Annotated in this window: 58 protein-coding genes (2 of these 58 cut by a window edge); 30 read left to right on the top strand and 28 right to left on the bottom strand. The window is 47.6% G+C overall.

Annotated features, from left to right (window positions below):
• Together ACWHAR_RS09615 and ACWHAR_RS09610 are read left to right on the top strand one after the other, a co-directional pair.
• On the top strand, positions 1-587 hold the 3' portion of the coding sequence (locus tag ACWHAR_RS09615) for a response regulator (RefSeq protein ID WP_032874257.1). 61 nt of this gene lie to the left of the window's left edge; 587 of the gene's 648 nt are visible here — the last part of the coding sequence; its start codon lies off the left edge, out of view; the stop codon is at positions 585-587.
• Entirely contained in the window at positions 584-1,108 is a 525-nt protein-coding gene (locus tag ACWHAR_RS09610) for an NADPH-dependent FMN reductase (RefSeq protein ID WP_032874264.1), read from the top strand. The genes ACWHAR_RS09615 and ACWHAR_RS09610 overlap by 4 nt, the downstream gene beginning before the upstream one ends.
• Before the next feature lie 14 nt (positions 1,109-1,122).
• Here the strand turns inward: ACWHAR_RS09610 and ACWHAR_RS09605 are convergent, their stop codons facing one another.
• Positions 1,123-1,365 carry a YhdB family protein gene (locus tag ACWHAR_RS09605; protein ID WP_032874267.1) on the bottom strand — a complete coding sequence of 81 codons (243 nt, stop codon included), beginning with the start codon at positions 1,363-1,365 and terminating at the stop codon, positions 1,123-1,125.
• Positions 1,366-1,556: 191 nt separating this feature from the next.
• Between ACWHAR_RS09605 and ACWHAR_RS09600 the strand changes: the two genes are divergently transcribed.
• Positions 1,557-1,880: a DUF3889 domain-containing protein gene (locus tag ACWHAR_RS09600; protein ID WP_032874270.1), complete on the top strand. Its 324-nt coding sequence runs from the start codon at positions 1,557-1,559 to the stop codon at positions 1,878-1,880.
• Positions 1,881-1,924: 44 nt separating this feature from the next.
• Here the strand turns inward: ACWHAR_RS09600 and ACWHAR_RS09595 are convergent, their stop codons facing one another.
• The 3 genes from ACWHAR_RS09595 to ACWHAR_RS09585 all read right to left on the bottom strand — a co-directional run bounded on the left by ACWHAR_RS09595 (position 1,925) and on the right by ACWHAR_RS09585 (position 5,640).
• Positions 1,925-3,379, bottom strand: coding sequence for a C40 family peptidase (locus ACWHAR_RS09595; RefSeq protein ID WP_032874273.1), 1,455 nt, complete (start codon positions 3,377-3,379; stop codon positions 1,925-1,927).
• A 179-nt stretch (positions 3,380-3,558) separates the two neighbouring features.
• Entirely contained in the window at positions 3,559-3,993 is a 435-nt protein-coding gene (nsrR, locus tag ACWHAR_RS09590; RefSeq protein WP_032874275.1) for a nitric oxide-sensing transcriptional repressor NsrR, read from the bottom strand.
• A 132-nt stretch (positions 3,994-4,125) separates the two neighbouring features.
• The gene (locus ACWHAR_RS09585; RefSeq protein ID WP_007610307.1) at positions 4,126-5,640 is read right to left on the bottom strand and encodes a mechanosensitive ion channel; all 1,515 of its coding nucleotides are present in this window, start codon (positions 5,638-5,640) and stop codon (positions 4,126-4,128) included.
• Between the two features lie 169 nt (positions 5,641-5,809).
• On the opposite strand from ACWHAR_RS09585, the gene ACWHAR_RS09580 reads away from it, so the two are divergent.
• Positions 5,810-7,216 (top strand): SpoVR family protein, encoded by a 1,407-nt coding sequence (locus ACWHAR_RS09580; protein WP_007409274.1) that lies wholly within the window; start codon positions 5,810-5,812, stop codon positions 7,214-7,216.
• Positions 7,217-7,253: 37 nt separating this feature from the next.
• On the opposite strand, the gene ACWHAR_RS09575 is transcribed toward ACWHAR_RS09580, so the two are convergent.
• The gene (locus tag ACWHAR_RS09575; RefSeq protein ID WP_032874278.1) at positions 7,254-8,633 is read right to left on the bottom strand and encodes an alkaline phosphatase; all 1,380 of its coding nucleotides are present in this window, start codon (positions 8,631-8,633) and stop codon (positions 7,254-7,256) included.
• Between the two features lie 458 nt (positions 8,634-9,091).
• Between ACWHAR_RS09575 and ACWHAR_RS09570 the strand changes: the two genes are divergently transcribed.
• Positions 9,092-9,916, top strand: a complete 825-nt coding sequence (locus ACWHAR_RS09570; protein WP_024085067.1) for a C40 family peptidase — start codon at positions 9,092-9,094, stop codon at positions 9,914-9,916.
• Positions 9,917-9,984: 68 nt separating this feature from the next.
• Here the strand turns inward: ACWHAR_RS09570 and ACWHAR_RS09565 are convergent, their stop codons facing one another.
• On the bottom strand, positions 9,985-10,860 hold the full coding sequence (locus tag ACWHAR_RS09565; protein ID WP_032874282.1) for a LysR family transcriptional regulator: 876 nt from the start codon (positions 10,858-10,860) through the stop codon (positions 9,985-9,987).
• A gap of 109 nt (positions 10,861-10,969) precedes the next feature.
• Between ACWHAR_RS09565 and ACWHAR_RS09560 the strand changes: the two genes are divergently transcribed.
• From ACWHAR_RS09560 to ACWHAR_RS09545, 4 genes are all read left to right on the top strand, one after another.
• Positions 10,970-12,073 (top strand): citrate synthase/methylcitrate synthase, encoded by a 1,104-nt coding sequence (locus ACWHAR_RS09560; protein ID WP_032875166.1) that lies wholly within the window; start codon positions 10,970-10,972, stop codon positions 12,071-12,073.
• A 79-nt stretch (positions 12,074-12,152) separates the two neighbouring features.
• A complete protein-coding gene (locus ACWHAR_RS09555) occupies positions 12,153-13,022 on the top strand; it encodes an SDR family oxidoreductase (protein ID WP_014417296.1) in 870 nt (289 codons plus the stop codon).
• Positions 13,023-13,352: 330 nt separating this feature from the next.
• The gene (locus tag ACWHAR_RS09550) at positions 13,353-14,756 is read left to right on the top strand and encodes an amino acid permease (protein ID WP_032874288.1); all 1,404 of its coding nucleotides are present in this window, start codon (positions 13,353-13,355) and stop codon (positions 14,754-14,756) included.
• Positions 14,757-14,870: 114 nt separating this feature from the next.
• A complete protein-coding gene (locus ACWHAR_RS09545; protein ID WP_032874290.1) occupies positions 14,871-16,226 on the top strand; it encodes a sodium-dependent transporter in 1,356 nt (451 codons plus the stop codon).
• Positions 16,227-16,262: 36 nt separating this feature from the next.
• Here ACWHAR_RS09545 and ACWHAR_RS09540 read toward each other — a convergent pair whose 3' ends face one another.
• The 3 genes from ACWHAR_RS09540 to sigM are packed head-to-tail and all read right to left on the bottom strand — an operon-like array spanning position 16,263 to position 18,098.
• Complete coding sequence (locus ACWHAR_RS09540) at positions 16,263-16,553, bottom strand: anti-sigma-M factor (protein ID WP_003155315.1); 291 nt, start codon at positions 16,551-16,553, stop codon at positions 16,263-16,265.
• Complete coding sequence (locus tag ACWHAR_RS09535) at positions 16,541-17,617, bottom strand: anti-sigma factor (RefSeq protein WP_087920756.1); 1,077 nt, start codon at positions 17,615-17,617, stop codon at positions 16,541-16,543. The genes ACWHAR_RS09540 and ACWHAR_RS09535 overlap by 13 nt, the downstream gene beginning before the upstream one ends.
• The gene (sigM, locus tag ACWHAR_RS09530; protein ID WP_003155312.1) at positions 17,607-18,098 is read right to left on the bottom strand and encodes an RNA polymerase sigma factor SigM; all 492 of its coding nucleotides are present in this window, start codon (positions 18,096-18,098) and stop codon (positions 17,607-17,609) included. The genes ACWHAR_RS09535 and sigM overlap by 11 nt, the downstream gene beginning before the upstream one ends.
• Before the next feature lie 238 nt (positions 18,099-18,336).
• On the opposite strand from sigM, the gene ACWHAR_RS09525 reads away from it, so the two are divergent.
• Positions 18,337-18,936: a lysophospholipid acyltransferase family protein gene (locus ACWHAR_RS09525; RefSeq protein ID WP_032874292.1), complete on the top strand. Its 600-nt coding sequence runs from the start codon at positions 18,337-18,339 to the stop codon at positions 18,934-18,936.
• A gap of 45 nt (positions 18,937-18,981) precedes the next feature.
• Here ACWHAR_RS09525 and ACWHAR_RS09520 read toward each other — a convergent pair whose 3' ends face one another.
• Both ACWHAR_RS09520 and ACWHAR_RS09515 read right to left on the bottom strand, forming a co-directional pair.
• Positions 18,982-20,316: a hemolysin family protein gene (locus tag ACWHAR_RS09520; protein ID WP_007409264.1), complete on the bottom strand. Its 1,335-nt coding sequence runs from the start codon at positions 20,314-20,316 to the stop codon at positions 18,982-18,984.
• A 61-nt stretch (positions 20,317-20,377) separates the two neighbouring features.
• Positions 20,378-20,803 (bottom strand): MerR family transcriptional regulator, encoded by a 426-nt coding sequence (locus ACWHAR_RS09515; protein ID WP_007409263.1) that lies wholly within the window; start codon positions 20,801-20,803, stop codon positions 20,378-20,380.
• A gap of 179 nt (positions 20,804-20,982) precedes the next feature.
• Here ACWHAR_RS09515 and ACWHAR_RS09510 point away from each other — a divergent pair, with 179 nt between their 5' ends.
• The 3 genes from ACWHAR_RS09510 (at position 20,983) to ACWHAR_RS09500 (ending at position 25,064) form a co-directional block, all read left to right on the top strand.
• Entirely contained in the window at positions 20,983-22,167 is a 1,185-nt protein-coding gene (locus ACWHAR_RS09510) for a pyridoxal phosphate-dependent aminotransferase (protein ID WP_032875169.1), read from the top strand.
• 32 nt (positions 22,168-22,199) lie between these two features.
• Positions 22,200-23,444 carry a beta-ketoacyl synthase N-terminal-like domain-containing protein gene (locus ACWHAR_RS09505; protein WP_032874294.1) on the top strand — a complete coding sequence of 415 codons (1,245 nt, stop codon included), beginning with the start codon at positions 22,200-22,202 and terminating at the stop codon, positions 23,442-23,444.
• Between the two features lie 231 nt (positions 23,445-23,675).
• Positions 23,676-25,064 (top strand): hemolysin family protein, encoded by a 1,389-nt coding sequence (locus tag ACWHAR_RS09500; RefSeq protein WP_007610337.1) that lies wholly within the window; start codon positions 23,676-23,678, stop codon positions 25,062-25,064.
• 12 nt (positions 25,065-25,076) lie between these two features.
• On the opposite strand, the gene crcB is transcribed toward ACWHAR_RS09500, so the two are convergent.
• The 3 genes from crcB to ACWHAR_RS09485 are packed head-to-tail and all read right to left on the bottom strand — an operon-like array spanning position 25,077 to position 26,546.
• Positions 25,077-25,436, bottom strand: coding sequence for a fluoride efflux transporter CrcB (gene crcB / locus ACWHAR_RS09495; RefSeq protein WP_032874296.1), 360 nt, complete (start codon positions 25,434-25,436; stop codon positions 25,077-25,079).
• The gene (locus ACWHAR_RS09490) at positions 25,433-25,828 is read right to left on the bottom strand and encodes a fluoride efflux transporter FluC (RefSeq protein WP_032874298.1); all 396 of its coding nucleotides are present in this window, start codon (positions 25,826-25,828) and stop codon (positions 25,433-25,435) included. Before ACWHAR_RS09490 ends, crcB begins: the two co-directional genes overlap by 4 nt.
• A gap of 1 nt (position 25,829) precedes the next feature.
• The gene (locus tag ACWHAR_RS09485) at positions 25,830-26,546 is read right to left on the bottom strand and encodes a glycerophosphodiester phosphodiesterase (RefSeq protein WP_032874301.1); all 717 of its coding nucleotides are present in this window, start codon (positions 26,544-26,546) and stop codon (positions 25,830-25,832) included.
• 169 nt (positions 26,547-26,715) lie between these two features.
• Between ACWHAR_RS09485 and ACWHAR_RS09480 the strand changes: the two genes are divergently transcribed.
• The 3 genes from ACWHAR_RS09480 (at position 26,716) to ACWHAR_RS09470 (ending at position 28,891) form a co-directional block, all read left to right on the top strand.
• Positions 26,716-26,820, top strand: a complete 105-nt coding sequence (locus tag ACWHAR_RS09480) for a YhdX family protein (RefSeq protein ID WP_003155299.1) — start codon at positions 26,716-26,718, stop codon at positions 26,818-26,820.
• A gap of 160 nt (positions 26,821-26,980) precedes the next feature.
• Complete coding sequence (locus ACWHAR_RS09475) at positions 26,981-28,096, top strand: mechanosensitive ion channel family protein (RefSeq protein ID WP_032874303.1); 1,116 nt, start codon at positions 26,981-26,983, stop codon at positions 28,094-28,096.
• Positions 28,097-28,159: 63 nt separating this feature from the next.
• On the top strand, positions 28,160-28,891 hold the full coding sequence (locus ACWHAR_RS09470) for an NAD-dependent protein deacylase (protein WP_301294548.1): 732 nt from the start codon (positions 28,160-28,162) through the stop codon (positions 28,889-28,891).
• 32 nt (positions 28,892-28,923) lie between these two features.
• Here ACWHAR_RS09470 and ACWHAR_RS09465 read toward each other — a convergent pair whose 3' ends face one another.
• On the bottom strand, positions 28,924-29,772 hold the full coding sequence (locus ACWHAR_RS09465; protein ID WP_032874305.1) for a polysaccharide deacetylase family protein: 849 nt from the start codon (positions 29,770-29,772) through the stop codon (positions 28,924-28,926).
• 256 nt (positions 29,773-30,028) lie between these two features.
• Between ACWHAR_RS09465 and dat the strand changes: the two genes are divergently transcribed.
• Positions 30,029-30,880, top strand: coding sequence for a D-amino-acid transaminase (gene dat / locus ACWHAR_RS09460; protein WP_032874307.1), 852 nt, complete (start codon positions 30,029-30,031; stop codon positions 30,878-30,880).
• Positions 30,881-30,921: 41 nt separating this feature from the next.
• On the opposite strand, the gene ACWHAR_RS09455 is transcribed toward dat, so the two are convergent.
• Positions 30,922-31,506, bottom strand: a complete 585-nt coding sequence (locus ACWHAR_RS09455) for a TetR/AcrR family transcriptional regulator (RefSeq protein ID WP_014720932.1) — start codon at positions 31,504-31,506, stop codon at positions 30,922-30,924.
• 108 nt (positions 31,507-31,614) lie between these two features.
• On the opposite strand from ACWHAR_RS09455, the gene ACWHAR_RS09450 reads away from it, so the two are divergent.
• Positions 31,615-32,166 (top strand): hypothetical protein, encoded by a 552-nt coding sequence (locus ACWHAR_RS09450; protein WP_032874309.1) that lies wholly within the window; start codon positions 31,615-31,617, stop codon positions 32,164-32,166.
• Positions 32,167-32,204: 38 nt separating this feature from the next.
• On the opposite strand, the gene ACWHAR_RS09445 is transcribed toward ACWHAR_RS09450, so the two are convergent.
• Positions 32,205-32,705 (bottom strand): universal stress protein, encoded by a 501-nt coding sequence (locus ACWHAR_RS09445; RefSeq protein ID WP_007409250.1) that lies wholly within the window; start codon positions 32,703-32,705, stop codon positions 32,205-32,207.
• A gap of 421 nt (positions 32,706-33,126) precedes the next feature.
• Here ACWHAR_RS09445 and ACWHAR_RS09440 point away from each other — a divergent pair, with 421 nt between their 5' ends.
• Together ACWHAR_RS09440 and ACWHAR_RS09435 are read left to right on the top strand one after the other, a co-directional pair.
• Positions 33,127-34,884, top strand: coding sequence for an ABC transporter ATP-binding protein (locus tag ACWHAR_RS09440; RefSeq protein ID WP_032874311.1), 1,758 nt, complete (start codon positions 33,127-33,129; stop codon positions 34,882-34,884).
• On the top strand, positions 34,881-36,902 hold the full coding sequence (locus tag ACWHAR_RS09435; RefSeq protein WP_032874312.1) for an ABC transporter ATP-binding protein: 2,022 nt from the start codon (positions 34,881-34,883) through the stop codon (positions 36,900-36,902). Before ACWHAR_RS09440 ends, ACWHAR_RS09435 begins: the two co-directional genes overlap by 4 nt.
• Positions 36,903-36,941: 39 nt before the next feature.
• On the opposite strand, the gene ACWHAR_RS09430 is transcribed toward ACWHAR_RS09435, so the two are convergent.
• From ACWHAR_RS09430 to ACWHAR_RS09405, 6 genes are all read right to left on the bottom strand, one after another.
• On the bottom strand, positions 36,942-37,562 hold the full coding sequence (locus ACWHAR_RS09430; protein ID WP_032874314.1) for an NAD(P)-dependent oxidoreductase: 621 nt from the start codon (positions 37,560-37,562) through the stop codon (positions 36,942-36,944).
• 28 nt (positions 37,563-37,590) lie between these two features.
• Complete coding sequence (locus ACWHAR_RS09425) at positions 37,591-37,716, bottom strand: hypothetical protein (RefSeq protein ID WP_007610363.1); 126 nt, start codon at positions 37,714-37,716, stop codon at positions 37,591-37,593.
• A gap of 104 nt (positions 37,717-37,820) precedes the next feature.
• Complete coding sequence (locus ACWHAR_RS09420; protein WP_003155280.1) at positions 37,821-38,027, bottom strand: alpha/beta-type small acid-soluble spore protein; 207 nt, start codon at positions 38,025-38,027, stop codon at positions 37,821-37,823.
• A gap of 225 nt (positions 38,028-38,252) precedes the next feature.
• Complete coding sequence (locus ACWHAR_RS09415) at positions 38,253-38,468, bottom strand: YheE family protein (protein WP_012117190.1); 216 nt, start codon at positions 38,466-38,468, stop codon at positions 38,253-38,255.
• Positions 38,469-38,549: 81 nt separating this feature from the next.
• The gene (locus tag ACWHAR_RS09410; protein ID WP_032874317.1) at positions 38,550-39,908 is read right to left on the bottom strand and encodes a YheC/YheD family endospore coat-associated protein; all 1,359 of its coding nucleotides are present in this window, start codon (positions 39,906-39,908) and stop codon (positions 38,550-38,552) included.
• A complete protein-coding gene (locus ACWHAR_RS09405) occupies positions 39,898-40,989 on the bottom strand; it encodes a YheC/YheD family endospore coat-associated protein (RefSeq protein ID WP_025284495.1) in 1,092 nt (363 codons plus the stop codon). The genes ACWHAR_RS09410 and ACWHAR_RS09405 overlap by 11 nt, the downstream gene beginning before the upstream one ends.
• Before the next feature lie 237 nt (positions 40,990-41,226).
• On the opposite strand from ACWHAR_RS09405, the gene ACWHAR_RS09400 reads away from it, so the two are divergent.
• Both ACWHAR_RS09400 and ACWHAR_RS09395 read left to right on the top strand, forming a co-directional pair.
• A complete protein-coding gene (locus ACWHAR_RS09400) occupies positions 41,227-42,360 on the top strand; it encodes a DUF445 domain-containing protein (RefSeq protein WP_032874319.1) in 1,134 nt (377 codons plus the stop codon).
• Between the two features lie 85 nt (positions 42,361-42,445).
• Positions 42,446-42,796 carry a YlbF family regulator gene (locus ACWHAR_RS09395; RefSeq protein ID WP_014720937.1) on the top strand — a complete coding sequence of 117 codons (351 nt, stop codon included), beginning with the start codon at positions 42,446-42,448 and terminating at the stop codon, positions 42,794-42,796.
• A 38-nt stretch (positions 42,797-42,834) separates the two neighbouring features.
• Here ACWHAR_RS09395 and ACWHAR_RS09390 read toward each other — a convergent pair whose 3' ends face one another.
• On the bottom strand, positions 42,835-43,974 hold the full coding sequence (locus ACWHAR_RS09390; RefSeq protein WP_079891128.1) for a DNA alkylation repair protein: 1,140 nt from the start codon (positions 43,972-43,974) through the stop codon (positions 42,835-42,837).
• 383 nt (positions 43,975-44,357) lie between these two features.
• Here ACWHAR_RS09390 and ACWHAR_RS09385 point away from each other — a divergent pair, with 383 nt between their 5' ends.
• The 3 genes from ACWHAR_RS09385 to ACWHAR_RS09375 all read left to right on the top strand — a co-directional run bounded on the left by ACWHAR_RS09385 (position 44,358) and on the right by ACWHAR_RS09375 (position 48,229).
• Positions 44,358-45,224: a Cof-type HAD-IIB family hydrolase gene (locus ACWHAR_RS09385; protein WP_007409237.1), complete on the top strand. Its 867-nt coding sequence runs from the start codon at positions 44,358-44,360 to the stop codon at positions 45,222-45,224.
• 111 nt (positions 45,225-45,335) lie between these two features.
• Positions 45,336-46,838, top strand: a complete 1,503-nt coding sequence (locus tag ACWHAR_RS09380) for a coproporphyrinogen III oxidase (protein WP_007409236.1) — start codon at positions 45,336-45,338, stop codon at positions 46,836-46,838.
• A 101-nt stretch (positions 46,839-46,939) separates the two neighbouring features.
• Entirely contained in the window at positions 46,940-48,229 is a 1,290-nt protein-coding gene (locus ACWHAR_RS09375; RefSeq protein WP_015417143.1) for a lysine N(6)-hydroxylase/L-ornithine N(5)-oxygenase family protein, read from the top strand.
• 26 nt (positions 48,230-48,255) lie between these two features.
• Here the strand turns inward: ACWHAR_RS09375 and ACWHAR_RS09370 are convergent, their stop codons facing one another.
• Genes ACWHAR_RS09370 through ACWHAR_RS09360 form a run of 3 tightly spaced genes read right to left on the bottom strand, consistent with a single transcriptional unit; the run spans position 48,256 to position 50,356 of the window.
• The gene (locus ACWHAR_RS09370) at positions 48,256-49,470 is read right to left on the bottom strand and encodes a cation:proton antiporter (protein ID WP_003155266.1); all 1,215 of its coding nucleotides are present in this window, start codon (positions 49,468-49,470) and stop codon (positions 48,256-48,258) included.
• A gap of 7 nt (positions 49,471-49,477) precedes the next feature.
• Positions 49,478-49,975 (bottom strand): cation:proton antiporter regulatory subunit, encoded by a 498-nt coding sequence (locus ACWHAR_RS09365; RefSeq protein ID WP_032874321.1) that lies wholly within the window; start codon positions 49,973-49,975, stop codon positions 49,478-49,480.
• Positions 49,976-50,002: 27 nt separating this feature from the next.
• A complete protein-coding gene (locus tag ACWHAR_RS09360; RefSeq protein WP_007610381.1) occupies positions 50,003-50,356 on the bottom strand; it encodes a hypothetical protein in 354 nt (117 codons plus the stop codon).
• Positions 50,357-50,540: 184 nt separating this feature from the next.
• Here ACWHAR_RS09360 and ACWHAR_RS09355 point away from each other — a divergent pair, with 184 nt between their 5' ends.
• Positions 50,541-51,308: an enoyl-CoA hydratase gene (locus tag ACWHAR_RS09355; protein ID WP_032874323.1), complete on the top strand. Its 768-nt coding sequence runs from the start codon at positions 50,541-50,543 to the stop codon at positions 51,306-51,308.
• Between the two features lie 24 nt (positions 51,309-51,332).
• Here the strand turns inward: ACWHAR_RS09355 and ACWHAR_RS09350 are convergent, their stop codons facing one another.
• Entirely contained in the window at positions 51,333-51,518 is a 186-nt protein-coding gene (locus tag ACWHAR_RS09350; protein WP_015239502.1) for a YhzD family protein, read from the bottom strand.
• A gap of 105 nt (positions 51,519-51,623) precedes the next feature.
• Between ACWHAR_RS09350 and ACWHAR_RS09345 the strand changes: the two genes are divergently transcribed.
• The 4 genes from ACWHAR_RS09345 to ACWHAR_RS09330 form a co-directional block, all read left to right on the top strand.
• On the top strand, positions 51,624-52,520 hold the full coding sequence (locus tag ACWHAR_RS09345) for an ABC transporter ATP-binding protein (RefSeq protein WP_007409231.1): 897 nt from the start codon (positions 51,624-51,626) through the stop codon (positions 52,518-52,520).
• Positions 52,513-53,772, top strand: a complete 1,260-nt coding sequence (locus tag ACWHAR_RS09340) for an ABC transporter permease (RefSeq protein ID WP_007610385.1) — start codon at positions 52,513-52,515, stop codon at positions 53,770-53,772. The genes ACWHAR_RS09345 and ACWHAR_RS09340 overlap by 8 nt, the downstream gene beginning before the upstream one ends.
• Before the next feature lie 111 nt (positions 53,773-53,883).
• The gene (locus ACWHAR_RS09335) at positions 53,884-55,107 is read left to right on the top strand and encodes a metallophosphoesterase family protein (RefSeq protein WP_032874325.1); all 1,224 of its coding nucleotides are present in this window, start codon (positions 53,884-53,886) and stop codon (positions 55,105-55,107) included.
• Positions 55,104-56,409, top strand: partial view of an ATP-binding protein gene (locus ACWHAR_RS09330; RefSeq protein ID WP_032874327.1) — the beginning only. The gene runs 1,577 nt beyond the window's last position; 1,306 of the gene's 2,883 nt are visible here — the first part of the coding sequence; it begins with the start codon at positions 55,104-55,106; its stop codon lies off the right edge, out of view. The genes ACWHAR_RS09335 and ACWHAR_RS09330 overlap by 4 nt, the downstream gene beginning before the upstream one ends.

Here is a 56,409-nt window from a genome sequence, read left to right as displayed (position 1 = left end):
CCACTCAGGAAGACATTGAAGTTGTCGGTGAGGCGTCCACCGGTGCTGAAGCGCTTCAGCAAGCTGAAAAGACGGAGCCGGACATCATTCTGATGGATTTATCAATGCCTGATACGGACGGCATAGAAGCGGCAAAAATTGCGGCTGAACGATTTCCGGACATCAGTATCGTCGTTTTGACGAGCTATTCTGATCAGGAGCATGTCATTCCCGCCCTTAAAGCCGGCGCAAAAGCGTATCAGCTGAAAGACGCCCAGCCCGATGATTTAGTGAAAACGCTCCGGGAAGTGTATTCCGGACGTTACCGGCTGTCGGCGGATATTGTGCCTCATGTGCTGACCCACATGGTTCAGGATGATCAGGATAAGGAAAAATATTATCACCTGACCCCTCGTGAAAAAGATGTTCTTCAAGAAATAGCCAAAGGAAAAAGCAATAAGGAAATTGCGGCGGCACTGTTTATTTCAGAAAAAACAGTGAAGACCCACGTGTCCAACCTGCTGTCAAAGCTGAATCTTTCCGATCGGACGCAGGCGGCATTGTATGCGGTAAAATATAATGTTTTTGGAAAGGCGGTAAAATCATGAGCATATTAGTGATCAGCGGCACACCGAGAAAAAACGGGCGGACGAGAATTGCCGCTTCTTATATCAGAGATCGGTTTCATACCGATTATATTGATTTGAGCGAAAGTGATCTGCCGCTTTATAACGGTGAAGAAGAACAGAACGAGCTGCCTTCAGTGCAAGAGTTAAGGCGGCAGGTGAAAAAGTCGGCGGCCGTCGTCTTATTATCTCCCGAGTATCACAGCGGCATGAGCGGCGCTTTAAAAAACGCCATCGATTTTTTAAGCAGCGATCACTGGGCATACAAACCGGTGGCAATCATTGCCGCGGCGGGCGGAGGAAAAGGAGGCATGAACGCGCTGGCGAATATGCGGACGGTCATGCGGGGCGTTTATGCAAATGTCATCCCGAAACAGCTGGTCTTAGACCCGATTCACATTGACATGGAGCGCCGGACCGTATCTGAGGATATGGCGGTCAGCCTGAAAGAGATGATCGAAGAGCTGAATATGTTCACAAATACAAGAAATCCCGGCGTCTGACGCCGGGATTGTTTTTATGTCAGCATGGCTAATTGATCTTCATAAACGAGCTCCGCCGCATGATCAATATACCCGAGAAGAGAATACAGCTCTTTTTCAAGCACCGCATGATCATATTCGAAATGATACGCGTGCAGAAAGTGCTCAATACGCTTTGATAATAAATCATCTTTTGTACGAACCATCAATATTAACAAATTGTCCCATTGAGACCGGTGTGTGTAATACAAGGCTTTGTCATAATCGGCATGATCCATCTAACGCTTCTCCTTTCAATGAGAAGTTCTCCGTTAGTTTATGCCGCTGAAGCCCGGATGCAACGGGGGAAAAGTTGGTGTCCTTATCACTGCGGCATAGCAATATGAGGGAGACATAAAATAAAACCGCATATCCGTCTCTTCTTTGGACACGCTAAGATTGACAAAAAACGACTCAGGAGAACATAAAGATGAAATCCCTTCCATTTGCGCTTGCCCTCTTGTTTTGCGGCATTCTCATTGCCTCTATCGCTGAAAAAGGGCATACAGAACACCTTGATCCATCAGTTGAAAAATGGGAGCAGCTCGCATGGAACCAGCTTGAACGTGAATACAAGGGGGCCGAGCTTACCGATTATTCGTACATGGGCCGTACAAAAGTGAACCGGGAACAGACGAAAGATGTGTTTCGCGTAACGGTGCAAACATCAAAAGAAACGTTTTCATCCCGTGCTGAAGTGTATTTCCATCCCGTAACAAAACACGTGATCAGCATTAATATTTTCAGACTGTAAAAAAAGCTGCACAGCCTAATTGAGGCCGTACAGCTTGTCAGATATCAGAAGAAACGTTTTGCGCCGAGGTAGCGCTGTTTCCAATAGGAATTGTTCATGCTGGAAATAACGACACCCGAATCGTTGGCATTAATAAACTGGCCGTTCCCGAGATAAATACCGACGTGGGAAGGTCCGGCTTTATAAGTTGAGAAAAAGACAAAGTCACCGACCGCCGGCTGGCTGACTGATGTCATCGTATTCCAGTAGCCTGCGGCTGAAAGTCTGGATACAGAAGTGACCTTATTGAGAACGTAATAAATGAAACCGCTGCAGTCAAAGCCTCTCGGCGTTGTCCCGCCCCATACATACGGTACGCCCAGTTGAGCTTTTGCGGCATCGATCATTACATTAATCTTCGCGCTTGTTGAACCTGTGCCGCCTGTGTTGCCGGACTGATTCGGTGTCGTGTTTGTCTGCTGCCCGGTAATCGTCAGCTTTTGTCCGATTTGAAGAACATCTGTTTTCAGATTGTTTTTCTCGCGGATCTGCTGGGCCGTCACATTGAACTTTTGGGCGATCACCCATAAAGAATCCCCGCTTTTCACGGTATATGTAGTGGTTTTCCCTGTATCTCCGGACTGGTTCGGAGTTGACGGTGAAGTCGAAGAGCCGGAAGATGACGTTTTTGTCAGCTTAAGCACTTGTCCGACCCGCAGCATGTCTGACGTCAGTTTGTTGATGCTTCTGATTTGCTGAACCGTCATGTTGTATGCGTTTGCGATTTTCCAGAGTGAGTCTCCGCTTTTTACTGTATAAGAGGACGTTTGCGTCTGGTTTTTATTTTGGTTTGAATTGTCTTTTGACGGCGTGTTTCCCGAAGAAGACGTTCCTTTTGTTTTCAGGACTTGGTTTACGTAGATCGTATCCGTTTTTAAGTTGTTTAATACTTTGAGTTCCGCAATGGTCATATTGACGCTGTTTGCGATCTTCCATAGTGAATCGCCGAGTTTGACTTTATACGTCCCGGAAGATGATGACTGCTTTTTGCTGCTGTTTGAGCTGCTGCCCGGTGTGTTTTTTTTCTGATCGGTGCTTGAGGAAACTTTCCCCGTCACTTGCAGCTTCTGTCCGGCGCGGATTAAGTCGCTTGTCAGACCGTTCATTTTTTTCAGTTCCTGTACAGACATTTTAAAATCAGATGCGATCAGCCACAGCGAGTCTCCGCTTTTCACTGTATAAACGCTTTTAGTCGTGCCGCTGTTCTTTGAAGATGGCTTTGAGCTGCCGGAATCTGATTTGCCGTTAGGAATGTTGAGCGTCTGCCCGATAGAAATAACGGTGGATTTTAGATGATTCGCTGATGTAATGGCATCCACGCTTGTATTGTAGTTTTGGGCAAGCTTCCATAATGAATCTCCGCTTTTAACCTTAATCGTTTGTGCTTCTGCCGGTGTTACAGCTAACGCAGACCCGACGATCGCAGATGCAGTCAAACCGACCGCTACCTTTTTTTTCATAATGAATCTCCCTTTTCCTGCGATGATTTTACTATCCCCATTCGTTGCAGCCGCAAGGTGAGGATATCAGTAATGATAATCTTTATATCGGCACTTGTCTGCAATCGTTTATCATATTAATAGAAATAGTCCTTTTTTCTTATGCCGGCATAAAAAAAAGAAGGAATGCGGACATTCCTTCAGCTTCTGAGCAGTCTCATAATCTCCTCTTTGTTTTTGACCAGATCCCTTAACGTATATTTGTCTAAAACGGCCAGGTAAGCTTGCAGGGCTTCATTCAGAAGGTTCTTTAAGTTGCAGGCGGGAGATATGATACAGAGATTTTTTTTGGAGTCAAAGCATTCTACGATGTTAAAGTCGTCTTCTGTATTTCGAACGACTTCTCCAATGTTTATGTCTTCCGGTGTCATTCCTAATCGGATTCCGCCTCCCCGGCCCCGGATCGTTTCGACATACCCGAGCTGGCCGAGGCGGTAAATGACTTTCATGAGGTGGTTTTTAGAGATGGAATAAGTATCTGCGATTTCTTTTATGTTGGAAAGTTCGTCGGAATGTTTGGAAGCCAAAAAAATCAAAACGCGTAAAGAATAATCGGTATAGTTCGTTAATTTCATAGAATGACCTCGGAAAAAGAGATTTTGCTTCTGTTACAGTCTATCATATATGAATCTAAAATGAAAAAAAAGGAATTTGCCCCTTTAACTCAAAAAAAAACGTGCGCTCCTTCTGAGCACACGTTTTTTTCGTTAAGACATCGGCGGCTTACGATCGTCAGCCGATTGATGTTTTTCAATTTTGCGATCCAATTTTGCGAGATAACGGGAGGCAAATTCTTTTCCGCCAAGACCGAATGAAAGTCCGAAGGCAAGCGCGAAACCGCCCAGAATCAGAATAAACGCGGCATTTACGATCGTGTCGGCGACACCGAGCTGATCCAGCGCCATAAAGATTGAGAGAGTGATAATGGTATATTTCGCAAGCGGCGCCAGGAATCTGAATTCCTTTCCGCTCAGCATGCCGGCAAGCAGCCTGCTGACGAGCTGTCCGGCCAAAAGCCCGATTCCGAGAATAAATACAGCGGCCAGAACATTAGGCAGGTAAGCGATAATACCTGTTGCGATAACGACGAGAAATTCGAGATGAACAAGCTGCAGCGCCTCTGCCGTAAAGAGCAGGACGATGATGATCTGAACAATCATGCCGACCGTCTGAGAAAGCGTCAGCTTCGGGGTACCCGCCTGTTCAAAGCCCATTTTACCGAGAAGAGAGTCGAAACCGGCCCGGTGCAAGAGCCCGGATACAATGCTGTTGACCCATTTTCCGATCCAGATGCCGGCGATGATCAGCACGATACCGATGATGATATTAGGAAGCATTGTAAAGACCGTGTGCAGCATGGCTGACGCCGGTTCAGAAATACCCGCCACATCAAGCCGGTCAAGCGCAGAAATGATCACCGGAATGAAAATCAGCACGTAGACAATCGTTCCGATGATTGCCGACAGGCTTGTATCCTTCAGATAAATAGAAAGCCCCATACGTGCGGCGAGCCTTTCCGTGCCGATACTCGCCAGAAAGTTTGTGACGATATCACGGACGAGACGGGCAACAAGCCAGCCGATTAAAACAATCAGCGCCGCGGCGAATACTTTCGGTATAAAGGACAAAACGCTTTGGATCATATTTGTAAACGGCCCTGATACTCCGCTGATTTGGAGAGCGGCCAAGACGCCGGGCAGGAACAAGAGCAAGACGAAGTAGAAAACGATTCGTGAAGCGGCCGTAACGGATCTGCTCATCTCCGCTTCTTCAGACACCATTGTCCATTTTCTGAACCGGCCGTTTTCAGCGAGTTTCATGCCCGCTTTTTTGACGAGATAGCTGAAAAGCGAAGCGGCCGCCCAGCCCAACAGCAGAATCAGGCCGGCTTTTAAAATGCTCGGCACAGCCGCCGTTATCGCTGACAGCATGCTGACAAAAGGCGAAGCCACGGTTGTCAGATGCAGAATGTTAAAGAATAGAATAAAAACGATAATTAATGCGATAAAATAAATGACTTTACTGATGACTTTTTCTGAGGAATAGCGCGCCGGCTTTTTTTCGGCGAACAGCCTGTCGTCAATTTTTGTTTTTTGCAGGCCTTTGTATACGGCTTTTTCAATGATTTTGGCAATGCCCCAGCCGATAAGCAGGACGAGCAGTGCAATGACCAGATTCGGGAGTTTGCTGAGATACGTCGTAAGCATGTCTGCTGTATTCAAGTAGAATCGCTCCTTTTCTTTTTGGGGTATGGTGTGTGTTTTACCCACTTACAGATAAAGCAAACGGCGCGGATGTGCCGAAAGTTTTCAGCCGGAAACCGATCTGTTATTTCATCTTTTGAGAGGAGGGGTCATACATTATAAATAAGTCCAAGTAGGGGGGATTCGGTTGAACGCGGAGGAGACAAAAGGTTTACAGCGGGCAATTGAGGAAATAACCGACATTGCGAAGGGTTTCGGCCTTGATTTCTACCCGATGAGATATGAAATTTGCCCGGCTGAAATTATTTATACATTCGGCGCGTACGGCATGCCGACGAGATTCAGCCACTGGAGTTTCGGCAAACAATTTCATAAGATGAAACTCCATTATGATCTCGGTTTGAGCAAAATTTATGAACTTGTCATTAATTCCAACCCTTGCTACGCTTTTTTGCTGGACAGCAATTCGCTGATCCAAAATAAATTAATTGTAGCCCATGTTCTTGCCCATTGTGATTTTTTCAAACATAACTGCCGCTTTCAAAATACGAACCGGGACATGGTTGAGAGTATGGCGGCTGCGGCGGAGCGGATTAAGCATTATGAAAGAATTCACGGGATAAAAGAGGTGGAGTCCTTTTTAGATGCCATTCTGGCGGTTCAGGAGCATATCGATCCGTCGCTCGTCAGGCCGAAGCTGCTGTGGAGCGTCGATGACGAAGAGGAGGACGAAGAAGAAACCGCGCCATCGCCTTACGATGATTTATGGGGAATGGATAAGCCGAAGCAGGTGAAAAAGAAAAAAGGGAAAAAACCGTTTCCGCCCCGGCCGGAAAAAGATATTCTGCTGTTTATCGAAGAACATTCGCGGGAGCTTGAACCGTGGCAGCGTGACATTTTAACCATGATGAGAGAAGAAATGCTGTATTTCTGGCCGCAGCTGGAAACGAAAATCATGAACGAAGGCTGGGCATCTTATTGGCATCAGCGGATTATCCGCGAGCTTGACCTGACTTCAGATGAAGCCATCGAATTTGCGAAGCTGAACGCAGGCGTCGTTCAGCCGTCAAAAACGGGAATCAACCCGTATTATTTAGGGCTGAAAATTTTTGAGGACATCGAAGAGCGTTATGACAACCCGACAGATGAAATGAAAAAAACAGGAGTAAAGCCCGGTTCCGGCCGCGAGAAAATGTTTGAGGTCAGGGAAATTGAATCGGATATATCATTTATCCGCAATTATTTGACGAAAGATCTCGTAATGCGTGAGGATTTGTATTTATTCCAAAAGCAGGGCAGGGACTATAAAGTGATCGACAAAGAATGGAAGGCCGTGCGAGATCAGCTCGTGAACATGCGGGTCAACGGGGGATTTCCTTATCTGACCGTCAATGACGGGGATTACCTGAAGAATAATGAGCTTTATATTAAACATTGGTATGAGGGAATTGAGCTTGATCTGAAATATTTGGAGAAAGTGCTGCCGTATCTGTACCAGCTGTGGGGCAGGAGCGTGCACATCGAATCTGTTCTTGAAGACAGAGAAGTGATGTTTTCTTATGACGGCAAAGGAGTGCACCGGAGATATCTGTAAAAGAAGAAAGGATGCGGGGAAACCCCCGCATCCTTTTTTATTTTCCGTGTTTCAGGATGTGAAAAATCTTTTTGGCCTGGTCCGTGTTGTTTAAAAGCCCCGTAAATGACTCTCTTCCCGGACCGTATGCGTAAACGGGAACTTCTTCGCCCGTATGATCGCCGGTTGTCCAGCCGCTGTTGGTTTTCGCATTAAAGAGCTTAATGATCGCTTTGTAGACGCTCTTGTCAGCATCCTGTTTTGAGGCCGTTTCGATCTGTTTGATTTCAGCTTTTGACCATTTCAGGTCTGTATAACGCGCAAGCACGGAAGATACGGATTTACCCGCTTTGATTTGGTCAGCCATAAACGCCGGGGTTTTTTTTGCGGCAAGAATCGGTTCAACATGCCAGTTTTTATCGTCATTCGCGCCGATCGTCAATCCGCCGGTGGTATGGTCAGCCGTGGCAACGACAAGCGTATGTTTGTCCTTTTTGGCAAATGCGATCGCTGCTTTATACGCTTTTTCAAAATCCTTCATTTCACTCATTGCGCCGACTATATCATTGTCATGGCCCGCCCAGTCAATTTGGCTGCCTTCGACCATTAAGAAAAACCCTTTTTTATTCTTGTTCAGCCTGTCGATCGCTGCCGTTGTCATGTCTTCTAATGAAGGGACGGCGTTTGAGCGGTCGATTGCTTTGTCGAGTCCGCCATCGGCAAACAGGCCGAGAATCTTCTTGTTACGATCCTTTTTGAGCTCCTGTTTTGATGTCACGTAGCTGTATCCCGCTTTTTTGAAATCCTTTGTTATATTGCGGTCTTTACGGATAAAGTTTGACTTGCCGCCTCCGAGGAGCACATCGACTTTCTGTTTTCCGTTGATGCGGTCATCAAAGTAGCTGCTTGCGATGTCATCCATGTTCTTTCGGGATTTGTTATGGGCTCCGAATGCCGCAGGGGTGGCGTGCGCAATCTCCGAAGTTGCGACAAGTCCGGTGGATTTCCCTCTTTGTTTCGCTTCTTCGAGGACGGATTTTACCCGCTTTCCTTTTTTATCGACTCCGATCGCCGCGTTATACGTTTTCACGCCTGTGGCCATTGCCGTGCCAGCCGCCGCGGAATCGGTAATATTGGAATCAGGATCGTCAGGATAAGTCATCATCATACCGGTGAGATTGGGATCGAATGCTGTCAGTTTCATACCATCCGAAGGCTTTCCTTTGTTAATGACCGAACGGTAGGCGTTCATATAGGGAGCGCCCATTCCGTCGCCGACCATGAAGATGACGTTTCTGATCTCGTTTTTGTCAGGCTGTTTTTTTGCCGCAGCCTGTTCGGAGTGCTGAAGCCCCGCACCCGCAATCAGACCGGCTGTCAGTACGGATACGGCTGCCGCCGGCAGAAGTTTTGATCGAACCTGTTTAAATAGACTCATTCTCACTCGTCCTCCTTTAATCGTGTCTGTATGTCTAATGGTAGGGGGTGTTTGTAAAGAGCGTCTGTTTCTCCTGTAAATTTCAGGTGAAACATTGTTAGAAATGTAAATTCCGGTGTAACTTATGTTTTCAAGAAAGAGTGAAAACCATTCACTTTTTTGAAAAAGATGAGGATTTTTTTAACAAGGAGTTATTTGGAAAGTAAACTGCTTTGTTTTTCCAAAATACGATGATCACAGGAAAAAAACATGACAAATTGACTCGTTTTTCGTCACGTTTGAAATCAAATTGAAATATTTAATACCCTTAAAAACTTTTTTCTAAAACGAATTAGTAAGAAATTTGTCACGGGAAGTCAAGTCTATTTCTAGTGGAAATTGAACCTTATAATAGGAAACAGATAAAAACTTTAAAAAAGAGACACATAAAATAGATAGAATCATTCAGGGAGGAAAATATGAAAAAGCAACTTGTTACAGCAACAACGGCAGTGGTTTTGGGGACGACTTTGTTTGCGGGTGCGGCATCTGCGCAAACGATTAAGGTAAAAAAAGGCGATACATTATGGGGACTTTCAAATCGGTATGGAACGTCAATTAATTCCATTAAATCTGAGAACAAATTAAAATCGGATATCATTTACATCGGTCAGACGCTTTCGATTAACGGTAAATCATCTTCAGGTTCAAATTCGGGCAGCAAGTCATCATCGTCTACATATAAAGTCGTAAAAGGCGACAGCCTTTGGAAAATTGCGAATAAATATAAAATGACGGTAAACCAATTAAAAAGTTTAAACGGTTTAAAAACGGACCTGATCCGCATCGGGCAAGTGCTTAAAGTAAAAGGATCAACTTCCGGTTCAGCGTCTTCAGGATCTTCGTCATCAAAGAAGCCTTCATCCAGCCATAATATTGCACAGACGAGCCTGAATGTAAACAAGCTGATTTCTGATGCGCAATCTTTAATCGGCACGCCGTATGTATGGGGCGGAACAACGACTTCCGGCTTTGACTGCAGCGGATTTATCTGGTACCTGTTAAACAAACAGACGAGTGTCGGCAGAACAAGCACTGCGGGATACTGGAGCTCAATGAAGAGCGTGTCCAGCCCGTCAAGAGGAGACTTCGTCTTCTTTACAACATATCAGGCCGGCCCTTCACACATGGGTGTGTACATCGGAAACAACAAGTTCATCCATGCCGGTTCTGACGGCGTCACAACAAGTGATCTGAATAACAGCTACTGGAAGCCGCGCTACCTGGGCGCGAAAAGATTCTAGCAGTGAGAGAAACCCGTTCATCCGAACGGGTTTTTTATTTAGACGGGGCAGAGCTCCATTTGTTTCACCTAAAAATGAAAATGTGATAAAAAATCTAAAAAGGTTTTCTTTTTTTCATTTTCATAGAGGGCGATGGCGTACGCGCCCGCGCTCGGCATCTGGGCGAATTCGCACGGAATTTCAATCATGCTGCCTGCGGCGAGTTCGGACCGTACCGCTGACAGCGGCAGAAATGAGACGCCCAGCCCCTCTTTAATAAATCGTTTCGTAATATGCGTCTGTGTCACCTTCATTGTTCTGACGAAAGGGAACTGTATTCTGACCTGGCGGAGCAAATCATCCCAATAGTCAGGATGGTTATGGGTCAAAAGCAGATATTGTCCGAACAGGTCTTTCACTTCATTCGCCTTCCCTGTCCCGGGTTTTCGGCCGGGTGGCGCGACGAGGACAACGGGGTCATTGTACAGGGGGCGGCAAGTGAGGGAAGATGATTGCACCTTTAAGCAGCTCAGTCCGATATCGGCTGAGCCGTTTCTGATTTGAGAGGCGATTTCTTCCGATTCGAAAATGGTGACTGTCATTTCGGTTTCTTTATTGTCCTCTGTATAACGCTTCATGACAGACGGAAGAACGGTGTCGGCGATAAGCGGCGAAACAGCGAGCGTCAGCGTGTGCGAGTAGCCCTGGCGCACCCTGTGCAGCTCCGCCATGCTGTTTTCATAGTCTTCCAAAAGTCTCATGGCAAACGGCACGTATGCTTTTCCTTCTTCCGTCAATTGTATTTTCCGGCCGCTCCGCTGAAACAGCTTGCAGCTGATTTCTTTCTCTAATAATTTTATATGAACGGTGACGGTCGGCTGAGATAAAAAAAGCGTTTCCGCCGTTTTTCTGAAATTCTCATATTTTGCCGCGGTGACGAAGGTGTGAAGCCATTTAAAATCCATAGATGCACTCCTCTGATTAAAAGTTTTAATTAATTCCCTTAAAAATATTCATTATTTTTTAAATATTATATTTACTATAATAACAGAAAGAGGATAAGGGGGAATGAAATTGATTTATCGTGGATTGAAAGGGATTACTTGTGCAGAAACGGCGATCAGCCACATTGACGGAGAAAAGGGGCATTTAATATATCGCGGCTATGACGCGAAGGATATCGCATTGCAATTCAGTTTTGAAGAAGCGGCGTATCTCATTTTGAACGGGGCGCTTCCTGATGAGCGGCAATTGCTTGCGTTTCAGGAAGAACTTGCAGCCGAGCGCGGGCTTCCGAAACATTTGATCGGCTTACTGGAAACGCTTCCGGATGAAATGGACGACATGGCGGTGCTGAGAACGGCTGTTTCGGGTTTGGGCACAGATTCATTTACATATCCGCCCAAGCGGGAAGAAGCGATTAAACTGATTGCCGTCACACCGACGATTATTGCGTACAGATACCGCCGTAAACAAGGGCAGGAAGCGCTGTCACCCGAGGCGCGATACGGACACGTTGAAAACTATTTGTATATGCTGACAGGCAGGCAGCCGTCCGCAGCCCAAAAGAAAGCGCTTGAGACGTATATGATTCTGGCGATGGAACACGGGATGAATGCATCGACTTTTTCGGCGAGAGTCACCGTTTCGACTGAATCGGACTTAGTGTCTGCCGTCACTGCCGCACTGGGTACGATGAAAGGGCCGCTGCACGGAGGTGCGCCTTCAGGCGTCACGAAAATGCTTGAAGACATCGGGGAAAAAGAAAATGCAGAAGCGTATTTGACAGCGAAGCTTATGAGGGGAGAACGCCTGATGGGCTTCGGGCACAGGGTGTACAAAACAAAAGACCCGCGGGCGGAAGCGCTGCGCATAAAGGCTGAAGAAGTGACGGGAAATGATCCGTCGCTTGACTTGGCGCTTTATGTGGAGAAGGAAGCCATCCGCTTGTTAGAGCAATATAAGCCCGGACGGAAGCTGTATACGAATGTGGAGTTTTACGCAGCGGCTGTGATGCAGGCCATTGATGTCGACAATGATTTATTTACGCCGACCTTTTCAGCAAGCAGAATGGCAGGCTGGTGCGCACATGTGCTTGAACAGTCCGCTGACAACATGATTTACAGGCCGTCTGCGAAATACACCGGCGCTTTTCCCGAAACGGCTCAGCAGCTTTAATTACCGGCATATTTGTCCGTTTAACTCCCCGCACTGCGTGGTATCGTCTCAGTAATACCAATTGCAGGAGTGTGAGAATATGAATCCGATGGACAGACAGACGGAAGGACAAAAGCCGCAGGTGCAAAACCGCCAGCCCGGCATTGAGTCAGACATGGAGCCAAAACCGCTCTTGGAGGACCCGGATGTAAAAGGATCGGGCAGATTAAAAGGAAAAGTCGCCGTCATCACGGGCGGAGACAGCGGCATCGGCGCAGCGGCTGCGATCGCTTACGCGAAGGAAGGGGCGGATCTTGCCATCCTGTACCTAGACGAACATGCCGATGCCGAGAGAACGAAAAAGCGTGCGGAAGAATACCAGGCCGAATGCCTGTTAATTCCGGGAGACGTCGGTGATGAGGCGCATTGTCAGAAGGCGGTCCGGCAAGTCTTAGATCACTACGGAAAAATAGATATTCTCGTTAATAATGCGGCTGAGCAGCATCCGCAAAACGGGATTCTTGATATTACGGCTGAACAGCTGGAGAAGACATTCCGTACAAACATGTTTTCTATGTTTCATATGACTAAAGCCGTGCTGCCTCATCTCAAAAGAGGGAGCGCCATCATTAATACAACGTCGATTACCGCTTATCAGGGAGACACATCATTGATCGACTATTCGTGCACGAAAGGCGGCATCGTTTCCTTTACGCGTTCAATGGCGATGTCATTGGCCGATCAGGGGATCAGAGTAAATGCGGTGGCCCCCGGGCCGATCTGGACCGCCCTGATTCCGGCAACGTTTACTGAAGAAAAGGTGGAAAAGCACGGTCTGGACACTCCGATGGGAAGACCGGGACAGCCTGCGGAACACGCCGGAGCTTACGTGCTTCTGGCTTCAGACGAATCTTCCTATATGACGGGGCAGACCATTCACGTAAATGGCGGCAGGTTTATTTCAACATAATACGCAAGTCTTATCCCGCACTTTTAAAAAGTGCGGGATTTTTATTTGATTACATATGAATACGATTTTTAAAAAATGGAAGTCTCCAGCCGAATCACTAATGTTAATATTTCACAGCAGAGAATCCGCTGAGTTCTGTTTTATGAAAACTGAAATAATATATAGAATTTTCAAAAAAGTTATTTTCATTTTTATATTTTTCGCTATAATATGATGTAGGAGAAAGGAATGATGTGCTGAAACATTTCATGCGAAAAATAAGAATTTAGTCATTATCGCTATTGTTATCTGAATATTCTAACATATATTGATTTACAAGGAGTGAAGCAGATGAAGGGGAGCATATTCAGAAAGAAAAGCATTCAGGACCTGCTTGCCGCAACGGGCGGGGAAAAGTCGCTGAAAAGAGAGTTAGGGGCCTTTGATCTGACCCTTCTGGGGATAGGGGCCATCATCGGAACGGGAATTTTTGTATTAACCGGAACAGGCGCTGTCACGGCGGGGCCGGGGCTGACTGTTTCATTTGTCATCGCCGCTCTTGCGTGTTTATTTGCGGCTTTATCATATGCGGAATTTGCTTCAAGCGTCCCGGTTTCCGGTTCCGTCTACACGTTTACTTATGCGACACTGGGTGAACTTCTCGCATTTATCATCGGATGGGATTTAATCTTGGAATATATGCTCGCCGTCAGCGCGGTTTCGGTCGGCTGGTCCGGCTATTTTCAATCATTCTTGGCGGGCTTCGGCGTTCATCTTCCGACTGCATTAACGGCCGCGCCGGGATCCATTAAAGGCACGGTCACATTCTTTAATCTCCCCGCATTTGTTATCGTGCTTGCGATTACATTCCTCCTCTACTTAGGCATTAAGGAATCGAAGCGGGTCAATAATATTATGGTCATTTTGAAGGTTCTGGTTGTTCTATTGTTTATCGCCGTTGCGGCCGTATATGTCAAACCTCACAACTGGCAGCCGTTTATACCGATGGGGTTCGGCGGTGTTTTCAGTGCCGCGGCGCTCGTTTTCTTCTCTTTTATCGGTTTTGACGCCGTCTCTTCCGCCGCTGAAGAAACGAAAAATCCGGCGAAGGATCTGCCGAAAGGAATTATCTTTTCATTAATCGTCTGCACTGTGCTGTATGTGACCGTATCGGCGATTATGACGGGCGTCGTTCCGTTTGCCCGCTTTGAAGGCGTTGACCATCCCGTGTCTCTCGTCCTGCAGATGGCCGGACAGAATTGGGTGGCCGGGATTATTGATATCGGCGCAGTGTTGGGAATGACAACGGTGATGCTCGTCATGCTGTACGGCCAGACGAGGGTGATGTTTGCCATGTCCCGTGACGGTTTGGTGCCGGGGGCGCTTTCAAAAGTCCATCCGAAGCATAAAACGCCGCACGTGGTGACATGGGTGTTCGGCATCCTGTCGGCATTACTCGGCTCACTCGTCCCGCTTGATGAGCTGGCGAAGCTGGTGAACATCGGCACGCTTGCCGCATTTGTCCTGATTTCAGTAGCGGTTATCGTATTGAGAAAGAAACAGCCTGATCTGCCAAGAGCTTTTAAATGTCCGGGGGTTCCCTTTATTCCGATATTATCCATTCTGTTCTGCGTATTTTTGATTATTAACCTTGGCGCCACCACCATATTCCGTTTCTTTATCTGGCTGATCATCGGTCTGGTGATTTATTTCTTATATTCGAGAAAGCATTCGAAATTAAACGGGGATTTGTAAGGAGCGGCACCCGCCGCTCCTTTTTATTTTTCGGAATAATGAAACATATTGAAATGGGCTTAAGTTATCGCAGCGAATAAGGGATAATATAGGGCGGAAGGGAAGTGGAAAGTCGTGTCTGACCAAAAAAGGGTTCAATGGGCCTCAAAAATAGGATTTATTATGGCCGCTGCCGGTTCGGCGATCGGCCTGGGAGCCATTTGGAAGTTCCCTTACGTAGCGGGTACGAACGGAGGAGGCGCTTTTTTTCTTGTATTCGTCCTCTTTACCGTACTTTTAGGCTATCCGCTTTTGCTCGGTGAATTTATTTTCGGAAGACGGAGCCAGACAAATGCGATTGATGCCTACAAACAAGCCGCGCCGAAGTCGGTATGGCACCTCACGGGTTATGTGGGTGTGGCGGCCTGTTTTTTAGTTTTGTCTTTTTACAGTGTTGTCGGCGGGTGGATTTTGCTTTATGTGTTAAAAGCTGTTACGGGTTCTTTATCCGGGCTCACTCAGGAGCAGTACGGAACGGTGTTCGGGACGGTCATTGAAAATCCGATCCAGACTCTCGCCGCGCAGCTTGTATTTATGATCATGACCGTGGCGGTCGTCGCAAAAGGCGTGCAGAAAGGGATTGAACGTGTCAGTGCGGTGCTGATGCCGGTTTTATTCGTGCTGTTTCTATTGCTTGTGCTGCGATCAGTCACGCTCGATCATGCCGTTGAGGGGATTAGATTTTTATTGGTTCCGCACTTTGAAGATTTGACGCCGGAATCCATCCTATATGCTTTAGGACAGGCGTTCTTTACATTAACGCTCGGCGTTTCGGTCATGGTGACATACAGTTCGTATCTGCCGAAAACCCAAAACCTTCCGGGATCGGCGGGTTCCATTGTTGTGATGAATGTGCTCGTCACGCTGTTTGCGGGACTGGCCATTTTTCCGGCGGTTTTTTCGTTCGGCTTTAAACCGGATGAAGGGCCTACACTGCTGTTTACCGTACTGCCGGCTGTGTTTGACCGGCTGCCGTTCGGCTCGCTGTTTTTTATCAGCTTTCTGGCGGTCTTTTTCTTCGCCGCGCTGACTTCGGCCTTTTCGATGGTGGAAATTATCGTAGCGACTGTCGGGAAAGGTGATGAAACGAAAAGGAAGAAGCTGTCGTGGACAAGCGGTCTGCTCATTTTCTTAGTCGGAATTCCGTCCTGTTTATCATACGGTGTTCTCGGTGATGTTCATTTGTTCGGAAAAACGTTTTTTGATCTAGCGGATTTCACAGTGAGCAATGTGCTGATTCCGCTCGGCGCTTTATTAATATCAATCTTCATCCCGCTGAAAATACCGAAGCGGGAGCTGTTCGCCGAGATGAAAAGCGGTTCCGCCATCGGCTATCGTTTCTTTCAGGTGTGGTATTTCCTTCTGAAATATCTCGTGCCGCTGGCTATCATCGTCGTATTGCTGCATTTAATCGGCGTTCTTCCATTTTAAAAAAACAGGCCCCCGTAAAAGGGCCTGTTTTTATGTTTAAAAACCGAATTGCAGATTCGTATCAACGGCAACGATCGTATATACACAGACAATGACGAAAAGGTTGAGGATGACACCGAGCAGTCCCGGGCCCGTCCGTCCTTTTTTAATAAACAGCTCAATGATGCCGAACGGCACGGCGGCCATCGCAAACGGCAGCATCTGATAAGAATAGAAAGTCACATTGCTGATGATTGCCACGTTCAAAAGCAGCAGCGACAAAATCGCGGTACCGACTGATATCCAGCCGAAAACATTATGCTCTTTAAAAATTCTTACCAATTCCATAATTCCACCTCACCGATGTTTGCTGCTTTTACTGTTTTGTTTTTCAGCAGACGTTCGATTTCTTTTGTCGGCCCCGTCACGACAGAGCCGTATACGTTCATTCCGTGATGTTCAACATAGTCGATTCGGCTGCCAAGATTCATGTCTTTGCGTTTCGATATTGCATGAGCCCATTTTTTATGGCGGGACATAAATTCAAGGGCATTGATAAATTGTTCACGGTCTGTCTGTCCTTGCGTTTCGAAAGAGGACACCATCTTGGAATCTTTCCCGGGAAATCCTAACGGCTCGGCATAAGGACTGTCTTTCAGATTTTTCTCCGTTTCGACCGCGTTCCATAAAAACTTCACATCGTATTTTTTAAAAGTCGAATATACTTGAGAAGAAGGGTAGGCCCGGTCATAAGAAAGATAGACCTCCGCCACGCTTCCTTCAGGCAATTTTTTTAAGGTCTGTCCGGCTTTTTCAATCGTGCGTTCCTTTAAGCCGGAAGGATGGGCGAAATAATGCTTTGCCTGTGCCGCGTCTAGATCATAGTAGTTAACGGCAGGCGATTTGACAGTATCTAAAAACATTTCAATTCGTTCTCCGCCGACGGATTTCGTTTTTGTGCCGATCTGCTTTTGCAGCGGAAATTCCGTATTCATTCCAAACAGCTTCACCTGGCTTTTCAGTCCGGAGGTATCGACGAGGACGTTCGGCATTGTGGTCGCCACCGTCACTGCCGCGGTCTCCATTAATTGATTGCCGGTGCTTTCTTTTCCTCCCAGACCGTAATAGAGGTAGCTTCCTAAAGTGCAAAGCGGCAAAATCATCAAAGTGGAGATGACGGCGAGAACTGAAATCCGCAAATACGATTTGCGTTTTCCGTATGATAAAATGGCCTTCTGTTTTTCCGGGCTGATGCCGACGTCCCATTCCCGGTCGTCCTGCATTTCGCTTTCAATCAACTCCTGATAGACTTCCAGCTTTTCCAGCTCTTCTTCAAAGGCGGCCATTTCCCGGTCGCTCATTTCTCCATTTTTGTATTGGTAAAAACGCTTTTTAAATTCTTCATTCATCATTAACACCTCTATTATAAAGTGCTTTCAGCCGCTGTCTGGCACGAAATAAAACACTTTTAAAATTAGCCTCTGAAATATTCATAATATGGGATGCTTCTTTGTAATTCAGTTCTTTTAAATAATACAGTGTTAAGGCCTCCCGATAATTGTCGGGAAGTTCGGACATATACCCTGTCAGCACTTCCTTGATTTCAATCTGATGAGCCGGGCTTTGAACAGCCGTCTGAAAAAGGCTCCCAATTAAGTCATCGGAAATGGTCACTTCCTTTTTATGTTTTCTGACATAATCTATAAACGCATTTCTCGCCACTTGAAAAAGCCATGGCTTTACTTTGCTGTGGTCATAGGAGTGAATGTGTATGTATGCCCTCATAAAGGTTTCCTGCAGCAAATCTTCAGCGAGATGCTTGTCTTTTGTCATGGAGAGCAGGAACCGGTAAACATCATTCATATACATTTGGTAAATTTCATCGATCGTCACTGCCTTTTCTCCCCTCTATGTTATACACGCATAAGAAAGGTTTAAAGTTGCACGTTCCATGCAAACGGCTTAAATTCATTTTCACCTCATCAAACACCATTTCTCTATAGTACCCAAAATCCGTCATAAAAGATAGAGATCGGCGGAGGAAAAATATAATTATTAGTACCAGGTAATAAAAAATATTGTTATAATAGAGAGAGAACACTTTTGATCATTACAACAAAGGAAGTGCGTTATGTATAAGTTTTGTGCAAATGCCATCAAATGCATTCTATCTCTGCGCGGAGGAGTGAAAGTGTACAATAAAGAGAATCTTCCGTCTGATAAAGGATTCGTTATCGCGTGCACGCATGCGGGCTGGGTGGACGTCCTCACGCTCGGTGTCGGAATACTGCCCCATCAGATTCATTATATGGCGAAAAAAGAGCTGTTTCAGAAAAAGTGGATCGGACATTTTTTGAAGAAGATTCACGCGTTCCCGGTTGACCGTGAAAATCCGGGCCCGAGCAGCATTAAAACGCCGATTAAGCTTCTGAAGGAAGGAAAGATTGTCGGGATTTTTCCGAGCGGTACGAGAACATCAGAAGACGTCCCGCTGAAAAGAGGGGCCGTGACCATCGCCCAAATGGGAAAAGCGCCGCTCGTTCCGGCCGCATATAAAGGGCCGTCTACGGGAAAAGCGCTGTTTAAAAAGGGAAAAATGCGGCTTATCATCGGCGAGCCGATTTTTTTGGAGGACTTTTCCGATCTTGCGCCGAAGGAGAGGCTTGCGGCCATGACAGAAGAGCTGAATGCCAGAATTAAAGAGCTTGAGAAAAAACTTGAACAATTGTAAATGAAAAAAAGCTTGCCGTCTGTATCAGACGCGCAAGCTTTTTTGTTATGCTTCTTTTTGTTCGGCGGTTTCCAGCAGTTCATCAAACGCCAGTTTTTTCACTTCGATATATGCGACGTGGTGGCCGTCAATTTCATTAATGATAAATTCACAGCCTTCTTCGATAATCGAGTCGTATTGTTCGACGTCGTATTTCTGGGTAAGGAACCAGCCGCCGATGGTGTCGACCTCGTCATTTTCTAAATGGATGCCGAGGAGTTCGTTCACTTGATCAATCAGGACCTTGCCGTCAAGCATGTAATGGCCGTCGCCGAGTTTGCGGATTTCGTTGATTTCATCGATATCAAATTCATCACGGATTTCCCCGACGATTTCTTCAATAATGTCTTCAACGGTGACAAGCCCCGCGGTTCCGCCGTATTCATCCGACAGAATCGCCATATGAACCCGTTCCTTCTGCATTTTTACAAGCAGATCGTGAATCGGTGCCGACTCAATCACATGGATGATCGGATTGACAAAATCGGTAATCGGCGAGTCGACTGATACTTCGCCGCTTATGCAGGCGGTCAGCACTTCTTTAATGTTAATAACGCCGATAATATTATCTTTGTCACCCTCTTCGACAGGGTACCGGGTATATTTTTCAATCTGAATGATGTCCATCATTTCAGAGATTTTGATATCATGCGGCAGACTGACGATTTCCGTACGCGGAATCATGATTTCTTTTGCAAGTCTGTCGTCAAATTCAAAGATTTTGTTCACATATTTAAATTCAGACTGGTTGATTTCACCGCTTTTATAGCTTTCCGATAAAATAATGCGCAGCTCTTCTTCAGAGTGGGCAAGCTCATTTTCAGACACCGTCTCCAGACCGAACGCCTTCGTTAAAAGACGGGCGGAGTTGTTCAGAAGCCAGATAAACGGGAACATGATGCGGTAAAACCAAATGAGCGGTTTCGAAAACAGCATTGAAACGGCTTCCGCTTTCTGGATGGCGACTGTTTTCGGCGCCAATTCTCCCACGACCACGTGTAAGAATGTAATGATCGCATAGGCGAGAATAAATGAAATAATATGCGATAATGAGCTTGGTACGTTTATCTTTGTGAAAAGCGGATGAAGCAAGCGTTCAATCGTTGATTCGCCTAAGACACCAAGACCGATGGAAGTCAATGTTATGCCGAGCTGGCACGCCGATAAATACTCATCTAAATGCGTGGTCACTTTTTTGACACCGATTGCGGCTTTATTTCCTTCTGCTATAAGCTGGTCAACCCGTGAGCCTCTGATTCTGATTATCGCAAACTCAGATGCTACGAAAAATGCCGTCAGCGCGATTAAAACCGCGACTAAAATCAAATTCACAATGTCCAATTAGAACCTTCACTTCTTTTGGGAAGATGAAGGTAACACCTCCTGTTAGTAAGATAATGGTTTAACTTAACAGCAGCATAAATGATTGAAGCACTGCAAGCTTTTCAGGAGCCAGCCTTTTTTTCAGCTGGGCGCGCTCCTCTGGTTCAAGCTTTTCAAACCGATTCAAGATCACGGAGATGTTTTGATTCATGTGATCAATTTCCGATGCCAGATTTCCAATATCGTCAGGCAGGGCTGAAGAGGGAAACTGGTTCTCCAGTCGATCTTTTATATCAGACAGGGCCAATCGCTGCTTTTTACAAGCGACTATAAACTTTAACCGATTAAGTGCAAGTGTATCGTAGTAACGATAGTTCGAACAAGACCTGTCAGGCTTTAAAAGCCCGAGGTTTGTGTAGTAATCCACCGTGCGTTTCGTTACACCGGCAAGCTCTGCTAATTCACTGATGCGATAAGTCTCAGCCCCATCTAAATCCCTCCCCAACCATCACGTTATAGTTATGAGAATAGTTTAATATATGAAGGGGAGTTTGCACAAGTTTATTGTTTTCCGTCTTTCTCCTGAAACGGCGCGGCGGGCTGTCTGAAAAAGCGTTGACTGCGCCATGTAAATCTTTCATAATCATTGTAAATAGAAACGGAAGAAAAAGACAGAAGGGACAGATGACAGTGGCCGGTTTATCACGGGAAGTGACACAGAATCTGGAGAAAGGTTCATGGATACGCAAACTATTTGATGAAGGCGCTCGGCTGAAAAAAGAGTTCGGCGCCGATAAGGTATTTGACTTTTCGATAGGAAATCCGGTTGCGGAGCCGCCTGAAACATTTAAAAAAGCGCTTTGCGAAGCGGCTGAAACAGGGCGGCACGGGTACATACAAAACCAGGGGCTTCCGGAGGCGAGAGAAAAGGTTGCGCGCTTTTTGTCAGAGCGGTTCCAGACAGAAATTTCGGCCAGGCATACAGTCATGACGGTCGGAGCCGGCGGGGCGCTGAATGTCGCGCTGAAGAGCATTTTAAACCCGGAGGAAGAAGTCATCCTTCTTTCGCCTTATTTTGCGGAATATAAAGCGTATGTTGAAAATTACCGCGGCAGACCCGTCATCTGCCCGCTGACTGACTCATTTGAGATTGATATTGAAGCGGTTAAAGGTGCGATCACCCCCCGTACGAAAGGACTGATCGTTAATACGCCGCATAATCCGACGGGGACTGTGCTCAGCCAGAAAAACCTTAACGAATTAGGCGCCTTATTAAAAGAAGCCGAAGAGCGGAACGGCCAAAGCATATTTATTTTATTTGATGAACCGTACAGCCAGCTGATCTACGGAGAAGAACAGGCGAATCCGTTTCAGGCGTATCACCGCGTGATTTTAGTCAGTTCGTTCAGTAAAGATCTCGGCATTGCGGGGGAAAGGCTCGGGTATATCGCGGCAGACGCCCAAATGCCTGAGGGCGATCTTCTGACGGATGCGTTCGTTTTCTGCAACCGGACGCTCGGCTTTGTGAACGCTCCGGTCATGATGCAGCGCACCGTGGCGAAAATGGATGATCTTTCGATTGATGCTGAACCTTACAGAAAGCGGAGAGACCTTATGGTGGACATCCTCACAGAAGCCGGCTTCGAATTTGAAATGCCGAAAGGAGGCTTTTTCGTCTTTCCGAAATCACCGATTGAAGACGAGGTGGCGTTCTGCATGCATGCCGCACAGAAATACAAACTATTGATCGTACCCGGCAGCGGATTTGGAAAAAGCGGCTATTTCCGATTATCTTTCAGCGTGCCTTCAGAACAGATCAGACAGTCGCGCGATGTTTTCAAAGCACTGTATCAAGATTTTTCTTCATAGCTTCCAATACAAAAAGATGGGAGAACGGACAAATGTCGAGGAGAAATAATGGCACGTCAGACATCAGCATTACAGGAATCGGAGTCTTAACCGCGGTCGGACAAGGCAAGGAGGCGCTTCTCGATGCGCTCATGGAGGGGCGGCACGCCTTTGATGTGATGAAACGGCCCGGCCGGCAGAAAGGCAGTTCGTTTATCGGCGCGGAGCTTAGCGAATTAACGCCGCCGGACGCGCTGTCCAAGCGCTTGTACCGAAGGGCCGCATTATCAGGAAAGACGGCACTTATCGCTCTATATGAAGCGTGGCATGACGCACAATTAGACGGCGCTGACCACAGCCGCACCGGTCTGATCATCGGCGGCTCGAATATGACGCAGCGCGAATTGCTGCAGACCTTTGAGAAAAACGGTGAAACGCCGCAATTTGTAAATCCGACATACGGGCTTTCTTTTATGGATAGTGATTTGTCGGGGCTTTGTACGGAGCAATTCGGGATAAAAGGGCCGGCCTTTACGGTCGGCGGCGCGTCGGCAAGCGGCCAGGCGGCGGTTATCCAGGCTGCTCAAGGAATCAAAGGTGGCCTGTTTGACCGATGTATCGTGATCGGGGCGCTGGCCGATCTGTCGTACATGGAGTGTCATGCTCTCCGTTCTTTGGGAGCGATGGGCACTGATACATACGCTGAACGGCCTGAAGCCGCCTGCCGCCCGTTTGACCGGCATACGGACGGGTTTATATTCGGAGAGGCGTGCGGGGCGATTGTGCTGGAACGGGCTGAATCTGCCGAAGAGAGGGGCGCACGTTCGTGGGCCGGCTTAAAGGGCTGGGGGATGGCTTCCGATGCGAACCGCAACCCGAATCCTTCAGCAGAGGGCGAAATGACGGTGATCCGCCAGGCGCTGGAGCGGGCCGGTCTTTCAGCAAAAGAGATCGATTACATCAACCCGCACGGCACCGGTTCACCGATCGGTGATAAGACTGAATGCCGGGCGCTTTCTGAAAGCGGCCTGTCGCACGCGCGGATTAATGCGACAAAATCGATTACCGGACACGGTCTGAGTGCGGCCGGAACGGTGGAAATCATTGCTGCTCTCTTGCAAATGCGGGAAAACAAGCTTCATCCGATCCGAAATTTAACGGAGCCGATTGACGATTCATTTCAGTGGGTGACCGACGGGCCGAGCGCCCATACCGTACACCATGCGTTAAGCTTAAGCATGGGATTCGGGGGGATTAATACGGCGCTTTGTTTAGAAAATCATTTTCGAAGCAGATAACGGCAGCCTTCTTTTTGAAGGCTGTTTTTTATATGATAAAAAAATCTGAAAATGATGAAAGAATGGAGTTGTGATACAATAAAATATACAAATGACAATCATGCTTTGACTTAGGAGGTGGCAGGATGGGGCCCTCTGTGTAGTCAATCACCCATTTCGTTCCTCTCGCTTAAGAAAAAACGATGAAATCAGGAGGTGACGTCCTTATCCTTCAATTCGGGATAAGGTGAAATGGACGATATTGACAGTTTGATTTTAATCGGTGTGCTCATTGCGTTAACGGCATTTTTCGTGGCGAGTGAATTTGCGATCGTCAGAGTGAGGAGATCCAGAATCGATCAGCTCATCTCAGAAGGGAACAGACGGGCGGTGCTCGCAAAGCGTATCATTACGGATCTTGATGAGTATTTATCCGCCTCGCAGCTTGGCATTACACTCACATCCATCGGGCTCGGCGTACTGGGAGAGCCTGCATTTGAGCGGATGCTTCATCCTGTGTTTCAGGGCATGGGGCTGCCGGATTCTGCTGAGCATGTGATTGCTTTTGCTGCGGCGTACGGACTGATTACGTTTCTACATGTCGTCGTCGGTGAGCTTGCGCCTAAAACGGTTGCGATTCAAAAAGCGGAAAAGCTGACGTTATGGATTGCCGGACCGCTTCGGTTATTTTACGTGTTCATGTTCCCGTTTATTTGGGTGCTGAACGGCTCCGCGAGAATTCTGACCGGTTTGGCCGGATTAAAGCCGGCATCTGAGCATGAAGGCTCCCACTCTGAAGAAGAGCTGCGGATCCTGCTGTCAGAAAGTTTAAAAAACGGAGAAATCAATCCGTCTGAATATACGTTTGTGAATAAAATTTTTGATTTTGATAATCGGATCGCCAAGGAAATCATGATCCCGAGAAAAGAAATCGCGGCTGTTTCCACTGATATGGACGTGCCGGAAATGCTTGATATGATGCTGAAAGACAAATATACGCGCTGGCCCGTAACGGACGGGGACAAAGACAGTGTCATCGGCATGATCAATACGAAGCATCTCTTTTCAGATCTGCTGTTTATGACAGAAGATGAAAAAGCGGAAGTATCCATCACGTCTTACGTCCGCCCGGTGATTGAAGTCATCGAGACGATCCCGATACACGACCTGCTGATAAAAATGCAGAGAGAACGGATTCATTTGGCGATATTGTCTGATGAATACGGCGGAACGTCCGGTCTTGTGACGACCGAAGACATCCTTGAAGAAATCGTCGGCGATATCAGAGACGAATTTGATGAGGACGAACAGCCGCAGATTCAAAAGCTGTCCGAACGCCATTATGTGCTGGACGGAAAGGTTCGGATTGATCAGGTGAATCATCTTCTCGGCGCAGGGATTGAAGAGGAAGTCGACACGATCGGCGGTCTTGTGCTGAAACGGAATATTGACATCTGTGCGGGTGAGTCGATACAAATCGGGGGATACACTGCCCTCATATTAGAAATGGACGGCCGGTTTATTAAACAGCTTGAACTCAAAGAAGAACAGGGCCGCCCGGGCGGTCAGGGAACAATAAACCGCCAGCTGCCTGTACCTGAAACGGTCATGCTTCATAACGCAACCTTGAGCGAAAAATAAGCTCAAGGTTTTTTAAATGGACATGATAATGAAGCCGCACCAGAACGCCAAAAGGCTTCCGGCTGCTGAAACAGCGATGTAGAGCAGGCTTTCCTTTATGCGGTTGTTCATCATCAGCTGCACGGCTTCAATACTGAACGTGGAAAAGGTCGTAAACGCACCGAAAAAGCCGGTCGCGATGATGATGCCGGCGGAAGGATTATCCAGGCCCAGTCCGGTGAACATGCCGAGGCCGAAGGAGCCGAGCAGGTTGACCGCAGCCATTCCAAGCGGAATCGGAAAACTTTTTGTTCTTTCTGAAATTGTTTTACCCAGCAGAGACCGTAATACCGCTCCGATACCCGCTGCGATAAGCATCAGGACAATCGTCATGGCGTATCATGCCCCCTTCCCGCTGCGTGAAGGGCAATCCGCCGTCCCCAAAAAATGCCGGCGTATGCAAGGGCAAGACCAGCGAATAAAGTCGCGGCAGCATAACAAAAAGCCGCTGCGGGAGACGATTGCAGCAGAAAAATGGTTTCTTTTGCGAAGGTTGACATCGTCGTGAAACCTCCGCAAAAACCGGTTCCTAAAAAGGCGGTCAAAAGAGGGCGTTTAGCCCGAATGATGAAATAACCCGTAATAAGACCGAGTAAAAGGCTTCCCGCCGCGTTTTCGAGGAAAGTGGCCGCCGGGAAAGAACCGCTGTGAATGTGCGCGCTCATTTCAAAGCGGAGCAAAGCGCCAAGCGCGCCTCCGATAAAAATTGCGATGTATTGTTTCATATCAGCCATCCTTAGAAATAAAATCCGGAAAATCAGTTACAATGCCGTCAACTGCCATCATTTGCAGCTTTTCGGCGGTCTTTTGATTTCTGACCGTCCAAGCAAATACTTTCAGGCCGTGTCTGTGAGCGGTGGAAATCAAGAACCGATTCAGACGGGTATATTTAATATTGACATAATGTACGGCTGATTTGTAGGCGGCCAGCTGGCTTTTGGAAAACATCCCAAAGCTGGGTCTTGCAATAATTGCAGTCGGAACGGACGGATACATGCCGTGAAAGGTCTGAATCGACTTGAGGCTGAATGATTGAACGATAGGGTGGATGGAAAAGGAAAACCTGCTTAACAGCTGGCCGACTGCTTTTTCAAGGCCGACTTGAGAAACGTGCCCCTTCAGTTCAATTAAAAATCCGATTTCAGAATGATAACGCTTCAGAACCTCTTCGAGCAGGGGAATCCGCTCCCCTTTAAACTCAGCCCCATACCAGCTGCCGGCATCCAGGGACTGCAGCTTCTTCAGCGTAAAATCTTTTACAAAACCGGAGCCGTCCGTCGTCCGGTCGACTTTGTCATCATGGATGACGACAATCTGACCGTCTTTTGTGAGCTGGACGTCAAGCTCAATGAAATCAGCGTTCATTTCGGCAGCGATATCAAATGCCGCAAATGTATTTTCGGGCGCGTAACCGGATGCGCCGCGATGAGCGATGGTATACAAGCTTGTCAGCTCCCCTCATGGGCATTTCTGTTATTATATCAGATTCGTATATGCACAGCGATTCAAACTGGTGAATGTGCAAAACAGTATTTTTTTGGAATAAAGTTAGTGCTTTTTTCGGTTTACAATCCGCATTGATGATTTATAATGGCAAAAAGGAGGCGAGATCATGGGAAAAGGGAGATTGAAAGTGGAAGAAAGAATTAAGGCCGAAACCGATGCTGAAATCCAAAAAGCGACTCTCCTGAAACAGACACAATCAAAGAAGAAATAGTGCCTGACCCTGTTGTATCTGGCTGAAAGATGAACGAATGTGTGAAAACCCCGGCTATGCTCTGATGCCGGGGTTTTTCAGGCTGCCTAAAGACATTAAAAGAAGCTGATGTCCGAATGTTTTAGTATAATAGATTTTCGACAAGACAAAGGAGCATGCCATGATGACACAATTTCAGAGCTTTTTTACGCTTGACCATATTTCGCAGATCAGTATCAGCATCGGAATTTTAGCGGCTTTTCTCGTTTTGAGAAAACTGTTTGTCAAATACTTTTTTCAGCTCATTTACAAATTGGCGAACAAGCCGAAAACCGACATATTCAAGCAGATTGCCGTAGCGTTTGACAAGCCGGCCAGATGGTTTTTCGCGGCGCTGGGTCTGTTTTTGGCGATTGAGTATTCGCCGTTTTTAGACGGGCAGATGGACATTGTCAAAAAATTGTACCGCTCTCTGATCGTTGCGCTGATCGCCTGGGGGCTTTGCAATCTGACATCGGCGTCTTCGTTTTTATTTCATAAAGTCAATCAGCGCTTTGAGCTTGATATGGATGACATTTTGGCGCCGTTTTTATCCAAGGTGCTGCGCTTTGTCATTCTCGCGCTCAGCGTCAGTGTGATCGCGCAGGAATTCAATTATGATGTAAACGGGTTCGTGGCCGGACTCGGACTTGGCGGATTGGCCTTCGCGCTTGCGGCTAAAGATACGATCAGCAATTTTTTCGGCGGCATTATCATCATTACGGAAAAGCCGTTTACGATCGGCGACTGGGTCGAGACGTCATCTGTGACGGGGGGCGTCGAAGATATCACATTCCGAAGCACAAGGTTCCGGACGGCGCAGGGGGCGCTTGTTACCGTGCCCAATTCAACGCTGTCCATGGAAGCCATCACAAACTGGACGAGGATGACGAAGCGCCAGGTCACGTTTTCCGTTCGTGTTTCTTATGCGACGCCGATTGATCGTCTAGAGCGGTGCATCACAAGGCTCAGAGAAATGCTTCGTGAACATGAAGGCGTGCATGATGATACGATTATGGTTAACTTTGACGTGTTTGCGGACAGCTATTACAATCTGTTTTTCAACTTTTACACAAAGACCATCGTCTGGGCGGAAAGCCTGGACGTGCGGCAGGATATCAACCGCCGGATTATTGATATTTTTGCTGAGGAAGGCGTGGAGTTCGCCTATCCGGGCCAGAATGTATTCGTAAAACAGAAAAGCCACGATGATCCGGTTCATGTGAAGGATCATTCCGGAGAAAAAGAACGGGCATAACAGGCGCCGTTCTTTTTTCATGATATGATAAAAAGAAAAGGCGGTGGAAGAGTGGAAGCGTTTATGACATTGATCAATCAGGCGGAACGTATCGTGGTGCTGACGGGAGCGGGAATGAGCACGGAATCCGGCATTCCTGATTTTCGTTCGGCGGGCGGTATATGGACCGAAGACACCTCCAGAATGGAAGCGATGAGCAGGGAATACTTTGAACGCCGTCCGCGTGAATTCTGGCCTAAATTCAAACAGCTCTTTCAGATGAAAATGAGCGGAAGTTATGAGCCGAATGCCGGCCATACGTATTTGGCGGATCTTGAAAAGCGGGGAAAGCAGGTAGACATTTTCACGCAGAATATTGACGGGCTGCATAAGAAAGCGGGAAGCAGCAGTGTCTATGAGCTTCACGGTTCAATTCAGACCGCCGCATGCCCCCGCTGCGGAGCGCGCTACGGGCTTTCTCATCTGCTGAAGGACGAAGTGCCGGAATGTACGGCGGAAATCGGTGATCATGCGGTATGCGGCACCGTATTAAAAACGGATGTCGTGCTGTTCGGCGATCTCGTTCAGCATTTTGAAACCCTTTATGAAAAGCTTGATAAAGCTGATCTTCTTCTTGTGATCGGCACTTCGCTTGAAGTGGCGCCGGCAAGGTTTGTCCCTGAGGATGCGGGCCGGATTCCCGGTTTGAAGCAGGTGATTATTAACCTTGAGCCGACATATTGCGACCATTTATTTGACCTTGTCATCCATGAGAAGATCGGTGAATTTGCAAAACGAATCAGCGCCGCGACATAAAAAAGCCGGATCATATACAGATCCGGCTTTTCTTATTCATGGACGGGAATCATTTGATCCGTCAGAACATCAAAGGAGTAGCCCTGGGCTTTCAGTTTTTGGATCAGGCTAGGCAAAGCGTGCACCGTCGCAGGCAGATCGTGCATTAAAATGACATGCGGCCTGCTCGTATGAACGCTTTCCAAATATGCGAGCTGATTCAATACTTCCGGCACGTACCGTGCGTTTTTGTACTTCCAGTCTTCACTGTCTATCGTCCAGTCCCAGTACACGAATCCGCCTTTTTCGAGATTCTTAATCTGGGCATCCGTCAATGACGGTTTACTGCCGTAAGGCGTGCGGACAAGATCCGTTTTTACTCCGGTGATTGCCTCGAGTGTATCGCGTCCCTGCTGCATTTCGTTCAGCGGTGATATCGGTGTTTGATAAAACAGGTGATTATCGTGCGTCACGCCGTGCAGGCCGAGCGCGATTCCTTCCTGCTTCGCTCTTTGCACGGAATGCTGATAGGCTTTCATCCGCGGTTCAAGCATAAAAAAAGTGGCCTTTGCGCCATTTGCCTTCAATACATTCAACAGCTGTTCAGTATATGGAGACGGCCCGTCGTCGAAGGTTAAATATACCGTTTTTTTCCCTGGGTCACGCTCTCTCTGCAAATGTTTCATTAAGACGTCGGGAGAATCATTTTTCAGCCGCAGGCTTTCTGCTTCATCCCGAAGCTGCCCGTTTGCAGTCACGGTGACCTGTTTGTTTTTTGCGGCGGAAGCGGAATATCCCATTATGACGATTACCAGAAGCAGTCCGCACAAAACTGCTAAACTCGTAAGTTTAAAAGCCAATGAAAACAGAGAAGGGGAAGCACCTTCTTTTGTGTTGCGCATAACAATCTCTCCAGTAGCATAAGTTTCTGCATAATGCCGATAACAGCGGAGGCTTGCGAAGTGCCATAAGTTAACAGCATATGTATGTCGAATCAAGTATACAGGAACAAAACTGGAAAAGACATAGAAAAGGTGTCGAATAATAAGATTTTAAGAAAAAAATAAACTCCGCAGCCGGCTCGTTCAGTATGATAGAATAGTTGACAATAACAGCTGAGAATGCACATCACGGCAGATAACGATGAGGAGGGTTTACATGAAGACATTAGTAAACGGCCAGTTGATTGATCGTGAAGAAGCGGCAGTTGATATTGAGGACCGCGGATATCAATTCGGTGACGGTGTGTATGAGGTCATCAGAGTGTATAACGGCGCCTTATTCGGTCTGCGCGAGCATATTGACCGTCTTTTCAGAAGCGCCTCAGAAATCGGCATCACCCTGCCGTTCTCCGCAGAGGACATAGAATGGGATCTGCAAAAGCTCGTACAGGAAAACAAACTCATTGACGGCGGGGTCTATATACAGACGACGAGAGGGAAGGCGCCGCGGAAGCACCAGTATGACGAAGGATTGGAACCGCAGACGACGGCATACACCTTTTCAGTGAAAAAACCGGAAAATGAACAAAAAGCCGGAGCGCAGGCCATAACGGCGGAAGACAAACGCTGGCTGAGGTGTGACATTAAGAGTCTGAATTTACTGTATAATGTGATGATTAAACAAAAAGCCTATGAAGCAGGCGCTTATGAAGCGGTGCTGATAAGGGACGGAGCTGTCACGGAAGGAACCTCTTCCAATGTATACGCCGTCATAAACGGCACTGTCCGGACGCATCCTGCAAATGAGCTGATTTTAAACGGCATTACGCGGATGAAACTGTTAGAGCTGATGAAAGAAAACGGGATTGAGGTGCGTGAGCAGGCTCTTACCGAAGACGAACTCAGGGATGCGGATGAAATTTTCATCTCGTCAACGACGGCTGAATTAATCCCGATCGTAACCCTTGACGGAAAACCGGTCGGAAGCGGAGCGCCGGGACCTGTAGCCAAAACGATTCAGGAGGCTTTTCAGTCGCACATTCAGCAGGAGCTCGGCGTTCAGTCATAAGCTGAAAAAAGGCCGGAACACATCCGGCCTTTTTGCTTCAGTCAGATAAAAAGAGATTCGATATGCTGAACGAGCACACGGGAGATCTTCTCTTTTGAAAGACGATCAGGTTCAAGCATGGCATGCAGCGCCAATCCGTCGGCGATGGCATACATTTTCTCCGCTTCGATCTCTTTATCAAGATTCGGTTTCAGAAGCTTATTTTCATCCAGCCAGTCAATCAGGCCGCGGATATATGCCAAGATCCCGTCCTGCTGGGGATGAAACTCTTCTCCCTTATGTCTGGCATAAGCTGTGAAAGCGAACCATACCTCCATTTCAGCCATCGTTTCTTCATCTGTCGGGATGATTTCAAGCATCAGACGCACCGCTTTTTCTTTCGGCGGCAGATCTTTCATGGCAACTTCGTTAATTCTGGCGGCCGCTTTTTCTTTTACGAGTGTCATCGCATACCCTAAAAGCTCATCCTGGGTGGTGAAATAGTGCCTCAGCGCGCCTAAAGAAAGACCCGCTTCCTGGGCGATGTTTCTCACTGTCGCTCCTTCCATTCCCCGCTCCAAAATCGTCCGCCAAGTGGCTTCGGCTATTTGTTTTCTTCTTTTTTCATGATCGATTATTTTAGGCATGGTTCCAGTGTAACAGGAAATATTTTTTCTTGCAATTTTGTAATACAGTTGTATTAAATAAAGAGCAGTGATACAATGCATTTTAGAAAACGATAAGGGGGAACCGGATTGAACGCGATTGCTTGGTTGATTGTCATTTGTGAGGCTGCTTTTTGGGCGGCTGTCATCTTTGGATTGGCGGCGCGCTATATATTCAGGCGGCAAAAGCTCGGAATGTTTTTTTTCGCTCTCATTCCTTTATTGGATGCCGTACTGTTTCTGGCGGCTGCAGCTGATTTATACAGAGGGGCGGCGGCGACTATGGCGCATGCGGTGGCGGCCATTTATATCGGAGTGTCTGTCGCCTTCGGAAAAAGCATGATTCAATGGGCGGATGAGCGATTCCGCTATTATGTGGTCAAGGAAGGGGCAAAACCGGTCAAACGGTACGGACTGGATTATGCCAAACATTATGCGAAAGGGTGGGGAAGACATGTATTAGCATTTATCATCGGCGGCGTTCTTTTAGCCGGAACGGTATTTCTCATTCAGGACGCTTCCCGCACCGAAGCGCTCAGCGTACTGTTAAAGGGCTGGTCTGTCGTATTGTGCATCGATTTTTTGATCATGGCGAGTTTTTTTGTGATGCCGAAAAAAAGAAGAAACAGCCGGGAGCTGTAAAAAAAGCAGCTTTTGATTAAGCTGCTTTACAGAAAGAATTATTTTACGATCAGCACGGGAATATCGGATTTCGATGACAGTTTTTCACTGACACTTCCGAATAAAAGTTTTTTCAGTCTGTTCTGGTCCCGGCTCCCCATGACGATCAAATCCGCCGATATACGGTCGGCATGCTCGATAATGGCATCAGCGGGATCACCTTCTAAAATGTCGATATCCCCGTCAATCTGGCTGTCGTTCATCAGCATTCTCGCTTCCGCAACGATTTCTTCCGTACGGTCTTCATAAATCATCGGATCAGGGGAGATTCTTTCCGCCTGGAGCGGGTCAGGAACGCTTGCAATCCCGCCGCCGATATACGTTGCCCCGGCTCCCGGCCTCGGGGGATCAACAATCGTCCGGGTATCTTTTGCATTGTGGGAATGTACGACCGTTAAATCCGCGTGAAACGTTTTTGAAAGGTCTATGGCTTTTTGGAGCGCTTTTTTACTATCATCACTTCCGTCAAAAGCTGCTATCAACCGGTCCGCGTGAAACATCGGCCTCATCCTTTCAGTAAAAAAGGTTTGTTTTACAATACCCGAATGGCAGAAATGTAAAACCTGCGTTGACAAAAAAAGGATTTGTTTATATGATGAAGGAACAATATAGGGAAAAAGGAGGTATGGATCATGTCAAAACTAAAGCTTGTCAACTCATCTTCAGCTGAATACCGGCGTGACTCCCATACAGCTTCCGTTTTCTGAACATTTGCTTAAAAACGAGGCAGTCGCGCATAAACGGCGGGTCTGTACCTTATTTATAATAATAAGAGGCATGGAGCTGAGGCTTCATGTCTTTTTTTATACAAAAAAATGAAAGAAAGACAGGTGTGATGCATGTGGCGGTATTAGCGAAAACAATGAAAAACAATCCGGAAAAGCTTGAGGGCGGCTGATTGATGAAAGGGGATGACGGTATTTGTTTACTGTATTAAAAAAGCTCGCGTGGTTTTTTAAAGCCTATTGGCTGCGCTATACGACAGCGATTGTTCTGTTATTGATTGTGAATGTCATTGAAATGTTTCCGCCTAAACTTCTCGGTAACGCGATAGACGATATGAAGGCGGGCGTGTTTACAAAAAGCGGGATGCTGTTTTACATATGTGTTTTTCTCGCATTAACGGCAGCCGTCTATTTACTGTCTTATTTTTGGATGTATCAGCTTTTCGGCGGGGCGAATGTCATGGAGAAGATTCTCCGTTCAAAGCTGATGGGAAGGCTTCTTCAAATGTCACCGCCGTTTTACGAGAAATACAGAACGGGCGATTTAATGGCGCGGGGGACAAATGACTTGCAGGCCGTCAGTATGACGACGGGCTTCGGGGTCTTAACGCTCGTTGATTCGACGATGTATATGCTGACGATATTTTTGACAATGGGGCTTCTCATCAGCTGGAAGCTGACATTTGCCGCGATTATTCCGCTGCCGATAATGGCGGCTGCGGTCAGCCTGTACGGAAAAAAGATCCATGAGCGGTTTACGGAAGCGCAGGATGCTTTCGGATCATTAAATGACAAGGTGCTGGAGTCGGTATCCGGCGTCCGGGTCATCCGGGCTTTCGTACAGGAAAAAAATGATGTCAGCCGGTTCGGTGATATGACGGCGGATGTATATGAGAAAAATATGAAGGTGGCGTTTATCGATTCACTTTTTGAACCGACTGTGAAACTTCTCGTCGGCCTCAGCTATCTCATCGGTCTCGGCTACGGCGCTTATCTCGTTTTTCAAAACCGGCTGACGCTGGGAGAGCTGGTATCGTTTAACGTGTACCTCGGAATGATGATCTGGCCGATGTTTGCGATCGGAGAATTAATCAATATCATGCAGCGCGGAAATGCTTCCTTGGATCGTGTGAATGAGACGCTTTCCTATGAGCCTGACGTGACGGCACCAAAGCACCCCGCCGGCATCAAGGAGCCCGGGCGTCTTGTTTTTGAACAAGTGACTTTCACGTATCCGAGCGGAGCGGGACCGGCGGTTTCTGATGTATCTTTTTCCGTTGAAAAAGGGCAGACACTCGGCATCGTCGGGAAGACGGGAAGCGGAAAGACGACGATCATTAAGCAGCTGTTGCGTGAATATCCGCCCGGGGCGGGTGCAATCACGTTTACAGGCGTACCGATTCAGGAGATTCCGCTCGAGGAGCTCCGCGGGTGGATCGGCTATGTGCCGCAGGATCATATTTTATTTTCAAAGACTGTAAAAGAGAATCTGCTTTACGGACGGCAGGATGCAAACGAAGAGGAAATCGGCAGCGCGCTGAAAGATGCGCATTTTGAAAACGATATCGGTATGCTTTCCGACGGGCTTGAGACGCTTGTCGGCGAGAAGGGCGTAGCGCTCTCTGGCGGACAAAAGCAGCGCATCTCAATTGCGAGAGCGCTTTTGACTGATCCTGACATTCTCATATTAGATGATTCGCTTTCTGCCGTAGACGCGAAAACGGAAGCCGCCATCATTGACAGCATCCGTAAAAAACGGCGGCATAAAACAACGATTATCACCACCCACCGGCTCTCGGCAGTTGAACACGCAGATCTCATTCTCGTCATGGATGAAGGCCGGGTGTCTGAAAGAGGCACGCACCGGGAGCTATTGGCGCAGAACGGCTGGTATCGAAAACAATATGAGAGGCAGCAGCTGTCCTCTCTTGAAGAAGGGGGGACGGGCGCATGAAGACCGGAAGAAGATTATGGAATTACGCGCTTCAATATAAGAAGCTGCTGATATGGGCGGTCGTCCTGCTCATTATTGCGGTCGGCACTGAGCTGACCGGCCCGTTTATCGGAAAAAAAATGATTGACGACCACATTCTCGGCATTGAAAAAACATGGGTTAAAGCCTCTGCGGACGATCCGGGCGCCGTCAGGTTCCGGGGGCATGATTATGTCAGGGAGGACCGGCTCAAACCGGGGGCGGACAAAACCGGAGAGGCGCACATTTATCAAGTCGGTGCGGGCTACTATTTTGTTGACCGTCCCGTCAGTTTTGACGGAAACCGTTCGGTGTCTGACGGCCGGCTGACGATATCAAACGGTAAAGAAAGCAGGTCATATCCCGCCATTACGTTATCAAGACAGGAGATTTTTCAATTTTACCGTCCGGAAATAAAAGGATTGCTGACGCTGACCGCCATTTACGCGGGACTGCTCATGTTTTCCGTATGTTTTCATTACGGCCAGCATTATCTGCTGCAGATGGGAGCGAACCGGATCATACAGCGCATGAGGCAGGATGTATTTTCACACATTCAGAAAATGCCGATCCGCTACTTTGATAATCTGCCTGCCGGAAAAGTCGTGGCCCGCATTACGAATGACACAGAAGCGGTCAGGGATTTATATGTAACGGTGCTGTCGACATTTATCACAAGCGGCGTTTATATGCTCGGCATTTTTACGGCGCTGTTTATGCTTGACGTCAGGCTGGCCGCCGTTTGCCTGCTGATTATTCCGATTTTAATGATCTGGTCGGTTGTCTACCGCAAATACGCATCCGTCTTCAACCAAAAAATCCGTTCCATTAACAGTGACATCAATGCGAAAATGAACGAGTCCATTCAAGGGATGCCGATTATTCAGGCGTTCCGCCGAGAGAAGGAAACGATGAAGGAATTTGAAGAATTGAATGAAGCTCATTTCCGCTACAAAAACAAAATGCTGTCCTTAAATTCCCTCATGTCCCACAGTCTTGTCAATGTGTTGCGCAATCTGGCGTTTGTCGGGCTGATCTGGTATTTCGGGGGCGCGAGTCTGAGTGCGGCCGGAATTGTTTCAATCGGTGTTTTATATGCATTTGTTGATTATTTAAACCGTTTGTTCCAGCCGGTTACGGGGATTGTCAACCAATTTTCAAAGCTTGAATTGGCCCGTGTCTCTGCCGCCAGGGTATTCGAGCTTTTACAGGAGGAGGAAACGGAAGAAGAAGGCGCTCCCGCAGACAGAAAGGCGAAAGGAACTGTGGAATTCCGCGATGTTTCTTTTGGATATCGAAAGGGAGAAGAGGTGCTGAAACACATCAGCTTTACAGCTGAAAAAGGGGAGACGGTCGCCCTCGTCGGCCATACGGGGTCCGGCAAAAGCTCCATCCTGAATCTTCTGTTCCGTTTTTATGATGCTCAAAAAGGGGATATTCTGCTGGATGGTCAGAGCATATACGGCATGTCAAGGCAGGAGCTGAGGTCGCATATGGGCATTGTGCTGCAAGACCCGTATCTTTTCTCGGGCACGATCGGCTCCAATGTGACGCTCGATGATCAGCGTATTTCTCTGGAGCAGGCGGAAGAAGCGCTTCGCCAAGTCGGTGCCGCAAGTCTTCTGCAATCTTTGCCGAAGGGCATCAGAGAGCCCGTCACCGAAAAAGGCGGCACCCTGTCCTCAGGCCAGCGTCAGCTGATTTCTTTTGCAAGAGCGCTTGTGTTCGATCCGGCCATTTTAATTTTGGATGAGGCGACGGCGCACATTGACACCGAAACAGAAGCAGTCATTCAAAAAGCGCTGCAAGTGGTTCAAGAAGGGCGCACGACATTTATTATCGCCCATCGGCTTTCCACGATCAGACACGCCGACCAGATTCTCGTGCTGGAAAAGGGCCGCATCATTGAAAAGGGAAGCCATGACGAATTAATGGCGCAAAAGGGGCAGTACCGCCAAATGTATGAATTGCAGAAAGGAACGGCGAAGTCCGCGGTGTAATCGGAAAGGGTGAATCTAAAGGTTCGCCCTTTTTTTCATTCAGTAAGCCAGTCCCACCCGTTTTCTGACAAACTGAGGGCTGATCAGCTCACGGTACAGAAAATGCGCCGTGTCTCCGACGGTGATTTCAGCGCCGTCTTCAGGAAGGCGATCCTGTTCGAACCGGTAAACTCCGGCAGCATCTCCGTCAGGAAGGTAGGTGGGACAGATGATCGTCCAGTCAAGATCCTCTGCCAGCAGCATCTCGTATACGCGGGCGTGTTCCTTTGCGGCTCTTGTTGATTTTCGTTTTGATTCTGCCGATTCAAAACGGTATTGATCAGGCATAAGCCGTGATTGAAGGATACCCGCGGTGCCGATCGTAATCAGACGCTGAACACGATGCCGTTTCATGCTGTCTATTATATGGGTTATAGCGGCTGAAAGGGTATCGTCACCGTCCGTGCCGAGACAGCTCACGACTGTGTCCGCTTTGGAAATCAATCGGCTTACATCTTCCCGCCGCCTCGCATTCCCTGTTATGATTTGTTTTTCAGGAATGGGAAGGACTGTACCGGCTGATCTGACAAGAGCGAATATCTCCATGTGTCCATGTTTCTGCGCTTCTTTTATAAAAGCCTGTCCGACTCTTCCCGTTGCTCCGAGTAAAGCGATGTTCATGTAAAAAACCTCCTCGCCGCTCATTATATCATTCAAAGCAGCGGGGAAAAGAATACCTGTGAATAAACGGGAAATGGTGGGCAACATATTCATTGACCAAAGAAACACTTACGAACTGAAACAGCTCCCAATTGACTGAGGCAATGAATGACATGTTTTCCCTCCTTTTTTCCTAGGGTATGTGGAATAGGAAAAAAGGGTGACGGCATAAAAGAAGACGCGGTATCCCGCGCCTTCTGTAAGCCATTTATTGAGTTGTTATTGTACGCCTTGGCCGCCCATGTTCTGCTGTGCGAAAGATACTAGACGTTTAGTGATTTCTCCTCCGACAGAACCGTTTGCACGAGAAGTTGTTTCTCCGCCAAGGTTTACGCCGAACTCAGAAGCAATTTCGTATTTCATTTGGTCGATTGCTTGAGCAGCGCCGGGTACTAATAGTTGGTTTGAAGAGTTGTTGTTTGCCATTTGTATGATCTCCTTTATTAAGTAGTATGGTTGGGTTTGCTGGAATTGCACCAGCCGATGGTTTTCGGAATGAAAACCATTGCCAGCTCGGCTTCACCCAATGCTGTTTGCCGCTTTGTACTACGTATTATGGTGAATCAAACGGCATCTCATTCGGAAAACGGTGTGGTAAATAGCGGAAGGAAAAAAGAAAAGCCCAGCCTGGTGCGGCTGAGCTTTTAGCTTTCAGTCATATATGTGATAAAGCATTAATTCATGCAGCTCTTTTACGAGAGCCGGCTCTTCTTTTCCCGGATGTGTGTGTCCCCATTCAATGTCTCCGGACTTATGGTAAATCCCTTCATAATGCGTACCCTGCCAGTAAAATGAAATCCGCCATCCGGGCAGTTTCTCTTTTTTGAATAACGGTTTCCAGCTGAAGTGCGAAATCATGACGTTCACGCTCCTTATGGGAAATGTTGATCTTGTTCATTGTAGCTCATCGTTCATTGCCTGTCCCGGGTAAACCAAAAAAAGACAGCCTCACCGCCAAAGTTTTTCCGGGGCGGTGATGGACCGTTCTGATAAATACGACGCGTATTCAAAATTTCTCCGTTTTGTCAGGTAATCGACCGATCTCAGCTTCGGATGGGAAAAAATGCTGCGCCCGGGGCGGGAATTGGCTTCAAACATCCAAACTTTCCCTGAATGATCGACGCCGAGGTCAAAACCGATTTCGCCGATAAAACCTTCAATGTGCTCATTTAACACGCGGCTGACCGCCAAGGCGGCTTTTGAAAGTTTCCGCATCATGCCGACTCTCTCGCGCGGATCGCCGTATAATTCAGCTAACGTCCTGACTTCTCCACCGGTTGCCAGATGCGTCGTGATGCTGTTTTCACCGGAAATTTTTGCCGCAATGGCCGTCACTGTCCATTTCCCCTCGGCGTTTTTATTCGTGTGCACCCTGAAATCGACGGGGCGCCCATCCAGCCGGATCAGGTCAATGCCTTGCTGAATTAAAAATGCGGACGGGTCATTGTTTTCTTTAAATGCTGTCATGAAGGATGCCGCATCTGAATACTCTGCCGTCACCACCGTTTTTTCCTCATTCGTGTGTTTGACAGATAAGCCGGCATCTGTTTTTTCCACCTTGTAAATCCCCGTTCCGAGTGCACCGTCTGCAGGTTTGATATAGACGGTGCCAAATGTGCTGCATAACGTCTCTAACGCTTCCGCATTCGGGTGCAGGACAGATTTTGGCAGAAGTGAAGCGGTGAGACTGTTTTTTTCCAGAAGCTTATGAATGTCCCATTTATTAAAGAATTGCGGATTAAACCACGGAATCTGATAGTCATTCATCAGCCTCTGTTTTGTCTGCTGTAAAAGCGGAACTTCTTCCGTTTTTCGGCTCGGGAGCCTGTCATATACGACATTCGGAAGCGGGACGGCCGTCCGTTTCCAGCTGTTTTCTTTATAAATCAGCGCTTGGACGGTGCCTTCTTCCCAGTTGATCTGATGGGCCCCGAAAACGAAACAATATCCGTTCGCCTGTTCATGAAGAGAGAGCATCTTGGAAAAGAAGGCTGTACGGTCTCTTAACGGGCGGGACGGCGATGATGTGAACCCAGCTGTGAAAACGCCGATCAGCGGTCCGATGTGCACCGTCTGGCCGTGTATGAGAAAGTCAGCCCGGCTTTTATGCGGTATCAACAGCTCCTCAAACAAATCTTCAGAAAGGAGCGCGCTTTTTTCAAGTGATTGAGAAAAGGCTACACGGCATTTGACAACCTTGGTCCCGAAGGCAGCGGATAAAAGCCCTTCCCGTTTCATGGAGGAGGGGAGAAACAGCGTATTTTTGCTTTTTTTATCGATGCCGACAATCATCCCTTTATGATTCACGCGGTAATACCCCTTTCCGGCTTTCCTGTGACTGAAGCTCACGGAAGCGTCTCAGCGGACTCGTATACAAATCCTCTTTCGCCTCCGGAGCCACGCTTAAAATAGCTTTTCGTCCCGGCTTTGAGTTGACATCCAAAAGCCAGATGCGTCCGTCTTTGGCATAACAAATATCGAGCCCCAGCTCAAACAGCGGCCCGAACCGTTCGTCAAGGAAATAAGGGACGGATTGGGTGATCGAAAAGACATCATCCAATAAAACGGCCTGCTGCTTTCTCGGAATTTCCTCAAACCATGTGTCAAACTTAATCGGTTCTGATCCTCCGGGCAAATGAGATAAAAGACCGTTCTGATAGCCCCTTCTGACCGCTTTTCCGACCGTTTCCCAAACGCCTGACTCAGTTTTACGCATGAAAATGCGGATGTCGCACGGATGCCGCTCTTTATCCTGGATATTTAAGTAGGATTGAAGCAAATAGCGGTGCTGCAGCACTTTTTTGCACCAAGACTTAAAAGACACGTGATTGGAAAATGATTTTGTTTGTTTGTTTTTTCCGATATAGTAAGTGGCCGTAATTGATTTTTTGCCTGTTTCAAGCAGGATGATGCCTCTGCCTCCCGCGCCGAAAGCGGGCTTAAGTATACATGCTTTTTCCTTGGCTAAGTATGATTGCACCTGTTCATAGCGGCTGACTTCGGCCGTTTCAGGAATATAGGGACTGATCAGATGATGCTTTTGGAGCGCATCCGTGATCGTCCATTTATCAGGAAGCCCCCGGCCGATAAATTCCGTTTTCGGATATTTTTTCAGCCATTCGACGATCGGTTTGGCTTTTTGCGCTTCAGCGGATTTTCCGTAAAAACAGCGGTCGTAAATATATTCGGGAATATCGATTTCCGTTTCGTTCCACTTTCCGCTTTGCGGGTGATAGACGAGCGCTTTCACGCGCAAAGAATCCGGAAATATATCAAACGGTGTAAAGCGGGCTAAGCGCACATTATATTGAGGCGCTCTTTCAGCCAATTCCCCGGCGTAATCTTCTTCGTGCCGGCGGGATACAGACATAAAACCGAGTGTTGTCATATTATTACTCCCCCTTTATTCAAAAAGCCGCTGATGGAACGGCCCTTCCATCCAATAAATATGCTAAGCGCATCATAAAAGATGATCTACTGTAAAGAGTACGAAACAGCATCTTGCCTTATTCCTCACAAACAACAATTCAGGTTCTTCATTTGCCCGCATGCCCGCCAGCCTCTATAATACGAATAGATATATCATCAAGAAAATAGAACATAAGATGGAGGCAGAAGAAAAGGAATGGGCATAGCAGGAACGTTTCTATTTATGATTGTGATCGGAGCCGCGATCGGTGCGGTGACGAATCATCTTGCCATTCAGATGTTATTTCGTCCGTACCGGCCGTATTACCTGTTCGGAAAACGGGTTCCGTTTACGCCGGGGCTGATCCCGAAAAGACGGGATGAATTGGCAAAACAAATGGGGCTCATGGTGACGAACCACCTTTTAACCCCGGAAGGAATAAAAAAGCGGCTTTTATCAGATACCGTTAAAAACCAGGCGCTTCTTTTCGCCGAACAATTCACGCAAAAAATGGCCGCTTCCGAGATGACGGTGCACGAAGCTTTGGCCGCCGCGGGCATCGGGAATCCGCAGGAAAAGACGGATGCCTGGATTGACCGTTTTACCGATGAAAAGCTTTCGGAACTGTACCGGAAATATGAGCACCGCGCCATAAAAGACTGGCTTCCTGATGAGCTTCAGGAAAAGCTGGATGAAAAAGTCCCGCTGGCCGCAGATTATATTCTGAAGCGGAGCATTGATTATTTTGAGAGCGAAGAAGGGAAAGAAAGGCTCGGAAATATGATTGACGACTTTTTGAATTCCCGGGGGATGCTCGGCAGCATGGTGCAGATGTTCCTCGGCAATTCAAGCTTGGCAGACCGTGTGCTGCCTGAGCTGTTAAAGTTTTTGCGCAATGAGGAAACGAAAAAGCTTCTGGCTGATCTGCTTTCTCAAGAATGGGGCAAGCTCAAATCTTATACACTTTATGAGGCCGATGAAAAGTGGAATGCGAAAGATCTGCTGTTCAGCATGAAAAAGCGGGCTTTGGCCGCACTTCAAACCGCGCCCTTTTTCGAATGCCGGCTCGGTGACATCATCTCCCGTTATGAAGGGGAGATTACGGGAACGTACGCGCCGAAGCTGCTTGATGCGGCACTCGGCAGTATTGCCGCTCATTTGGAGGATGTGCTGAAACGGCTGCGTCTTGAGGAAGTGGTCAAAGAGCAGGTTGATCAGTTTCCCGTTGAACGGCTGGAGGAAATGGTGCTGTCGATTTCCAAGAGAGAATTTAAGATGATAACGTATTTAGGCGGTCTGCTCGGCGGGATAATCGGAGCAATTCAGGCTTTGTTTGTCATTCTTTTCTAAGGAAAACATACGCCGATGATGAAAGTCGCTCCGCAGTCTGTTATAGTGGAGTGGTATGTCCGAAAGGAAGAAAGGAGCGGTTATTATGGCAGTTCATTTTTATGATGCAGCATATGATCTTGAAAAAGCTTTGCGAAACAGTGATGAATACAGCCGTCTGAGAGGGCTTTATGATCAAGTAAACGCAGATGAATCCGCAAAACGCATGTTTGATAACTTCCGCAATGTACAGCTGCAGCTTCAGCAGAAACAGATGTCAGGTGAAGAAATCACTCAGGAAGAGGTAGAGCAGGCACAAAAAACGGTTGCTCTCGTACAGCAGCATGAATTGATTTCTCAGCTGATGGAAGCGGAACAGCGCATGAGCATGCTGATCGGCGAGTTAAACAAAATCATTATGAAACCTCTTGAAGAGCTTTACGGCAGCCCGGAATAAGCTCCACACCCCTCCATCTATGAAATGGAGGGGTTTTTTTATTCAACAGAAAAATCAAGCGAACCTTTTACCGTTCCGTTAATGATGACAGACAGAGTGTGAATTCCCCGATAATGCTTGCGGGTGGTTAAATCTTTAAGGGAATGATGTTTGCTGAAGGCTTTTACGTCTCCGTTATCCATGGCGGACTCCGACATCTTAAACACCTTGCGGCTGCGGTGCCCCCTTTTCTTTACAAAATCAATCGCGTATTCAACCCTGACTTTTTGCCGGGCGGATGAGCGGATCTGAAAAGAAAAATGTATGCTTGTTCCGATGGCGGCCGTTTCCGAATTCAGTGTAAAACGTTCCAATGAAATCCGGGTGGCGTCTTCAAACCCGAAAACCGCAAGTGCCTGTTTGTCTCCTCTTTTTAACAGTGTCCTGCAGGCGTGCTTCAAAATCCAGTCCGTGTGCGGACAGCTTCCGAACCGCTCGGCTGCGATCTGTACCAGAAGATCCGGATGTGTTTTGGAGATGTCATTCAGGTTATTCGCCACGCTTTTTCTGACATATAACGAGTCATCCTGCATCAAGCGGTCCAGAACAGGGAGAATCGGGGAAGGATCGTCAAGAAGAGCCGGAATGGAGATTCCCCACGGCAGGCGCGGTCTTGAGCCTTCGCTGGCAAGCCTTCTGACATGTTCGTCCGGATGCTCCGTCCAGGAAAGGAACTCTTTGAACATCCGCTCCCGGTCAAGCCTGATATACGGGCGGACCGCAAATTCGGAAGTGGAAAAACGAGTGAAATACTGAAGCGCCTTCATTGATTCGTCCCAGTGATCCGTTCCGTACTGTTGGACATAATCGGGAAAAATAATCCCGGCGAGCCCTGAGAAGCGGGGAGCTGTCTCATATAAGACGTCAAGCGCCCGTATGTAATCCTTCGGCAGTGTTTCATATAAAGAGTCTGTGATCCGGCGCATCCGCTGTTTTAACGTCAGTCCGGGCCAATCTTCCTGAAACATCAGCGCCCGGCACTTGTCCCGCTCAAAAGCCGGATACGCCGATTTGATTCTGTTCAGAAGTGCTTCTGCAAATTCTTCGTTATAAATATCTTTTAATAGAGACATGACAGTCACCGCTTTTTTTCTTTTATTATATGAGAATGTATGTTCCCTTTCAACTTTATCATACATTCAGCATAGATATTTCCTCTGATTTTTTTAGTTAAAAAAACCCTTGTTTTTTAATAATATAATTGAGATAATAACTCTGAAAGCGCCTACACTTACAGATGATCTAAGGATACGGTCGCCTATACTGCCTGGTATGTTAAGGGGTAGCAACAGAGAGTAAGTGAAACGAGCGCATCAACGGTCAAATAAGGGGTTCCTGATATATTTCGTAAATAGAAATACACATTGGGGAGAAGGCAGCAAATCGATCGTATCCCAACAAAACGACAGTTCAAAGTCTGCTTGAGGCAGGCTTTTTTGCTGCGGAGAAAAGGTTGTTCTAAACAAAGAGACAGGGTCATATCCTAATGACAAGTACAGTCATCAAGGAGGGGGACTTCTCTGTGTCAAAACAAATGCTGGCGTTAAATATAGACGGAGCGCTTCTTCGCTCCAACGGCAAACTTCATCAGACGACAAAGGATGCCATCGAATACGTCAAGAAAAAAGGAATTTACGTCACACTGGTCACAAACCGCCATTTTCGCTCCGCTCAAAAAGTGGCGAAAATATTAAAGCTGAATGCGAAATTGATTACCCACAGCGGCGCATACATTTCTGAAAAAATAGATGAGCCGTTTTTTGAAAAGAAAATATCAGAAGATCACACGTTTAATATTGTTCAGGTGCTGGAAAGCTATCCATGCAATATCCGGCTTCTTCACGAAAAATATTCGATCGGAAACAAGAAGAAAGTGAACTCCAATCTGGTCGGGAAAACGATGATTCATCCGTCTGACCCGATTTTTTATCCGGTGCAGTTTGTCGAATCATTAAGTGACCTGCTCCTTGATGAGCCGGTTTCAGCGCCCGTCATTGAAGTGCATGCCGAAGATGGCCTGCAGGCTGATATAACGGATACGATAATGAAAGCATTCCCGGCCGTCGATGTGATCCGCGTCAACGGAGAAAAACTGAACATCGTGCCTAAAGGGGTTTCAAAAGAAAGCGGACTTTCGATGGTCGCCGCTGATCTCGGGCTTTCAATGGAAGAGGTTGTGGCTATCGGCCATCAGGAAGATGATCTGCCGATGATCGAGCTGGCCGGTCTCGGCGTCGCGATGGGGAATGCCTCAAATGAATTAAAAAGAAAAGCGGACTGGGTGACAAGGTCAAATGATGAACAGGGAGTCGCCTATATGATTAAGGAATATTTCCGCATGCAGCACCGCAAAGGCTTTCTCGATAAGTTCCATATGAAACGGCCGTAATCAGAGCCGCAGACGCGAACCGCCGGTCTGCGGCTTTTTCGCGGATTGATTTTAGCCTGTTCTTTCTGTACACTAAAGAAAGTTTTGAATCTGAAAAATAAGGTGATCACATTGCAAATAAAAATAGACGGCATCACGGATGACAGGCTGCATCGTCCGCTGCAAAACATCGCGAATTTGTTTTTTGAAGAGTGTGTTCTTGCGTACGGCGAAACGGAGGAGCCCTCTGATCTCGTCATCTCACTTGCCATTTCTCAAGATGCAGACAGCGTGTCGGTATCCGGAGAAATCAAAGGAACCGGCGAAAAGGAACATCATACGAAACCGCTTCTTGCCGGATGGAGCGAAAAAGAAGTATTTAAACAGGTGAAAAACACGCTGTCGTACGTCTACTTAAATCTTCTTCAATCGCATACGGGCATGACACAAAAATGGGGCATCTTAACCGGCATCAGGCCTACTAAACTTCTTCATAAAAAGCTGCAGAGCGGCCTGACAAAAGAAGAGGCGCACGCCGATCTGAAAAAAGATTATCTGATCCATGATGAAAAAATCAATCTGATGCAGGAGATCGTCGACCGTCAGCTCGCTGCGGTTCCCGATCTGTACCGGGTCAAAGATGAAGTCAGCATATATATCGGCATCCCGTTCTGCCCGACAAAATGCGCCTACTGCACGTTTCCGGCTTATGCCATTCAAGGACAGGCGGGAAGAGTCGGCTCCTTTTTATGGGGGCTTCACTATGAAATGCAGAAAATCGGAGAATGGCTGAAGCGGCATGATATCAAAGTGACGACCATTTATTTCGGCGGCGGCACGCCGACAAGCATTACCGCTGAGGAAATGGATCTTTTATATGAAGAAATGGTCCGCTCTTTCCCGGATGTCGCGAATATCAGGGAGATTACCGTTGAAGCGGGCCGTCCCGACACGATTACGGAGGAAAAGCTGGCCGTTTTAAATAAGTATAAGATTGACAGAATCAGCATTAACCCGCAATCTTATGAAAACGAAACGCTTAAGGCCATCGGCAGACACCATACAGTTGAAGAAACCATCGAAAAATATCATCTTTCCCGCAAACACGGCATGAATAACATCAACATGGACCTGATCATCGGCCTGCCGGGAGAAGGGACGGCTGAGTTCAGGCACAGTCTTGAGGAAACGGAAAAGCTGATGCCTGAATCTTTGACCGTTCATACGCTTTCTTTTAAACGGGCGTCAGAAATGACGAGAAACAAGCATAAGTATAAAGTTGCCGACAGACAGGAAGTGTCCCGCATGATGGATGACGCCGTCCGCTGGACAAAAGAGCACGGCTATACGCCGTACTACTTGTACCGGCAGAAAAACATTCTCGGAAACCTTGAAAATGTCGGCTACTCCTTCCCTGGTCAGGAAAGCATCTACAACATTATGATTATGGAAGAAGTGCAGACGATTATCGGTATCGGCTGCGGCGCGGCAAGCAAATTCATTCATCCGGAAACCGGAAAAATCACGCACTTCGCCAATCCGAAAGATCCGAAATCATATAATGACCGATTCGAGCATTATACAGAAGAGAAAATCAAATACTTAGATGAGATGTTCGTCAAATCTGCATTATAATATCAAAAACGGCACGGAATCAGCGTGCCGTTTTTTTTATGTTTAACCGTCTGCAAAAACGGGAAAAGACCATCAGACTGTTATTCGTAAGAGGTGTAATTATGTATGATGTCATAGGAGCGGGAATCGGGCCGTTTAATTTAGGGCTTGCCGCATTGTTAGAGGATATACCCGGAACAGACGCTCTTTTTTTCGATAAAAAGAAAGAATTTGCGTGGCATCCCGGTCTATTAATTAAAGGGACGGATTTACAGGTGGCGTTTCTGGCGGACCTGGTCACGCTCGCCGATCCGAAAAGCCGCTACACGTTTTTAAACTTTCTCCATGAACATGACCGGCTGTACCGGTTTTATACGTTTAATGAATTTGATATTCCGAGACGGGAATTTAACGACTATTTGAGCTGGGCGGCTTCAGAAATCAAATCATGCCGTTTCGGCTCAGAGGTAATCGGTGTGAAAAATGCCGGCGGACATTATGACGTCAGCGTCAAGAACATTGAGGACGGAAGCATCAGTGTCTATCAAACGAAGCATTTCGTCATGGGGACGGGGTCTGAGCCGCTTATTCCCGCAGAGATTGCTGACGAAGCGCGTCAGGACACGATGGTCAGCACGGAATATTTGTTTCGGAAAGACGAGCTCGCCGGCGCCGAATCAATTACAGTGGTCGGCTCCGGACAGAGCGCCGCGGAGATCTTTTCTGACTTATTGCACGATGAACAATACCGCCGCAGCCGGCTGCAATGGGTGACACGCTCCGCCGGATTTCGAGAATTGGAAACCGCCAAGCTCGGGCAGGAAATGTTTACACCTGATTATGTGGAATATTTTAACCGCCTGCCTTTTAAAGAACGGCTGAACACACTCCCTGAGCTGGACGGACTGCGCCACGGCATTGATTCTGACACACTTGCCGCCATTTACGATGCCCTGTATCACAGATCGATCAGCGGAGGTTCGCCTGACGTGTATATTCAGCCGATGGCGGAGCTTGAAAAAATTGAAAAGCAAAACGGGCGCTGCGTACTGAGCTTTCATCAATGGCAGATGGATGAAACCTTTACGGCCGATTCAGAAAAAGTGATATTGGCGACCGGTTTTAAACCTCATATTCCGGAATGGTTTACGGCAATTGCCCCTGATATCGAATGGGAGGATGAGAAACGGTTTAAAGTGACGGCAGATTCCCGTCTTGTCTTTAAGGACGACAGGCGGCATCATTTTTTCACATTAACGAATCTTGATCATGCTCACGGAACGGGCGCTACGAATTTGAAGCTGTCTGTTTACAGAAATCAAAAAATCATCAATACCATTCTGGGAAAAGAGCATTTCTCCATTAATAAAAAAACGGCTTTTCAGCAATTTCTTCCTGCTCAAAAAAACTGACCTCTTATGAAGAGGTCAGCTTTTTTTTATGATTTCTGCGGCTTCTTTTCAGGCGTCTTCCATTTGAACACGCTGTTCAACAGGAGATATATCCGCTTCGATTCTTTCGTGAGCAAAGGGCCGAAGATGGCCAGTATCAGAACATATAAGGCGGCGAAAGGTTTAAGTGAAGCGGACAGGCCGCCGGCGATGCCGAGATTTGCGACGATAATGGAGAATTCGCCGCGGGACACAATGGTCAGCCCGATATTGGACGATGCTTTATGAGAAAGCCCCGCCCGGCGCCCGGCGATCATGCCGGCGATAAAGTTTCCGGCAATCGTCAGCAGAACGGCGCCGAGGGCGAGCCATACCGCATCTCCGAGTGAAAACGGATCAATGCTGAGACCGAAGCTGAAGAAAAACATGGCCCCGAAAAAGTCACGGAACGGCACGACAAGGTGCTCAATCCTGTCAGAATGGGCCGTCTCCGAAAACACGAGTCCGAGCAAGAGCGCGCCGATCGCTTCAGCGACATGAATCGTTTCGGAAAAGCCGGCAATGAAAAAGAGCGCGGCGAAAATGACGATGACAAATACCTCGTTTGAACGGATATCAAGCAGCTTGTTCAGCAGAGGCGGCAATTTTCGAGCGGCAATGAAAAACAGCAGCATATATCCGAAAGCGATCACGATTGACATCAGCGCGCCTCCGACAGACGTCGCGTCTCCCAGAACAAGCCCGGAAACGACGGATAAGTAAACCGCCAGAAAGATATCCTCAAACATAATGATGCCGAGAATCAGCTCTGTTTCCGGATTGGCCGTGCGCTTTAAGTCGACAAGCACCTTTGCGACAATGGCGCTTGATGATATCGTGATGACGCCCGCCAATACAAGCACTTCCAAAAAGGAAAAGCCCGTAATAAAGCCGTAGATCAGCCCTAAACTGAAATTAATCAGAATATAAATCGTTCCGCCGGCGGCGATTGAACGTCCGGATTTGACTAATTTTCCGACCGAGAATTCAAGCCCGAGGTAAAAGAGGAGGAACAGGACGCCCATCCGCCCGAAAAATTCAATCACTTCCCGGCTTTCGATAAACGTCAGGTCAATGATGCCCGCTTGGGGCGCGTGCGGCCCGACGAGCATTCCTAAAATGATCAGGAAGGGGATGATCGAGAATTTAATTTTATTGGCGATGACACTCGCAATGGCCACAAGAACTAATGCCGTACCGACTTCAAATACGAGATGGTCCATAAACAGATCACACTCCGTCTCTGGAGAGGAAGTCTTGGATCAGCTTTTTCAGATGCTTTCTTTCACCTGAGAGGACGAGTGTATCGTTTGTTTCAAGGAGCGAATCAGCGCCCGGGTTTAAAAACTTTTTCTGGTCATGCTTAATGATGGCGATGACCGTCACGTCATAGTTTTGGCGCACATCCAGTTCGCCGAGCGTACGCCCTGCCGCTTTTGCCCCTTTTTCAACTTTAAACCATTCGATAATCAGATCGCTGAACGCCATTTCAATCGATTCAAGCGCCTGCGGTTTGTACACCATCCCGCCGATAATCGCGGCAATCTGTCTTGCTTCCGCATCATCAAGTGAAATGCTTGCCAGAAGCTCATCAGGGTCGCGGTCATCGAATCTGTAAATTTCCCGCCTGCCGTCATCATGAATGATGATCGTCATTTTTTCATGATTTCTCGTTTCGATTTCGAATTTTTTCCCGATGCCGGGCAGATCGTTTTCTTTAATATTCATAAAAAATCCCTCCGGAATATACTGTTTTTACACCGTAAATACAGATTGGCAATGAGAAATGGTCTGATGCCGGAGGTAATTTGACTGGTATTGTATCGGAATGGCGCATGTCCTTTCCATTGTGGAATCAATGAATTGATCAAGAGGTTTGACAGATAACAGGGAGATCATCCGGGATAACGCACCGTATCCTTTTGACAGGCCTTGCGGAGCGGTTTTGGTTTGAACCGGCGTCTTTGCCGATTCCGTTTCCTGCGGGTAAACCGAAATTTGTACATGGCTGTCTGTTTCTGTCACCAATTGGGAAGGAAGAGCGACATCCGAAGGGGGGAACAGCACCATAAAAAAGCTCAGTAACAAGCTGAGTATCACATATTTCATTATCGGTGTTTTTCCCCCCTTTTGTTTTGTATATCAATTTCACTATATAAAAATGTATGTTCAGTTTCAAATGATATGCATTTTTCGGTATCTGTTGACCTTGAAAAATAAAGGAGTTTCGCTTCGGAGAAAGGAATATATCATTTGAACAAAATATGTAAGCGGATTCAAGGGGGATGTAAACATGCAGTATATTCGTTATGAAGAAAAGGGAAAGATCGCAGAGATTGTGCTGAACCGGCCTGACAGTTACAACGCGCTGAATGAACAAATGCTCCGGGAATTGGAAAATGCATGCGTGATGGCAGCCGACAGCGAAGCGCTTATCGTGCTTTTACGGGGGGAAGGCCGGGGATTTTCCGCGGGCGGTGATATTCAGATGATGACGTCGGATCATGATTCAGGAGAATATGAACGGCTCATGAAAATGATCGAATCCATTACGCTGACCCTCTATGATATGAAAAAAATTGTGATTGCCGCCATCCACGGAGCCGCGGCGGGGCTCGGGCTGAGTTTCGCGCTGTGCGCCGATATGGTGCTCGCCGAAGAAAACGCCCGCCTCGCGATGAATTTCATCGGCATCGGATTGGTTCCCGACGGAGGAGGCCATTATTTATTAATGAGACGCGTCGGTGAGATCGAAGCGAAAAAACTGATTTGGAGCGGTGAAAAATTGCCTGCTGAAAAAGCTGTGCGGCTCAAGCTGGCCGACGGGCTGTTCAGCGGAGGTCCTGCGGAGGGGGCACAACCGTATATCGACCGATTGCTGCATGCGCCGCTGTCAGCGATGATTGAAACGAAGGCTATTTATCAGAGCCTCCATATCAGCCGGTTAAAAGACGTTTTGTCTCTTGAACGAAAGGCCCAGGAAAATATGAGAAGAACGGATGATCATAAAGAGGGCATCCGCGCCTTTTTAGAAAAACGGACGCCGCAATTTAACCGGTAAAATACAGAAGCCGGAAAGCTTCTGTTATCTGTGGAATAAAATCAGCTTTCCGGCTTCATTTACCAAGCGATGAGTACTGTTCTCAAGCTTTTTTTCCTTTAATAAAGCCTCTCCGGCGGCCTTCGCCTCCGCCTCATTATCCGCTTCGATTCGTTCATTCAGCAGCGTTTCTCCCGACGCATGGAATGCGGTCAATACATATTGTCCCATCATGTCACCCCCTTTATAGAATGATATTCTGATAAAGAATTTAAAATCCTCCATTAATTTTTACCCATTATTAGTATATAATGGGTCAAGGAAGGAGTTGGATTCGTGCTTACAATTGAAAACGTAACGAAAACATTCGGCAGCTTTACCGCTGTTGACAATTTGAACCTGCAAATACCTGAAAGGGAAATGTTCGGGCTGCTCGGCGCAAACGGCGCGGGAAAAACGACGACCTTTCGGATGATTTTAGGTCTTTTAAGCCTGACTGACGGGCATATCACCTGGAAAGGGCAGCCGGTCAATTATTCCATCAGTGAAAAAATCGGCTATCTCCCGGAAGAGCGGGGGCTGTACCCGAAAGTGAAGGTGAGTGACCAGCTTGTCTATCTGGCGAGATTAAAAGGAATGGGCAAAAAAGAGGCGGAAAAAGAGCTCATGACATGGCTCGAGCGGTTCGGCATTACAGATTACAAGAATAAGAAAGTCGAAGAGCTGTCGAAAGGAAACCAGCAGAAAATCCAGTTCATTTCGGCCGTCCTGCATAAGCCTGAACTGCTGATTCTCGATGAACCTTTCAGCGGTCTTGATCCGGTGAATGTCGAGCTGCTGAAAGAAGCGGTTATTTCTTTGAAAAACAGCGGCGTTTCCATCGTTTTTTCAAGCCACCGAATGGAGCATGTGGAAGAGCTTTGCGAGAATTTGTGCATTCTCCAGAAGGGAAAACCCGTCGTCCAAGGCAATCTGAAAGACATTAAGCGGTCTTTCGGCAAAAAAAATGTCACCGTTCATTCAGATGATGACCTCAGCTTTTTAAAAACGCATGAAGGCGTCGTGAAATGGAAGGAAACAAATGACGGGATCAGACTGCAGGTCGCGAATGAACCGGTTTCTCAGGATATTTTCCGGGCGCTGCAAGGGAAAGGTTTTATACGGAAGTTCGAATTGGAAGAGCCGTCACTGCATGATATTTTTATAGAAAAGGTGGGGGCCGTTTATGAGTAAATTTTGGATTATGCTGTTTCATACATATAAAAACAAAATCACGACAAAGTCATTCATTATTTCGACCGCCATTACCGTTTTATTAGTATTAGCGGTGACCAACCTGCAATCGATTATATCCGTGTTTCAATCGGATGACGGCAAGCAGCAAATCGCAGTGATTGATGAAACGGGCGGGCTGTACCCGGCGTTTGCAAAACAGCTTAAAGCGGCGGATACAGACAATGATCTGCAGGCAATGGAGACGAAGGAGTCCGAAAAAGATGCCGTAAAGCGTGTCAAAGACGGTGAATGGGACGGACTGTTTATCATCAGACAAGATCAAAAAGGTACGATAACAGGAGCATACAAGGCGCTGACCATTTCCGATGAATCAGCGTATAAACTGCTCAAGCAGGCTTTAACCCAGACAAAAACCGCTGTCGAAACCGCCAAGCTTGGCATTTCGGCAGAAAAAGTCAGCAGCCTCTACACTCCGCCGGAAGTCAGCAAAGACGCGCTGGAAAAAGGGGCGAAGTCTGAGGAAGAGCTCGGTCAGGTAATGGGGCTTGTATACATCATGCTGTTTGTCATCTACTTCTCAGTTATCATGTACGCAAGCATGATTGCGATGGAAGTGGCGACGGAAAAATCGTCCCGCGTCATGGAAATTTTAATTTCAAGCATGCCGCCGATTCAGCAGATGTTTGCCAAACTGTTCGGTATCGCGCTCGTGGGGATCACACAGTTTGCGGTGCTGATTGCAGCGGGTTATCTCTCACTGAAGCTGAACCCTCAAAATGATGCGTCGTCGCCGATCAGTGCATTTCTCAATTTTACGGATGTTCCCGTCTCGACGATAGTCTATGCCGTCATTTTCTATTTGCTCGGCTATTTTCTTTACGCGACGCTTGCCGCGTTTCTAGGCAGTGTTGTCAGCCGGATAGAGGACGTACAGCAGACGATTCAGCCGATGGTTTTTTTAGTCGTGGCAGGTTTTATGATCGCCATGTTCGGCATCGGCAATCCTGACGCCGGTTTTATTACCGTTACATCTTACATTCCGTTTTTCACGCCGATGATTATGTTTTTACGCGTCGGGATGCTCGATATCCCGTTTTGGCAGGCTGCGGCCGGAATCGCCCTGACACTGCTCACTATCGTGATCTTTGCAGCGGTCGGCGCGAAAATTTACAAAGGCGGCGTTTTGATTTACGGAAACGCCAGCGGATTCAAAGCGATCAAACAAGCGCTGCGTATCTCCAAGAAATAAGTGAAACAGCCCGGAACAGCCGGGCTGTTTTTTTTATTTTACAGAACGTGCATTCGTATAAAAACGGTGCTAAAATAAGGGTAATTCAATTTGCAGAAAGGGGAGGGCGAGATGGCTGATCTGACGTTTATTCATGCCGCTGACCTGCATCTGGACAGCCCGTTTTACGGCATTTCGAATCTGCCTGAACCGGTATATGCGCGTATTAAAGAAAGCACATTTCACAGCGTCCGCCGACTGACGGACGGGGCACTCCGGGAGCAGGCAGATTTCGTGCTGCTTTCGGGGGATCTGTTTGACGAAGCCAACAGAAGTTTAAAAGCCCAGCTGTTTTTGAGAAAACAGTTTGCGAGATTACAGGAAGCGGATATCCAAGTGTTCGTCATATTCGGCAACCATGATCATTTGGGCGGTAAGTGGACGCCGATTGAATGGCCGGAAAATGTACATATCTTCACCTCGGATACACCGGAGGAAAAATCTTTCTTTAAAAACGGAGAGCTTGCGGCAAGCATATACGGATGCAGCTATCAGGAAAGAAGCGTAACGGTCAATCAGGCGGCCCGTTACCGGAAAATGACCGGCGCGCCTTATCATATCGGCATGCTCCACGGCATGTTATCAGGAGCGGAAGGGCATGACCCGTACTGCCCGTTTACGAAAGAAGACCTTGAAAAAAGCGGCATGGATTACTGGGCTCTCGGACACATTCATAAACGGCAGGTTCTGTCCGCCCAGCATCCCGCCGCCATTTACCCCGGGAATATTCAAGCCCGGCATTTAAAAGAAACCGGGCCTAAGGGATATTATCTCGTCCGGGCGGCAAACGGTGAGATGTCTTGGGAATTCAAAGAAGCGCATGATGTGTTATGGGAGGAGATTGATCTTGATATCTCCGGAGCTGAACATATGACTTCACTTCTGAAAACCGCATCGGATACATTCTCCGGCTTGCGCGCGGCGGGCCGCCCGGCATGTGTCAGGCTGGTGCTTCGCGGCGCGGCGCCCCGCTTTTGGACGGAGGCGCCCGCAGGCATTGCGGAGGAGCTTCTTTCCGCTTTACAGGAGGAAGAGGCCGAAGAGGAATGTTTCGTCTGGCCGCTTGCGCTTGAGGATCGGACGGACGAAACAGACAGCGGGCCGCCCGATCCGTTTTTTAAAGGGCTGCTTCAGGACATAGAACAATGCGCGGACATGAGCGGTGTATTTGAAGCCCTTGAGCGTCATCCCGTATACCGGCGTCAGATGGCTTCATTTACAGATGAAGAGATACTGGATATTAAGCGGCAGGCTCAAGCCGTTTTAAGACGCCAAATGAAGGAGCTTCAGCGATGAAAATAACGGCGATGCATATTTACCAATATGGAAAATTTTCTGACCGGAGTTTTCAGCTGTCAGATTCTCCCGTGCAAGTGATCTACGGATTAAATGAAGCGGGTAAAACGACATTGATGTCCTTCATCAAAAGCGTGCTGTTCGGTTTTCCGAAATCAAAAAAATACGAACCGAAAAACGGCGGGGTTTACGGCGGCACTGTGGAATTGAAGCATGGCGATCACGGTGCTGTCAAAATCGAACGGACAAAAGGCGCCGCCGAAAAAGTCAGAGTGTATACGGCTTCAGGCGAAATCAAGGACGGAGAATGGCTCAAACAGCTTCTCTCCGATACAGACCGGGCGCTGTACGAAGCGATCTATTCGTTCGATGTATTCGGACTGCAGGAGATTCAAGCTTTTAACCGGGACAAAATCGGCGAGTTTCTCCTGTATTCGAGCTTATTCGGGTCGGAAGCGGCGGCAAAGCTTGACGGACGACTGGCAAAAGAACTTGACAGGATGTATAAGCCGAACGGGCGGAACCCCCGCTTAAATCAGGAGTTGGATACATTAAAGCGGCTCAGCGCCCAGCTGAAACAGGCGGAAGCTGCGGAAGCGGGCTATCACAGCCTTCTGGAAGAGAAAAAAAGCGCCGGCGGCCGTTTGCAGGATGCCGAAGCACGATTGAAAGACATAACTGAAGAAATCAAAACAGTAAAATCGGCGATAGAAGCAAAGCCGCTCGCAGACAAAAAAACAGCCTTGGAAAGCGAACTTTCTTCTTATCCGGAAGCATTGAAGCAATTCCCGAAGGACGGAATGCATCAGCTTGAAAAATACGAATCGCATCTCCATCCGAAAGCGGCCCGTCTTGAGGGGCTTCGGGCAAAAGCGGCTGAACTCAGGCGGCAGGCTGATCTGCTCGCTCCAAATGAGGACTTGCTGCAAAAAGAGCGGCAGCTGCAGGAGCTTTCCGGCGAGCAGCATATGTACGAATCGCGCGGCGAACAGCTTGCCGCCATCCAATCACAGATCCGGCAGACATCTGCCCGCGTTTCGTCAGGATTGCAGCAGCTCGGAAGACATGAGGAGGACGGCATTCTTTCACTGAACACCGATTATGAATATGAATGGCGGCTGCAGGAAGCCGTGCAGAGCGCCGGACAGGCTAGAGAAAGAAAGACACAGCTTGATGCGATTTTCGAACAAGCGCGGCTGGAGCTGGAAGAAGCCGAACGAAAACATGCCGTGACGGCGGAAAACATTTTGGACCCCGCTGTCAGGAAAGAAAAAGAAGCCGCTTTACAATCATATAAGCAAA

The sequence above is a fragment of the Bacillus sp. LR--39 genome, assembly GCF_053613335.1.
The sequence above is the reverse complement of the archived record's forward strand: the minus strand, read 5'-3'. Positions and strand labels throughout refer to the sequence as shown.

Excerpts from the sequence above, each read along its gene's own strand:
- ACWHAR_RS09335 (WP_032874325.1), top strand. The coding sequence starts at position 53,884 with ATGGCTGATCTGACGTTTATTCATGCCGCTGACCTGCATCTGGACAGC.
- dat (WP_032874307.1), top strand. The coding sequence starts at position 30,029 with ATGAAGACATTAGTAAACGGCCAGTTGATTGATCGTGAAGAAGCGGCA.
- ACWHAR_RS09550 (WP_032874288.1), top strand. The coding sequence starts at position 13,353 with ATGAAGGGGAGCATATTCAGAAAGAAAAGCATTCAGGACCTGCTTGCC.
- ACWHAR_RS09350 (WP_015239502.1), bottom strand. The coding sequence starts at position 51,518 with ATGGGACAATATGTATTGACCGCATTCCATGCGTCGGGAGAAACGCTG.
- ACWHAR_RS09490 (WP_032874298.1), bottom strand. The coding sequence starts at position 25,828 with ATGAAACAATACATCGCAATTTTTATCGGAGGCGCGCTTGGCGCTTTG.
- ACWHAR_RS09420 (WP_003155280.1), bottom strand. The coding sequence starts at position 38,027 with ATGGCAAACAACAACTCTTCAAACCAACTATTAGTACCCGGCGCTGCT.
- ACWHAR_RS09535 (WP_087920756.1), bottom strand. The coding sequence starts at position 17,617 with ATGATGAATGAAGAATTTAAAAAGCGTTTTTACCAATACAAAAATGGA.
- ACWHAR_RS09370 (WP_003155266.1), bottom strand. The coding sequence starts at position 49,470 with ATGGACCATCTCGTATTTGAAGTCGGTACGGCATTAGTTCTTGTGGCC.
- ACWHAR_RS09355 (WP_032874323.1), top strand. The coding sequence starts at position 50,541 with ATGCAGTATATTCGTTATGAAGAAAAGGGAAAGATCGCAGAGATTGTG.
- ACWHAR_RS09475 (WP_032874303.1), top strand. The coding sequence starts at position 26,981 with ATGATGACACAATTTCAGAGCTTTTTTACGCTTGACCATATTTCGCAG.
- ACWHAR_RS09480 (WP_003155299.1), top strand. The coding sequence starts at position 26,716 with ATGGGAAAAGGGAGATTGAAAGTGGAAGAAAGAATTAAGGCCGAAACC.
- ACWHAR_RS09455 (WP_014720932.1), bottom strand. The coding sequence starts at position 31,506 with ATGCCTAAAATAATCGATCATGAAAAAAGAAGAAAACAAATAGCCGAA.
- ACWHAR_RS09470 (WP_301294548.1), top strand. The coding sequence starts at position 28,160 with ATGACATTGATCAATCAGGCGGAACGTATCGTGGTGCTGACGGGAGCG.
- ACWHAR_RS09555 (WP_014417296.1), top strand. The coding sequence starts at position 12,153 with ATGAATCCGATGGACAGACAGACGGAAGGACAAAAGCCGCAGGTGCAA.
- ACWHAR_RS09610 (WP_032874264.1), top strand. The coding sequence starts at position 584 with ATGAGCATATTAGTGATCAGCGGCACACCGAGAAAAAACGGGCGGACG.
- ACWHAR_RS09505 (WP_032874294.1), top strand. The coding sequence starts at position 22,200 with ATGTCGAGGAGAAATAATGGCACGTCAGACATCAGCATTACAGGAATC.
- ACWHAR_RS09500 (WP_007610337.1), top strand. The coding sequence starts at position 23,676 with ATGGACGATATTGACAGTTTGATTTTAATCGGTGTGCTCATTGCGTTA.
- ACWHAR_RS09570 (WP_024085067.1), top strand. The coding sequence starts at position 9,092 with ATGAAAAAGCAACTTGTTACAGCAACAACGGCAGTGGTTTTGGGGACG.
- ACWHAR_RS09395 (WP_014720937.1), top strand. The coding sequence starts at position 42,446 with ATGGCAGTTCATTTTTATGATGCAGCATATGATCTTGAAAAAGCTTTG.
- ACWHAR_RS09435 (WP_032874312.1), top strand. The coding sequence starts at position 34,881 with ATGAAGACCGGAAGAAGATTATGGAATTACGCGCTTCAATATAAGAAG.
- ACWHAR_RS09365 (WP_032874321.1), bottom strand. The coding sequence starts at position 49,975 with ATGAATATTAAAGAAAACGATCTGCCCGGCATCGGGAAAAAATTCGAA.
- ACWHAR_RS09430 (WP_032874314.1), bottom strand. The coding sequence starts at position 37,562 with ATGAACATCGCTTTACTCGGAGCAACGGGAAGAGTCGGACAGGCTTTT.
- ACWHAR_RS09540 (WP_003155315.1), bottom strand. The coding sequence starts at position 16,553 with ATGGAATTGGTAAGAATTTTTAAAGAGCATAATGTTTTCGGCTGGATA.
- ACWHAR_RS09425 (WP_007610363.1), bottom strand. The coding sequence starts at position 37,716 with ATGTCATTCATTGCCTCAGTCAATTGGGAGCTGTTTCAGTTCGTAAGT.
- ACWHAR_RS09565 (WP_032874282.1), bottom strand. The coding sequence starts at position 10,860 with ATGGATTTTAAATGGCTTCACACCTTCGTCACCGCGGCAAAATATGAG.
- ACWHAR_RS09445 (WP_007409250.1), bottom strand. The coding sequence starts at position 32,705 with ATGTTTCACGCGGACCGGTTGATAGCAGCTTTTGACGGAAGTGATGAT.
- ACWHAR_RS09360 (WP_007610381.1), bottom strand. The coding sequence starts at position 50,356 with ATGAAATATGTGATACTCAGCTTGTTACTGAGCTTTTTTATGGTGCTG.
- ACWHAR_RS09465 (WP_032874305.1), bottom strand. The coding sequence starts at position 29,772 with ATGCGCAACACAAAAGAAGGTGCTTCCCCTTCTCTGTTTTCATTGGCT.
- ACWHAR_RS09400 (WP_032874319.1), top strand. The coding sequence starts at position 41,227 with ATGGGCATAGCAGGAACGTTTCTATTTATGATTGTGATCGGAGCCGCG.
- ACWHAR_RS09375 (WP_015417143.1), top strand. The coding sequence starts at position 46,940 with ATGTATGATGTCATAGGAGCGGGAATCGGGCCGTTTAATTTAGGGCTT.
- crcB (WP_032874296.1), bottom strand. The coding sequence starts at position 25,436 with ATGACGATTGTCCTGATGCTTATCGCAGCGGGTATCGGAGCGGTATTA.
- ACWHAR_RS09405 (WP_025284495.1), bottom strand. The coding sequence starts at position 40,989 with ATGACAACACTCGGTTTTATGTCTGTATCCCGCCGGCACGAAGAAGAT.
- ACWHAR_RS09595 (WP_032874273.1), bottom strand. The coding sequence starts at position 3,379 with ATGAAAAAAAAGGTAGCGGTCGGTTTGACTGCATCTGCGATCGTCGGG.
- ACWHAR_RS09340 (WP_007610385.1), top strand. The coding sequence starts at position 52,513 with ATGAGTAAATTTTGGATTATGCTGTTTCATACATATAAAAACAAAATC.
- nsrR (WP_032874275.1), bottom strand. The coding sequence starts at position 3,993 with ATGAAATTAACGAACTATACCGATTATTCTTTACGCGTTTTGATTTTT.
- ACWHAR_RS09600 (WP_032874270.1), top strand. The coding sequence starts at position 1,557 with ATGAAATCCCTTCCATTTGCGCTTGCCCTCTTGTTTTGCGGCATTCTC.
- ACWHAR_RS09390 (WP_079891128.1), bottom strand. The coding sequence starts at position 43,974 with ATGTATGATAAAGTTGAAAGGGAACATACATTCTCATATAATAAAAGA.
- ACWHAR_RS09525 (WP_032874292.1), top strand. The coding sequence starts at position 18,337 with ATGTATAAGTTTTGTGCAAATGCCATCAAATGCATTCTATCTCTGCGC.
- ACWHAR_RS09510 (WP_032875169.1), top strand. The coding sequence starts at position 20,983 with ATGACAGTGGCCGGTTTATCACGGGAAGTGACACAGAATCTGGAGAAA.
- ACWHAR_RS09605 (WP_032874267.1), bottom strand. The coding sequence starts at position 1,365 with ATGGATCATGCCGATTATGACAAAGCCTTGTATTACACACACCGGTCT.
- ACWHAR_RS09575 (WP_032874278.1), bottom strand. The coding sequence starts at position 8,633 with ATGAGTCTATTTAAACAGGTTCGATCAAAACTTCTGCCGGCGGCAGCC.